Origin of the sequence: Methanobrevibacter sp. (assembly GCF_030539665.1) — an archaeon.
In the GTDB taxonomy this organism is placed as follows: Archaea; Methanobacteriota; Methanobacteria; order Methanobacteriales; family Methanobacteriaceae; genus Methanocatella.
On sequence record NZ_JAUNXR010000006.1, the window covers coordinates 1 to 51543 of the forward strand.

The 51543-nt window shown below is 35.4% G+C and carries 56 protein-coding genes and 1 pseudogene; 29 read left to right on the forward strand and 28 right to left on the reverse strand.

What is annotated here, in order from left to right:
- Window positions 1-138: 138 nt before the first annotated feature.
- The 12 genes from Q4P18_RS07700 to Q4P18_RS07755 all read left to right on the forward strand — a co-directional run bounded on the left by Q4P18_RS07700 (window position 139) and on the right by Q4P18_RS07755 (window position 12985).
- Window positions 139-1989, forward strand: coding sequence for a sensor histidine kinase (locus tag Q4P18_RS07700; protein WP_303337653.1), 1851 nt, complete (start codon window positions 139-141; stop codon window positions 1987-1989).
- 11 nt (window positions 1990-2000) lie between these two features.
- Complete coding sequence (locus Q4P18_RS07705) at window positions 2001-2342, forward strand: response regulator (protein WP_303337538.1); 342 nt, start codon at window positions 2001-2003, stop codon at window positions 2340-2342.
- A 10-nt stretch (window positions 2343-2352) separates the two neighbouring features.
- The gene (locus Q4P18_RS07710) at window positions 2353-4590 is read left to right on the forward strand and encodes a sensor histidine kinase (protein ID WP_303337540.1); all 2238 of its coding nucleotides are present in this window, start codon (window positions 2353-2355) and stop codon (window positions 4588-4590) included.
- Window positions 4591-5004, forward strand: a complete 414-nt coding sequence (locus tag Q4P18_RS07715) for a response regulator (RefSeq protein WP_303337542.1) — start codon at window positions 4591-4593, stop codon at window positions 5002-5004. It abuts the gene before it with no gap.
- 8 nt (window positions 5005-5012) lie between these two features.
- On the forward strand, window positions 5013-9197 hold the full coding sequence (locus Q4P18_RS07720; RefSeq protein ID WP_303337544.1) for a glycosyltransferase: 4185 nt from the start codon (window positions 5013-5015) through the stop codon (window positions 9195-9197).
- A gap of 35 nt (window positions 9198-9232) precedes the next feature.
- Window positions 9233-9823, forward strand: coding sequence for a hypothetical protein (locus tag Q4P18_RS07725; protein ID WP_303337546.1), 591 nt, complete (start codon window positions 9233-9235; stop codon window positions 9821-9823).
- A gap of 9 nt (window positions 9824-9832) precedes the next feature.
- Entirely contained in the window at window positions 9833-10414 is a 582-nt protein-coding gene (locus Q4P18_RS07730) for a sugar O-acetyltransferase (RefSeq protein WP_303337548.1), read from the forward strand.
- A gap of 29 nt (window positions 10415-10443) precedes the next feature.
- Window positions 10444-10719: a CRISPR-associated endonuclease Cas2 gene (gene cas2 / locus Q4P18_RS07735; protein WP_303337551.1), complete on the forward strand. Its 276-nt coding sequence runs from the start codon at window positions 10444-10446 to the stop codon at window positions 10717-10719.
- Window positions 10716-11705 (forward strand): CRISPR-associated endonuclease Cas1, encoded by a 990-nt coding sequence (gene cas1, locus Q4P18_RS07740; RefSeq protein ID WP_303337553.1) that lies wholly within the window; start codon window positions 10716-10718, stop codon window positions 11703-11705. Before cas2 ends, cas1 begins: the two co-directional genes overlap by 4 nt.
- Window positions 11706-11824: 119 nt before the next feature.
- Window positions 11825-12082 carry a hypothetical protein gene (locus Q4P18_RS07745; RefSeq protein WP_303337556.1) on the forward strand — a complete coding sequence of 86 codons (258 nt, stop codon included), beginning with the start codon at window positions 11825-11827 and terminating at the stop codon, window positions 12080-12082.
- Window positions 12079-12552, forward strand: coding sequence for a hypothetical protein (locus tag Q4P18_RS07750; RefSeq protein WP_303337558.1), 474 nt, complete (start codon window positions 12079-12081; stop codon window positions 12550-12552). The genes Q4P18_RS07745 and Q4P18_RS07750 overlap by 4 nt, the downstream gene beginning before the upstream one ends.
- Before the next feature lie 130 nt (window positions 12553-12682).
- Window positions 12683-12985 carry a transglutaminase domain-containing protein gene (locus tag Q4P18_RS07755; RefSeq protein ID WP_303337655.1) on the forward strand — a complete coding sequence of 101 codons (303 nt, stop codon included), beginning with the start codon at window positions 12683-12685 and terminating at the stop codon, window positions 12983-12985.
- Here the strand turns inward: Q4P18_RS07755 and Q4P18_RS07760 are convergent.
- Window positions 12982-13299 (reverse strand): hypothetical protein, encoded by a 318-nt coding sequence (locus Q4P18_RS07760; protein ID WP_303337560.1) that lies wholly within the window; start codon window positions 13297-13299, stop codon window positions 12982-12984. The genes Q4P18_RS07755 and Q4P18_RS07760 overlap by 4 nt on opposite strands.
- Before the next feature lie 193 nt (window positions 13300-13492).
- On the opposite strand from Q4P18_RS07760, the gene Q4P18_RS07765 reads away from it, so the two are divergent.
- Window positions 13493-14026: a hypothetical protein gene (locus Q4P18_RS07765; RefSeq protein ID WP_303337562.1), complete on the forward strand. Its 534-nt coding sequence runs from the start codon at window positions 13493-13495 to the stop codon at window positions 14024-14026.
- Between the two features lie 39 nt (window positions 14027-14065).
- On the opposite strand, the gene Q4P18_RS07770 is transcribed toward Q4P18_RS07765, so the two are convergent.
- Both Q4P18_RS07770 and Q4P18_RS07775 read right to left on the reverse strand, forming a co-directional pair.
- Window positions 14066-14359, reverse strand: coding sequence for a hypothetical protein (locus Q4P18_RS07770; protein ID WP_303337565.1), 294 nt, complete (start codon window positions 14357-14359; stop codon window positions 14066-14068).
- Entirely contained in the window at window positions 14356-14658 is a 303-nt protein-coding gene (locus Q4P18_RS07775) for a hypothetical protein (protein ID WP_303337567.1), read from the reverse strand. The genes Q4P18_RS07770 and Q4P18_RS07775 overlap by 4 nt, the downstream gene beginning before the upstream one ends.
- 120 nt (window positions 14659-14778) lie before the next feature.
- On the opposite strand from Q4P18_RS07775, the gene Q4P18_RS07780 reads away from it, so the two are divergent.
- Window positions 14779-15291 carry a SprT-like domain-containing protein gene (locus tag Q4P18_RS07780; protein ID WP_303337569.1) on the forward strand — a complete coding sequence of 171 codons (513 nt, stop codon included), beginning with the start codon at window positions 14779-14781 and terminating at the stop codon, window positions 15289-15291.
- A 13-nt stretch (window positions 15292-15304) separates the two neighbouring features.
- Here the strand turns inward: Q4P18_RS07780 and Q4P18_RS07785 are convergent, their stop codons facing one another.
- The 5 genes from Q4P18_RS07785 to Q4P18_RS07805 all read right to left on the reverse strand — a co-directional run bounded on the left by Q4P18_RS07785 (window position 15305) and on the right by Q4P18_RS07805 (window position 18388).
- Window positions 15305-15676 (reverse strand): hypothetical protein, encoded by a 372-nt coding sequence (locus tag Q4P18_RS07785; protein WP_303337571.1) that lies wholly within the window; start codon window positions 15674-15676, stop codon window positions 15305-15307.
- Between the two features lie 62 nt (window positions 15677-15738).
- On the reverse strand, window positions 15739-15969 hold the full coding sequence (locus Q4P18_RS07790; protein ID WP_303337573.1) for a hypothetical protein: 231 nt from the start codon (window positions 15967-15969) through the stop codon (window positions 15739-15741).
- Window positions 15970-16314: 345 nt separating this feature from the next.
- Window positions 16315-16530 (reverse strand): hypothetical protein, encoded by a 216-nt coding sequence (locus tag Q4P18_RS07795; RefSeq protein ID WP_303337575.1) that lies wholly within the window; start codon window positions 16528-16530, stop codon window positions 16315-16317.
- A 59-nt stretch (window positions 16531-16589) separates the two neighbouring features.
- On the reverse strand, window positions 16590-16832 hold the full coding sequence (locus Q4P18_RS07800) for a hypothetical protein (protein ID WP_303337577.1): 243 nt from the start codon (window positions 16830-16832) through the stop codon (window positions 16590-16592).
- Window positions 16833-16999: 167 nt separating this feature from the next.
- The gene (locus Q4P18_RS07805) at window positions 17000-18388 is read right to left on the reverse strand and encodes an MFS transporter (RefSeq protein ID WP_303337579.1); all 1389 of its coding nucleotides are present in this window, start codon (window positions 18386-18388) and stop codon (window positions 17000-17002) included.
- A 127-nt stretch (window positions 18389-18515) separates the two neighbouring features.
- Here Q4P18_RS07805 and Q4P18_RS07810 point away from each other — a divergent pair, with 127 nt between their 5' ends.
- Window positions 18516-19112, forward strand: coding sequence for an Ig-like domain-containing protein (locus Q4P18_RS07810; RefSeq protein ID WP_303337581.1), 597 nt, complete (start codon window positions 18516-18518; stop codon window positions 19110-19112).
- A gap of 82 nt (window positions 19113-19194) precedes the next feature.
- Window positions 19195-19551, forward strand: a complete 357-nt coding sequence (locus Q4P18_RS07815) for a hypothetical protein (RefSeq protein ID WP_303337583.1) — start codon at window positions 19195-19197, stop codon at window positions 19549-19551.
- A 411-nt stretch (window positions 19552-19962) separates the two neighbouring features.
- Here the strand turns inward: Q4P18_RS07815 and Q4P18_RS07820 are convergent, their stop codons facing one another.
- From Q4P18_RS07820 to Q4P18_RS08530, 4 genes and pseudogenes are all read right to left on the reverse strand, one after another.
- A complete protein-coding gene (locus tag Q4P18_RS07820; protein ID WP_303337585.1) occupies window positions 19963-20376 on the reverse strand; it encodes a hypothetical protein in 414 nt (137 codons plus the stop codon).
- Between the two features lie 80 nt (window positions 20377-20456).
- Window positions 20457-21062, reverse strand: coding sequence for a zinc ribbon domain-containing protein (locus tag Q4P18_RS07825; protein WP_303337587.1), 606 nt, complete (start codon window positions 21060-21062; stop codon window positions 20457-20459).
- 14 nt (window positions 21063-21076) lie between these two features.
- Complete coding sequence (locus tag Q4P18_RS07830; protein ID WP_303337589.1) at window positions 21077-21622, reverse strand: hypothetical protein; 546 nt, start codon at window positions 21620-21622, stop codon at window positions 21077-21079.
- 571 nt (window positions 21623-22193) lie between these two features.
- Window positions 22194-22951 (reverse strand): annotated as a pseudogene (locus Q4P18_RS08530) (AAA family ATPase).
- Window positions 22952-23018: 67 nt separating this feature from the next.
- Here Q4P18_RS08530 and Q4P18_RS07845 point away from each other — a divergent pair.
- Window positions 23019-24482: a hypothetical protein gene (locus Q4P18_RS07845; RefSeq protein WP_303337594.1), complete on the forward strand. Its 1464-nt coding sequence runs from the start codon at window positions 23019-23021 to the stop codon at window positions 24480-24482.
- 6 nt (window positions 24483-24488) lie between these two features.
- Here the strand turns inward: Q4P18_RS07845 and Q4P18_RS07850 are convergent, their stop codons facing one another.
- Both Q4P18_RS07850 and Q4P18_RS07855 read right to left on the reverse strand, forming a co-directional pair.
- Complete coding sequence (locus tag Q4P18_RS07850; protein WP_303337596.1) at window positions 24489-25322, reverse strand: TIGR02452 family protein; 834 nt, start codon at window positions 25320-25322, stop codon at window positions 24489-24491.
- Window positions 25323-25429: 107 nt separating this feature from the next.
- On the reverse strand, window positions 25430-26644 hold the full coding sequence (locus Q4P18_RS07855; protein ID WP_303337598.1) for a M20 family metallo-hydrolase: 1215 nt from the start codon (window positions 26642-26644) through the stop codon (window positions 25430-25432).
- Between the two features lie 103 nt (window positions 26645-26747).
- Here Q4P18_RS07855 and Q4P18_RS07860 point away from each other — a divergent pair, with 103 nt between their 5' ends.
- Entirely contained in the window at window positions 26748-27419 is a 672-nt protein-coding gene (locus tag Q4P18_RS07860) for a DedA family protein (protein ID WP_303337600.1), read from the forward strand.
- Here Q4P18_RS07860 and Q4P18_RS07865 read toward each other — a convergent pair.
- On the reverse strand, window positions 27378-27695 hold the full coding sequence (locus Q4P18_RS07865) for a multidrug efflux SMR transporter (RefSeq protein ID WP_303337602.1): 318 nt from the start codon (window positions 27693-27695) through the stop codon (window positions 27378-27380). The two genes, Q4P18_RS07860 and Q4P18_RS07865, sit on opposite strands and share 42 nt — an antisense overlap.
- 46 nt (window positions 27696-27741) lie before the next feature.
- Between Q4P18_RS07865 and Q4P18_RS07870 the strand changes: the two genes are divergently transcribed.
- From Q4P18_RS07870 to Q4P18_RS07885, 4 genes are all read left to right on the forward strand, one after another.
- Entirely contained in the window at window positions 27742-28035 is a 294-nt protein-coding gene (locus Q4P18_RS07870; RefSeq protein ID WP_303337604.1) for a hypothetical protein, read from the forward strand.
- Window positions 27998-28225, forward strand: a complete 228-nt coding sequence (locus tag Q4P18_RS07875) for a hypothetical protein (RefSeq protein ID WP_303337606.1) — start codon at window positions 27998-28000, stop codon at window positions 28223-28225. Before Q4P18_RS07870 ends, Q4P18_RS07875 begins: the two co-directional genes overlap by 38 nt.
- 103 nt (window positions 28226-28328) lie before the next feature.
- The gene (locus tag Q4P18_RS07880; protein WP_303337608.1) at window positions 28329-29852 is read left to right on the forward strand and encodes a SulP family inorganic anion transporter; all 1524 of its coding nucleotides are present in this window, start codon (window positions 28329-28331) and stop codon (window positions 29850-29852) included.
- 9 nt (window positions 29853-29861) lie between these two features.
- Window positions 29862-30383, forward strand: coding sequence for a nitroreductase family protein (locus Q4P18_RS07885; protein ID WP_303337610.1), 522 nt, complete (start codon window positions 29862-29864; stop codon window positions 30381-30383).
- On the opposite strand, the gene Q4P18_RS07890 is transcribed toward Q4P18_RS07885, so the two are convergent.
- The 4 genes from Q4P18_RS07890 to Q4P18_RS07905 are packed head-to-tail and all read right to left on the reverse strand — an operon-like array spanning window position 30373 to window position 34432.
- Window positions 30373-31422, reverse strand: coding sequence for a hypothetical protein (locus tag Q4P18_RS07890; protein ID WP_303337612.1), 1050 nt, complete (start codon window positions 31420-31422; stop codon window positions 30373-30375). The two genes, Q4P18_RS07885 and Q4P18_RS07890, sit on opposite strands and share 11 nt — an antisense overlap.
- Before the next feature lie 5 nt (window positions 31423-31427).
- Window positions 31428-33488: an AAA family ATPase gene (locus tag Q4P18_RS07895; RefSeq protein ID WP_303337614.1), complete on the reverse strand. Its 2061-nt coding sequence runs from the start codon at window positions 33486-33488 to the stop codon at window positions 31428-31430.
- Between the two features lie 9 nt (window positions 33489-33497).
- On the reverse strand, window positions 33498-34037 hold the full coding sequence (locus Q4P18_RS07900; RefSeq protein ID WP_303337616.1) for a glycosyl transferase: 540 nt from the start codon (window positions 34035-34037) through the stop codon (window positions 33498-33500).
- Window positions 34038-34042: 5 nt separating this feature from the next.
- Entirely contained in the window at window positions 34043-34432 is a 390-nt protein-coding gene (locus Q4P18_RS07905; protein WP_303337618.1) for a hypothetical protein, read from the reverse strand.
- Window positions 34433-34590: 158 nt separating this feature from the next.
- On the opposite strand from Q4P18_RS07905, the gene Q4P18_RS07910 reads away from it, so the two are divergent.
- From Q4P18_RS07910 to Q4P18_RS07930, 5 genes are all read left to right on the forward strand, one after another.
- Window positions 34591-34974: a hypothetical protein gene (locus Q4P18_RS07910; protein ID WP_303337620.1), complete on the forward strand. Its 384-nt coding sequence runs from the start codon at window positions 34591-34593 to the stop codon at window positions 34972-34974.
- A gap of 263 nt (window positions 34975-35237) precedes the next feature.
- Window positions 35238-36128 (forward strand): hypothetical protein, encoded by an 891-nt coding sequence (locus Q4P18_RS07915; RefSeq protein WP_303337622.1) that lies wholly within the window; start codon window positions 35238-35240, stop codon window positions 36126-36128.
- A 24-nt stretch (window positions 36129-36152) separates the two neighbouring features.
- The gene (locus Q4P18_RS07920; protein ID WP_303337624.1) at window positions 36153-36371 is read left to right on the forward strand and encodes a hypothetical protein; all 219 of its coding nucleotides are present in this window, start codon (window positions 36153-36155) and stop codon (window positions 36369-36371) included.
- Between the two features lie 63 nt (window positions 36372-36434).
- Window positions 36435-37175 carry a protein-ADP-ribose hydrolase gene (locus tag Q4P18_RS07925; RefSeq protein WP_303337626.1) on the forward strand — a complete coding sequence of 247 codons (741 nt, stop codon included), beginning with the start codon at window positions 36435-36437 and terminating at the stop codon, window positions 37173-37175.
- Complete coding sequence (locus Q4P18_RS07930; RefSeq protein WP_303337628.1) at window positions 37176-38000, forward strand: Sir2 family NAD-dependent protein deacetylase; 825 nt, start codon at window positions 37176-37178, stop codon at window positions 37998-38000.
- Between the two features lie 43 nt (window positions 38001-38043).
- On the opposite strand, the gene Q4P18_RS07935 is transcribed toward Q4P18_RS07930, so the two are convergent.
- Window positions 38044-38289 carry a DUF5654 family protein gene (locus Q4P18_RS07935; protein WP_303337630.1) on the reverse strand — a complete coding sequence of 82 codons (246 nt, stop codon included), beginning with the start codon at window positions 38287-38289 and terminating at the stop codon, window positions 38044-38046.
- A gap of 110 nt (window positions 38290-38399) precedes the next feature.
- Here Q4P18_RS07935 and Q4P18_RS07940 point away from each other — a divergent pair, with 110 nt between their 5' ends.
- Together Q4P18_RS07940 and Q4P18_RS07945 are read left to right on the forward strand one after the other, a co-directional pair.
- Entirely contained in the window at window positions 38400-38783 is a 384-nt protein-coding gene (locus tag Q4P18_RS07940) for a (deoxy)nucleoside triphosphate pyrophosphohydrolase (protein WP_303337632.1), read from the forward strand.
- Window positions 38784-38792: 9 nt separating this feature from the next.
- The gene (locus Q4P18_RS07945) at window positions 38793-41624 is read left to right on the forward strand and encodes a DUF3427 domain-containing protein (protein WP_303337634.1); all 2832 of its coding nucleotides are present in this window, start codon (window positions 38793-38795) and stop codon (window positions 41622-41624) included.
- 23 nt (window positions 41625-41647) lie between these two features.
- Here the strand turns inward: Q4P18_RS07945 and Q4P18_RS07950 are convergent, their stop codons facing one another.
- The 8 genes from Q4P18_RS07950 to pglZ form a co-directional block, all read right to left on the reverse strand.
- A complete protein-coding gene (locus Q4P18_RS07950; protein WP_303337636.1) occupies window positions 41648-43708 on the reverse strand; it encodes a hypothetical protein in 2061 nt (686 codons plus the stop codon).
- Window positions 43709-44080: 372 nt separating this feature from the next.
- Window positions 44081-44578: a hypothetical protein gene (locus tag Q4P18_RS07955; protein ID WP_303337638.1), complete on the reverse strand. Its 498-nt coding sequence runs from the start codon at window positions 44576-44578 to the stop codon at window positions 44081-44083.
- A gap of 112 nt (window positions 44579-44690) precedes the next feature.
- Entirely contained in the window at window positions 44691-44924 is a 234-nt protein-coding gene (locus tag Q4P18_RS07960) for a zinc-ribbon domain-containing protein (RefSeq protein ID WP_303337640.1), read from the reverse strand.
- 3 nt (window positions 44925-44927) lie between these two features.
- Window positions 44928-45254 carry a DUF2085 domain-containing protein gene (locus tag Q4P18_RS07965; protein ID WP_303337642.1) on the reverse strand — a complete coding sequence of 109 codons (327 nt, stop codon included), beginning with the start codon at window positions 45252-45254 and terminating at the stop codon, window positions 44928-44930.
- Window positions 45255-45371: 117 nt separating this feature from the next.
- Entirely contained in the window at window positions 45372-45569 is a 198-nt protein-coding gene (locus Q4P18_RS07970; RefSeq protein WP_303337644.1) for a hypothetical protein, read from the reverse strand.
- A 166-nt stretch (window positions 45570-45735) separates the two neighbouring features.
- Window positions 45736-46284 carry a hypothetical protein gene (locus Q4P18_RS07975; protein WP_303337646.1) on the reverse strand — a complete coding sequence of 183 codons (549 nt, stop codon included), beginning with the start codon at window positions 46282-46284 and terminating at the stop codon, window positions 45736-45738.
- Between the two features lie 605 nt (window positions 46285-46889).
- Entirely contained in the window at window positions 46890-48959 is a 2070-nt protein-coding gene (gene brxL / locus Q4P18_RS07980) for a protease Lon-related BREX system protein BrxL (protein WP_303337649.1), read from the reverse strand.
- A 16-nt stretch (window positions 48960-48975) separates the two neighbouring features.
- A complete protein-coding gene (gene pglZ / locus Q4P18_RS07985; protein WP_303337651.1) occupies window positions 48976-51471 on the reverse strand; it encodes a BREX-1 system phosphatase PglZ type A in 2496 nt (831 codons plus the stop codon).
- Between the last annotated feature and the right edge of the window lie 72 nt (window positions 51472-51543).

Consider the following 51543-nt stretch of genomic DNA (forward strand, 5'->3'; position numbering starts at 1 on the left):
ATAATCATATGCAAATAACAAAATTTACACATCGACAAAGGGTTTCAACAAAGCCTTAAAAAGGTTTATGAGACTCATGAAGACGTTAACCTTAATGTTTACCTATTTAAGAAGGGAAATTTCAGCGATTTGATTGAGGTGGATATAATCTATGAAAACGATGAATTGATGGTTATATCCAGAATAGGTGAATGTTCCAATATGGAAGAAATAAGGAATTATCAGTATCTGTATGATGAAACCAGTATTATTGAGGATTATATAGGTACCGATACAGACAACTATGTTGTTTCCTATAACGTTGAGGCTCAAAAGTACAGCTGGTCAAATAAGATTTTAGAGTTGCTGGATATTGATAACACTGAGGATTTTTCAAACAGAAATCTTATCAAAGAGTTTATTGTAAAAGAGGATTTGTTAAAAGTAAGGGAGCTCTATAAGGAGATAACTCCTGAAAATCCCGTTATCGATTATGATTTTAGAATTTTAACCCAAAAAAATAATTTGAAATATATTCATTGCAATCTTTTCGCTATTTACGACAACAATGATTATCTGAAGAAGGTATTTTATTTCTTTACTGATAAGACTGAAAATAAGATCATTAAAGACAATCTTAACATTTTAACTGAAAATTTGGAGATTTTGGAAAGGTCAAGCAGGTCAGCATTCTACTATAAGAATGCTAACGGCAAATATCAGTGGTCCTCCAATATATGCAATATCGTTGACTGTCCCAACAGGGAGGCAATTCACAACAAGGATATTATCAATGAGCTTGTACTTGAAGAGGACAGGGAAATTTTGGAGAAATTCATTGATTCATTGAGTATTGAATCTCCTACTGCAAACTTCAAAATCAGAATCATTTCTCGTTTGGGGATTTTAAAATACCTTAACATATTTATAAAGAACGTATATGATAGTGAAGGCAATTTTGAATATAGAAATATGCAGGTTTATGATGTTAGTGACATGGAGAATATCCAAACCGATTTAAGCAATCTAATCAACACTTTTAATTCCGTTGATTATAATCTTAAAACAGGATTGATCTATGAGAATTATGCAGGTAAGCTTAAAGTAAGTAAAATGTTTAACCACGTTATAGGGGTTTATAGAAACTGGAGTTCCGGTGGTAGGGAACAGTTTATCGAGAATTTAATCAATAAAAACACCTATTTAAGCTATTATGAAAAGTTCATGGATTATGAACTTGATCAGATTCATTTATTGTTGTACTATAAATTCGATGGCTATGACGACGATATTAGAATTTTTGAATATTTCCTGAAACGTAAGAACAATACTATTAGCGGTTATATCAGGGATATTTCAACTATTAAGGACACTGAAATGGAACTTAAGATTTTGAATAACCAGAAATCCATGCTTATTAAGGAGATTCACCATCGTGTTAAAAACAATCTCCAGGTTTTAAGCAGTCTATTGAATCTTGAAGAGAGGTTTTATGAGGATGCTCCAAACGAGATTATTGATGCAACTAAAAAGAGAATCAAATCAATGGCTTTAATCCATGAACTGACTTATAATTCTCATATTTTAGAAACTGTAAACATTAAAAAGTATTTTGATATTTATGATGAGGAGATGGGCTTTGTTTATGATGACAATCATATTAAGATGAAGAATGATATTTCTGAGGACATTAATTTCAGTACAGAAATTATGACTCCCTTGGTCCTTATTATTAATGAATTCATGTCTAACTCCATTAAATATGCATTCAACGATGAAAATGACAATGATGAGAACATCATATCCAAATCCATTAGAATAGAGGATGGCAATTGTATTGTCGAATATAAGGATAATGGTGTTGGTCTTCCTGAGGATTATGATATTTACCATTCCAATGGTCTTGGTTGGACCATTATCATTTCATTGATTAGTCAGTTGGACGGTACTTTGGAGGAAATTGAAAGTGATGGAATTGGATTTAGATTTACATTTCCAATTAACAGGTAAGGTGTGTTTAAATGAATATATTAGTTGTGGAAGATGAATTGATAATTCAATTGGATATTAAGATAGAACTTGAAGACAACGGTTTTGTAGTATTTACTGCAGATAGGGGTGACGATGCTATTGACATTGTCGAAAATAATGATATCGATTGTGTTTTAATGGACATTAACATAAAAGGAAACAAGAATGGTATTGAAACAGCCAACATAATAAGGGATAACTATGACATTCCAATCATATTCAGTACTGCAAACAATGACTTACTGAATCGTGAGGAATTCCCTTATGTTATTACCAAGCCATTCAATATAAACGAAATCAAAAACATCATTGAGGAAGTTAAAAACTTATAAGTGACTTAATATGCAAGTAAAAGAATTAGAAAAAGGAAAAATTGTCGTAGAAGATTACGATTCATTAAATTTTTACAGAAATTCTGATAAGGTTAAGGAATCCAAACCTCTTAACAACCCGTTACTTATTAGTGCAATGAATGTTGATGTTGATGTTATAGAACCGGTTAACAATGGAAAAGAGTTTTTAGTTAAACATATCAGTGAAATAAACAAAAATCTGACCTATAAGTACACCAATCTGAACTTTAAGGATAGGTATTATGGAGATATTTTTCCCGATTTTAAGGATGTCGTTTATCCTTACATGAGAGAGGCCTATGAGACTGGAAAAAAGGTTAATTTAAAGTTTTATTTTTATAAAAACAACATGTTGAAATTCATTATCGATTCCGTTTTATTATATGAAAACGGAGAGATCCTATTTTTACATTCCAACATAACACCTACTGAAGATACTTTAGATTTTGATTTTGATTACTTTGATGAGGATCATATTATTGACTATTACATTAAAAGCATTAATAATAAAGAATCTTTGGTGATTATTGAAAATAAGAAAAATAACACATTCAATGTTCCTGATGAAGTATACTCCTTGTTTGAATTAAAAAAAGACGATTATTCTGATTTTAAAAGTTTAGTAAAAGATTTGCTGTTTGAAAACGACATTTCATATTTGATCGATAAAACAAAAAGCATAACTGTTAACAATTCGCAGGCCACATTGAACTTCAAAGTATTGACACCAAAACATGAGGTGAAAACCTTTAGATGCTTCATTTTCGGTCTTTTTGATAAAAATGAGGAACTGGAAAACATATTCTATTTTGTAAAGGACATCACAGATTATGATTTGACTGCCGCAAGTCTGAAGGAACTGAACAACAACCTTCATGCAATTCAAACCCTGAGCAGGGGAGCTATCTATTACTTCAACATTCATGGGGAATATATGTGGACATCCAACATTAGAAACATCGTTGAATCATCCACATTTAACTATAAGTCAGATTACAACATCATTGAAGACCTTGTTCTTGAAGAGGATCGTGAAATATATGAGGAGGCTTTCAATTCCCTGAACAAGCTAAACCCTCTCCAAAACTTCAAAGTTAGAATCAAGACCATGAAAGGCAATATTAAGGACATCAATATCATTCTTAAAAATATCTACGACGGCAACAATGAAATTATTAGCAGTTCCATGCAAGTATATGACATTACAAAGGGAACTGTCGAAAGCAATTACATAAGGCTCATAAATGCGTTCAATGCAGTTTCATCCCATTTGAAAACCGCAGTCATCTATGGAAACGGAAAAGGAAAGTTCAAGCCAAGCAATGTGATTGAAGACATTTTAGGAATTCCTGCCGCCGAATGGTCTGAAAGCGGAAGAAAGATATTTATTGAAAACCTTGTTGACAGCTCAAAGCTTGAAAGGGAAATTGAAAGATTGACCAATCATGAAACAGACGAGGTTAATTTACTTTTGAAATATAAGTTTAATGGAGACCCCAACAATATTAAGATAATCAGATATTATCTTTTCAGAGACGACAACAACGATATATCAGGATATGTTGAGGACATTACCGAAGTTAAGGAATATGAAAAGCATCTTAAAAGATTAAATCAGGAAAAGTCCATTCTATTAAAAGAAGTTCATCACAGGGTTAAAAACAATCTTCAGGTTTTAAGCAGCCTATTGAATCTTGAAGAGAGGTTTTACAAAAATGAGCCTGAAGAGATCTTAAAATCCACCAAAAAGAGATTGAAGTCAATTGCTCTGGTTCATGAGATGACATATGGAAATATGGATATGGAATCGGTCAATCTTAAGGATTATTTTGAGATTTTTGATAAGGATGTATATGGAATATACTCTGATGAGCATTTCATAATCAAAAATGAGATAGATGACATTGACATTTCATCAAATAAGGTTACACCGCTGATTTTGATAATTAACGAATTCGTTTCAAATTCAATTAAATATGCATTTGATTATGAAAACAATGGAAAAGCCAACATAATTAGAAAAACAATAAAATGTGATGGGGACACCTGTATTGTTGAGTATGGGGATAATGGTAAAGGTCTTCCAGAAGGATTTGACATTAACAGATCAGGAGGACTGGGATGGACAATTATCAATTCATTCGTAAAACAATTGGATGGTGAAATTGAACAGCTCCCTGGTGAAGGAACTAATTTCAGAATTAAATTCCCGATAAATGGTGATTAGATGGCAAATAAAGTTCTTATTGTAGAAGATGAAGCAATTACTGCATTAGATTTAAAATTAAGTTTAGAAGAATTGGGTTATGAGGTTGTGGACACTGTTGACAATGGTCATGATGCTGTTACAGTAGCCGTTGAGGAAAGGCCTGATGTGGTTCTTATGGATATCAACCTTAAGGGGGACATGACAGGTATCGAAGCTGCAGCACAGATAATCAAGTTTTCCATTCCAATTATCTATTTGACTGCAAACACAGATGATGAAACTTTCTTTGAAGCAAATGAGGAAGGGACATATGGTTATCTTACAAAACCTTATAATATAATAAAGCTCAAAAATATAATTAAGTTAACCATACACCGTTCTAAAATTGATGCGCAGAAAGTTAATCTAGCACATGGATTCATTAAAAAGTAAGATTGAAAATGAGTAATGAGGATATCTACAGTAAATTAGATTCAATTATCAACAAATCTAAAAAAGAATCAAAATCAGATTCATACAAGGGCAAGGATTTAAATTCAAAGCTAGATTACATAATCGAAAAATCCAGGACAAGGGATGAAGCAAAAGAGCAAGAAAGTCCTGAATACGCAAGGGTTGAATTAAAAACAGACAACGTTGTCTCAGATTACAGTTCGGATTTCAGTAACCTGAATTCCAGGCTGGACGATGTCCTGTTGAAGATAGAGGATTCCGCACCAAGCTATGACGGGGAAATAGGTGCGATTCATTCAAAGATTGATAGCATTGCATCATTGTTGAATGACGAATCAAAGCTAAATGAAATTTCAGACAAGCTTGATGACAGAAATGATTTGCATGCTCTTGAATCAAAGTTAAATGATATTATCGTTAAGCTTAACAGACCTGAAAACAACTTCAAGCAGGAAAGGATTGACGATACGAACATTGAGGAGTTCCACTCAAAGCTTGACAAGATTAACACTATTGTTAAGAAGAACCATAACAGGGCTGCAATTTCAGACATCAATTCAAAACTTGACAGCATTATCAAGACACTGGAGGACGATTCTAAAATCGATGACATTTCAGACAAGATCGACAGCTTCCAGCATGAATCCAAGATTGACATCATCAATGATAAGCTGGATTATCTTTTTACAGCATTTAAGGAATTTTCCAACATTGACAATATTCATGAGTTCAATTCAATAAAAAAGCAATTCAACGACATACTGGCTGATTTTGATAACTTGAAGTTGGATGAAATCAATTCCAACCTCAATTCCATAATTTCCAGCCTTGACGATATACCTAAAACCACTTCCAAGCTGGAAACAATAAATGATACGTTGGTTCATAAAAAGGATTTGAATAAGATTCATACCAAACTGGACAACATAAAATCCAAAGAGACAGAAACCAAGGTCAATGACATCCTTGACATATTGAACAAGAGCAATTCAGACATTGATTCCAAGCTGGATGAAATTATCCTCTCAGTCAAAAATGATGACTATCTAAAGGAAATCAATTCAAAGCTAGATGAGATTAAGGCAGATTCAGGCATTGAAAAAATAGATTCCAAGCTTGACGATGCGATGGATTTAATAGGCAATAATCGTAGACTCAACAATCTTGACGTTAAAGTCGATAAGGTATTGGCTGAGATAAGCGAAAAACCTAAGGAAATAGATTTCGACAAGATAGATGAGATATTGGCCAAAATGGAAAACAATGCACAGATTGAAGACGTTGATTCCAAGGTTGATGATGTTCTAACAATCTTGAATGACGACTCCAAGCTAAGCGAAATCTCATCCAAGCTTGACAATTCATTTGACTTTGACAATATCAACAGCAAATTGGAAGAGATATTGAAGGAGACCTTGAACCATCAGGATTTCGAAACAATAATTTCCAAACTAAATTCAGTGATGGAGGCTGTGGATGAGGCCAATTCCATAAATCACGATTCAAGGATAGATGGGGATAAGCTAAAGCACTTCAATTCAAAACTGGACAACATCCTTTTGGCAGTCAAGAAGGAATCAAGAGAAATCGATTTGGACGAATTGGAAAAAATAGAATCCAGATTGGATGATTTGGTTTTAAAATTAGGTGAAATTGCCAAGAATCAGGTTTCCAATGAGAGATTTGATGTTCTTGAGAACAAGCTTGACAATGTTGTTTCAAACGAAAGGATTGATGTTCTTGAGAACAAGCTTGACAATGTTGTTTCAAACGAAAGGATTGATGTTCTAGAAACCAAACTTGATGAGATAGCCTCTAATCTAGCAAATGTCGGAAAGGAGCCTGTTAGCGATACACTTACAATTAACAGACTCAATGAATTGGAGTCCAAGATTGACATGGTCATCAGCATAGTCGGTGATGACGTCGACCTTGTAAGTGCCAGTGAAGTTGAAACCAAGTTTACAGACATAGAATCCAAAATAGACGACATTATACTTAACCTGACCGACAATACCACTGATCTTGATATTGATGGAAAACTGAGAATAATCTCCCACAAGCTAAGCGAATCAATCAAGGAAGAGGAAAGTGAAGAGGATTCTGAAGGTGAGATTGAAGAGAAATCCCTTAATGATGACAAGGAAAAGATAGATGACGATTTCGGATTTGATCCCGAGTCATTTGAATCTGAAATCATTTCCGCAATGGAAAAGAACAGGCCAGACATTGTAAAGGATGAAGGGGGAGAAACCGAAAAGGCCGAAGAGTCTAAGGAAGTCACCAAGGTCGAAGCCGAGATAGTGGAAGAGCCTTTGAAGGATGAAGAGGAAGAACCTGCAGAGGACGATACAGCCCTAATCGAAGACATTGCAAGGTCAGAATATACAGTTAAGGAGAAAAGATACAATTTTGATGTAAGTTCCCTTAAGGGAAAGGAAATATCTCCTTTGATTTTGCTTTTAACAAATAATGATGAAGATGAGGAAAGGCTGAACAGGATAATGGATGAGATGGGTGCCGATGTGGTCAATTTCAGCGAAGAAAGCAAGGCATCCGACTATATCAAGAACAATGACGTTGATTTGATATTGCTTGACATAGATTCCGACGTTGACGTAACCACTTTCTTGGATGAGATTGTTCTCTTTAACATTCCGACACTTCTTATCGTTGATCTCAATAAGGACATTCCTGATGAGCTGTTTAACTATTCATACAACTTCATCTTCAAGCCTTTCACCAATATGGAAGTGGAACAGACAATCTATGTTGTTTTGATTGAACATACGAAGAATCACCAGCTTATTCTGGATGCCAAAAGCAATATTGACGAGAAGAACCAGGAACTGATTATCGAGAAGGTTGAATCATTCCTCCTTCTGTTCCTTTCAGTTACCTTGATTGTTACAGGAATAGTCACATTCAACATAACATTCCTGCAGTGGATCATATTCATCCCATCCGTTCTTATGCTAATCATTGCATTTGTAAGTCTCAAGAAGATTAAGGAGCCTGAACCGTTTGAAGAGCCTCCATTCGTAAGCATCATCATTCCTGCACACAATGAAGAGTATTCAATCGAAGGAACCGTTCGCTGCATCGGAGACATCGACTATACACACAACGGCAAAAAGAACTTCGAGCTTATTGTGTGCAACGACGGTTCAACCGACAGGACAGGTGAGATTCTTAAAGGATTGAAGGATGAAATTGACGTTTTAAGAATCGTTACAAGAAAGCCACCTCAATCCGGTAAGGGTAAGGGTTTTGTACTGAACGACGCTTTCAATCTCTCCAAAGGAGAAATCATCGGTGTATTTGATGCGGATACAAGGGTTCATCCAGATTTCCTGGACAAGATCGTCCCTTACTTGAACGACCCTACAGTGGAAGGTGTTCAGTCAAGGGTAAAAATGTTCAACAAGGACGAGAACTTCGTTACCAGAATGCAGCATGTTGAATTCAGCTGCTTTGCAAATACATTGAGGGCTCGTGACATTATGGGCTTCAACGGTTTCCTTGGAGGTAACGGACAGTTCGTTAAAAGGCAGACCATTGAGGATGTAGGAAAATGGGACGGTTTTGCAGTTACTGAGGATTTGAACCTAAGTATCAAGATGCTGATTGAAGGAAAGAGAATCAGGTTCTGTGGTGAGGCTGCAATCTATCAGGAAGCTGTAAATACCTGGAAGGCCCTTTTCAAGCAGAGGACCAGATGGGCATCCGGTAACTTTGAAGCTCTCTTCATTTACACTCCTGTGATTTTAAGGTCAAAGATATCTCCGCTGAAAAAACTGGGAATCATCGACCACATTTCATTTTATGCATTTAACCTGTTCATTTTCACAGGATTCGTCATATTCATAGTTAACATAATAGCATGGTTCGTATTACATCAGCCAACATTCATAAGAATGGATGCGCCGTTAATAATCGGTTTGATTTCTGCATTTGCATTCTTCCCGCCGCTTATCATTTCATTGACAAGGGACAAGACAAATGTGATTTCATTCATAAAGGATCTTATAGGCTATTGGATGTACTGCTATCACTTGATTCCGCTGTTCTTCAAGACAATGTACAGCATGTTTACAAGAAAGGAAAGAACCTGGGACAAGACCGAGCACAAGATAAGCGAATGCGATCCTGACATTCTATTGGAGGAATAGGAGGTTGTACTATAAAGAATAAGGATAAGTTAATCATGGTGGTTGTTGTCATTGGAGTAATATATGTTGCAGCCAATATGGGAGCAATCAACAGCTTTTTATCATTGCACTTTGACAAGACAAAGGAAGATGGCCATACGAGGATTATAGTTCCTGAGGCCTGGAATCTGACTGAGGAGTTCAACATGTCAAATTCAAGGTCTAACCTGTCTTTCACAAACAATTACGTTATTGTGGACGTTTGGGAGGATTGGCCCGAAAACAAGATAACTTCAATTTCTGAAAATCGTTTCAGGACCATGGAATCGGGCAATTACAAGATATTGAACAAGTCTCTTGTTGACTATGGGGGAAACAACATCTCCAAGGAGATATACAGCAACCCTACATTGGATACAGATACCCATTGGCAGCATATTGGAGTAAACTACGTATTTGAAAGGGAAGACACAAACTATGCAATGCAGATACATCACTTCTCCACAATAGACTATCACAACGAGTCATATATGAGGGAAGTTGAGGACAGGTCCCTTGACCTTATTACAAACATTCACAACAAGGACTACAACGGCTTCTTCTCAATGATAAACCATGGTTTGGAAGCCTTTGGAATTAAGCTGTAAGGTGATAACATGAAATATGATGATGAAGAACTGATATTAGGGCCGCTGAGCGATTTGGGCCTTCCATCTGATGATGACTGGCAAAGGACCAGCGAACTTGTTTACGAACTGAACCACACGCCGCCGTCACAAAAGGAAAGGATTGCAGCGATAATCGATGAGCTTTTCGGAGAGTTCGGAGAGGACTCCCAAATACTTCTCCCGGTTTCATGCAATCTCGGATATAACATAAAAATAGGAAAAGGCGTTTTTATCAATGTTGATGCGGTATTTCTGGACCCTGACGTGATTGAAATAGGTGACTATACCATGTTCGGTCCGGGAGTCCATGTATATACAGCTAATCATCCGGTAAGGACAGATGACAGGATAGTGATGGGGGAAGACGGCAAATATACCTTTACCAATTTTACACGTCCAGTAAAGATAGGCCGCAAATGCTGGATTGGTGGACGTTCCACAATTCTACCTGGAGTTACCATAGGGAACAATGTGGTTATTGGAACAGGAAGCCTGGTGAACAAGGACATTCCGGACAATTCAATTGCTGTGGGATCACCTGCAAGAATCATTGGAAGAACTGACGAGTAGTTTTTCCATTTTTACTTTTTTGAGATATTATGAAAGTGCTGATAATTTTCAATGTCAAGTTCAAGAAAGATATTTCCAAACTCAAAAAACTATTGGATTATAATGCTTTCAGGCAAATTAATTCAACTACTTACATTGGTGAACTATCAAATAATGAGTTGGAAATATTAAGAAATGAAATCAAACAAAATTTCAATGAAAACGATACCATTATAGTAACACCAATTTGTAAAAATTGCATTGATAAGGTTGAAATCATTGGCCAAAACATAGAATTTGATGAGGAGCAATATAAAATACTATGAAATTAATAATTGACGGATATGGAAAAACAATCCATAAAAAAGACAATCAGATATTGATTAAACAAAAAGGCGAAGAAATATATAGGATAAGTGCAAGGAAAGTCACAGACATTACAATATCTGGAAAGGGAAAAATATCATTCGACGCAATATCCCTTATATCAAAAAAAGACATTCCAGTAATCGGAATCAACTACTTCGGTCAAATCGAATATATAATAACATCTCCAAATGGAGACATCACATTAAAGAAAGAACAGTACAAATGTAGCGATAATCAGAAGGGAGCCATATTGGCTAAAAAGTTTATTCTGTCAAAACTCAAAAATCAAAAAGCCACATTAAGGACCCTAAACAAAAATAAAAAAATTCCAAAAGTTAAAGAAAAGGAGTATGCAATCAACAGATCAATTAAGGACTTGGAGAAACTAAAGTTGGAAGATTCAAACATAAAAAATAAGATAATGGGAATTGAAGGAAAATCCTCAGCCGAATATTGGAATGCAATATCATTAATCCTTCCAGAAAAAATCAATTTCAAAAACAGAAATCAAAAACCGATAAATGATGTAGTGAATTCCGCTCTAAATTATGGATATGCAATATTGGCCTCACAGATAACTCAAAGCATTATTAGAAAAAGACTGGATCCCTATTGTGGATTTTTACATGCCGATAGAAATAGAAGAGCAAGCCTAACTTTTGATATAATAGAAGAATTTAGACAACAAATAGTCGACAAAACCGTTTTAAAACTTGTCAATAAAGGTAAATTAACTGAAAACCAAATTGATAAAAGAAACAATGCATTAAATTTAGAAACTAGGAAATTACTGGCCGGCAATATATTAGATAAATTATATTCAAATATCCATTATGACAATAGAAAATTGAATTATTTGGAAATAATAGATATTCAAGTAGAAAACATTGTAAAATTTTTATTATATGGAATTGAATTTGACGCTTTTTATTTGGGATGGTGAATTTAGGAAAACACCCCCATTTTAGTAATAAAAATCGTGTTCCTAATAATACTTTTTAGAGGGGGATGGAAAAGCCTTTAAAGAGTATTTTTAAGGAAAAATAAGAAGGGTTTTTTTAGATGTCTTGGGAGAAACATAATTTAAGTTTCCTCGATTTTGAGATTAAACAGAAGTTCCATGAATTTTATGATTTAAAGTATGAAATTAAAGAATTGATACGGATAAATAAAATTACCAAAGAAAAAGGGGATTTGATGTTAATTAAGAAACAATACGAATTATTTGACAAATTTGATACTGGTGAACTTATTAACATTTTTAATCATTATTTATCAGATTGGAATATTGAATTAATTAATTTGGGGAGGGCATTATGATATTATTCGATTCTATTATGACTAGGGGCTATGGAGACGCTACTTTTGCTGTTTCAAAAATTTTAAATGAGTTAAATTTAGAAGAAAGAAAAGAAGTTGAAGAATTTTTGAAAAGAGTAAATGAATATGCATACATAGAATATAAAGAAAAGCTTAAAAAGGATGAGGAATTTTATCTAAATCCTAATTTTGAGGAGGATTTGGAGAAAAAAATTAAAACAGATTTGGCTAGTTTTTTAGAAAAGGGCGATTTCGAGCATTACGAAAAAATGAAAAGAATATTTGGAAGATGCAAGCCTTCCATGATAGAAACTTCTAAAGAATTCAAAAAACAACATGAGTTAGATCAAAAAAATACAAAAAAGCATTCTGCTGATGAAATCTACAATTATAAAAAAGAATTATTTATAGAATTGTCCTTATCTGGAATTCATAGATATGATTATAATGATTTTGAGGATTTCCTATAAATTTTTTAAAGTATTACATTGTTTTTTTAGATGTCTTGGGAGAAACATAATTTAAGTAACTTATACGAAAAAGGAAGTTGATGAAATCATAAGAAAACTTAAAGAAGATAATGGTTTGGAGTAAAAAAATATACCATATCCCTCACCAGTTTATTCTAATTATACATATTCACCAGAACAAGTGATAAAACAAAAATGGAGTAACTGTGCAGACCGTTCAAGACCAGCATATCAAATGTCCAAGGTTGCAAAGATTACATGCAGAATAGTTCATAATTCTAGTTGTGGTGGAAGTGGTCATCTATGGGTTCAATACAAAATAAGTGGAGAATGGGTAGATTCCGACCCTGCTCCAAGCCGACCTAATCTTAGAGCAGTGTGGAATAATTGTAAATGGTCAGTTAGTGCTTATGCCCAACAAGGTCAAAGTTAAAGTTCTGGATGGTAATTATCAACTTCTTCTTGACTACATCCTTGAAACTGACCTGGTTTTGTTGTATCAATTTTTTCCCCATTATAATAGACATATTTACTATCTGAGCCACTTGCACTACTTTTTGAGTTTGTAGTTTGCTGTGGTTCTTCTACCACATCCTCAGTTACATTTTCTGTTATATTTGTAGTATTATTGACAACAGTTGTATTTGCAGGTTCAACATTATTATTTGAGAAGATTATTGCTCCTGCTATTATGCAACAACCTGCAATAATAGCTATCATTATTAACGCTAATTGTTTATTGTTCATGATTATTACTTTGTTATTAACTTATTTTAAAATTTACTGATTATCTATGATTTACAAAATTAAAGGAGAATCACCACCATTTGAGGTATGGGGTGATGAATTATTTTTTGGATATTTTAAATCACGAGAAAAAGCAGAAGACTTAATAGCTAGTCTTAATCGAGTTAAAGATGAAAAATAGAAAAGTGATAGTATGGGTAAAAATATAATCTTAGGTTGTGATAGGAACAATCCATCAGAAGATAAGAAAACTCAAGAATATATTGGTAAGAAACTTGAAGAAGTAGGATTCACAGTAGAGATAATACCAGTAGGCCCTAATTATTGTCAGCAATGGGGTAGAAAATCTTCAAGTAACGGCACTACATGTGTTATGTTAATCAATGGTGTAGGGCAGGTTACTGCAGGAGATTTCTCCGAGTCCATTGCAAGTGGGTTTTACAAGTTCGATAGAATTATTTTTGCAGGACAAGGATGGTTATGGCACACTCAAACATACGACGTATTTAAAAAGGTAACTAATGAGCATGATTGGAATGGTTCGGGCAGTTTTAAGTCCAAATATTCAAGTAAGACTTTTGACCAAATATGTAAAGAATCCAATGGTAGATGTGATTGGTGCTGTGATAAAACCAAAGAGGGATTAGCTAAAAAGATAATCGCTAAATTAAATGGTAAGTCTACTGATGATGGTGATGGAGGAGGTTCGGCTTCTACGTTTTTTTAGATGTCTTTGGGAGAAACATAATTTAAGCCCATTATGTTATCAGCTTTCAGCTTCTCCCATTTTACTTTTTACTTTTATGGGATCTATTAGAAATCCATTTATTTCCTTAAAGTATTCGCATGGAACAAATGATTTAATTACTCCTACGTCAACTAGTGTCAAATCCTTGTTTATTCCAAATAAAATCTGTCCATTATCCATTATGACATCTACAATGTATGATTTGTCAAATAGGTATTGTATTTCATTGGTCAGGTCTTCAATTATCCTGTGTCCGTTGTAGGAATAGTTTCTAAAGTATCTGTTACATTCATCTATAAACTCTTTTTTCATTTAATTGCACCCCATATTTCGGGAATCATTGAGATTCCATGTTTAAATCTTAATAGTCTTTTGCATAGGCTCCAATCATTGGTATATGCTCTTATATGTTGGATTGAATCAATATCCACATTATGATAAACTTTTGTTTTTTCATCTTTTATTGGGAATCTTATCCGTTCATCTTTTATGATGCAGTTTCCTGCATATGTCTCGTACTGGGTTCCTGATTTTAATTTTATGGCTATCTTGCAGGATTGCTGTTCCCTGAAACATTTCGAAAAAACGTTTTTGACTTCTTCCAGATTCAAAAAAATCACCTATCTGGTTTATATTTTATATATCAATATAAATCTAATAATTCCAAGAGCATTTGTAAAGTAATAATAGCTATGACAGACATATCTAGAAACAGATCAGGGAGTCAACTTATGAGAGATTTGAAAAAGTACACTATCGATTGCATTGATGAATTGAACGGCATTGGCATTTTTCCAGGAAGAATTACATCATTGGAAGTCAATTCAAGAGCTAAAAAGAGATGGGGGTCTTGTGCTCCTCAACTGGATGGAAATGGAAACATTGCAGGGTATAGGATTTCAATCAATAAGATTTTGCTGGATGAGGGAACTCCTGAAAAGGCCCTTAAAAATACCATAATCCATGAGCTTCTCCATAGCTGCAGGGATTGCATGACCCACAAGGGAAGATGGAAGGAGCTGGCATTGAAAGTAAACAGTGAGCTTGGATATGACATAAAAAGGGTAAAAAGCAGGGACCATCAGAGGATTGAAATCGATATTGACCTGATAAGGCCGAAATACGTCATCAGATGCGAAAGCTGTGGCTGCACATATGCTAGAAAAAGGTGCAGCAAGCTCGTGAAGAACCCTGATCATTACAGGTGCGGCAAATGCGGCGGGAAATTGATTCTGCTCAAATAGATTAATCATTGAATTATCTTTTAACCCAAAACAGCATATAACTTGAAATAAGACATATGGTACCATAGATGGCTTTAATAAGATAGCTGATCTGCAGTTCAAAAACCATTTCGTTGTAGAAATTATTAGCCCCGTAATCGTTTACTATTATCATCTGGTCGGCTGATATGATGCCGTATATGTTCATAATGACATAAATGGAGGATAATATGATGAATATTATTCCTAATGCCTTATTTTCCTTTAGAACGCATAATAGGATTGGCGCAATAATCAAAATCAGATCATAGCTGTTTAAATGATTTGATAAAAATAGAATGATATCAATAAAAATGAAAAAAATTCCCAAACAACGCTTGTTTTTATAAATAAAATCCCATGCCATAATATTTATTATATCTGAAAAGTTATTTAAATTGTTGTTAGGTTTTCAAATATTGTTTTTGTTTAGCCTGCTTCAAAACCAAATATTTTTTTGGCAAGTTTTAGGCTTGCTGGTCTTGCAAATATTGTAACAATCATATATGCTACTAGCCAGCGCAAAGGCCAGTATAAAAGACATATTTCAATTGGCATTCCCATAGAGGTTGCAAATATTAGGGGCATTAACAAGCTCATAATCAAGCTGATGAAAAATGCCACAGGGTTCCATAGTTTCATACCTATATGGTTTGTCATTTGAACTTATATATGTGGACATTTTGAATCAAATAGAAAAGGTACAGTATTAAAATCCTTTTTTCAGAATATGGGATATTTTGGGAGGATTTTAGATTTCTGCAGCATTTCCTTGAAAAATCAAGGCTTTAATTTTTGATTATGCGTTTTTATAAACATGTCAATTATGAATGATGATGTCAATTGATTCCGCCGTTGGGATATATGGATTTGCCTGATAAAGAAGATGTGATAGCTGCTGATTTCGATGTTCTTTTCCATAGATTCCATTAAAACTAGCTGATTTTAAAAAAAAGAGTCATGATTTTTCTAAAAAAAATAAAAATAAGAATGTTTTTTTTATATTTAAAGTTGGATTTTATCTGCGTATGCATCGTATGCAAGAACTATGTTGAATATGATTCCAAGCCATGAAATGTTTCCACATTGCAACAAATAGTCTACAATGATTATAATAATGAAGATACCAATCCATTTCCATGTTGGTCTGCCAGTGGTTATTGCCTGACCTAATCCCGGGAAGAAGAATGAGATAATAGCTGGTATAATTCCTGGTTGCATTATGAACCTCCTTTAAATTCAATTAATCTTTATTTTTATTATTATAGTATTTAAATTGTTTACAATTTAATTTTACCGTAATATGCATCATATGCAAATATAATACTGATTATGACTGACAGTATTACTGCTCCATGGATTGATTTTGTGTAGAAGAACTCAAAGTTTCCAACTATATTTCTTACTATTATGAAAATAATAAAAATCAAAACCCATTTCCATGTGGATCTTCCTTCTGTTATTGCCTGTCCCATTCCTGGAAAGAAGAATGATACTACGGCAGGTAGTAATCCTTTTTTCATTTTTTTCACCTCTACTTCTATAACAAGTCTTATTACATCTTCTTAGTATATAAAGTTATTTTCCTGTTGTCTTTTTTATAAAACAGCTTGATGATTTGATCATTTGAAATTATATGGGAATGTTGCCAGATACAACAATCAACAATTTAAAAAAAATAATGGAGAGCTTACTCTCCAACACCATCCTCTTTTGATTTGATATAAAGGATAACGATGGCCAATGAGATCAAGGTCAATATTGCCATTATCAATGAGGTTGATGAAAATGCAGAGACTGAAATCATGTTGTGTGCAACGTTTCCTCCTGCAAGGATTGCCATGAATACAACAGCCATCGCAGCCCCAATGGAACCGATAATCTGTCTGATTGTGTTGTTGATGGCAGTAGCGTCCTCAACATCGTTGGAAACCACACTGATTGTCCAGGTTACACAAGGCATCAATCCTAAACCTGCACCGATACATCTGATGACCTGTGTGACAATCATATATGTGATGTCTGTCTGGATGTTATAGGTCATCATTGATATGAACCCTACAAATGTGAATATACATGAAAGGATCAATACTTTCCTTACTCCTATTCTGGTAGCCAATACAGGACCTACAAAGTTAAATATGATCATAATGATTGTTCCAGGAAGCAAGACAATACCTGCCTCAGTAGCTGTATGGTATGCAACGCTTTGAACAAATAAAGGAATCATAACATTAATTCCGCACATTGTAAAGTACAAGATAGCTGAAAACAAGGTCCCGAATACGAAATACTTGTTTTTAAGTGGTTTTAAGTTAAGCAATGGTTTCTTAATCTTCAATTGTCTTTTTACAAAGAAGAACAATGCAACTACACCTACGATTATTGGCAATATCACATATAAGAAGTCAGAACCGAACTGTGCGATGTTGGTAAATCCGAGCATGATTCCGACACATGCAACAACACAAAGGAAAAGTGAGAAACCGTCAAGAGGATATTCCTCGGTTTCGAAGTTGATGTTTGCAACGATTATTCCTGCAGCAAGGATTACTATGGTGATTATTGCAAATACGATGAAAATGGCCCTCCAGCTTAATGAATCGATGATTATTCCACCAAGGGTAGGTGCCAATGCAGGTGCGATTCCAATGATCAAACCGAAAAGACCCATGAATATCTGCCATTTTTCCTTTGGAATTACCTTAAAGAGAACAATCTGAGTTACAGGAAGCAGAATACCACATCCGATAGCCTGGATTACACGTGCAATTACCAATACAAATATGTTAGGTGCAAAATAAGCTACAAAACATCCTATGATGAATAAAAGCAGAGATGATGATAGGATTGTTTTTACGGTAAAACGCTTGGTAATGTAAGCGGATGTTGGAATCATCACTCCTAAAACCAATAAAAATGCTGAATAAACCCATTGGGCAGTTGTTGAGTTTATTGCAAAATCTTTCATAATGTCAGTTAAACCTGTTGTAACTACACTTTGAGAAGCGCTCATCAGTGCAGCTGCCAAGATAAAAATTATAAGGGTTGAAAACCCTTCGCTTTTTGATAAATTCATTATATTAATTTCCTACAGTTTTTATAACAGTTATATCTTTTATTTTCATCATATAAAAAACTTGCTTAGGCAACTAATTTAATTATTTTAAATAAAAAATACATATATTGTTAACAAGTGATAAACAATGAATTCAAAAAAACTAATTATAATATGTGCTGCCATAATCATCTCCATAGCAGGAGTCTCAAGCGTTCTTATTTTAACACACAACAGTCAGGAAGAAACAGAACTAAGCATTACATCCCCTTCAACAATAGTTATTGGAGATAATGTATCAGTTAAGCTAGCCGCCGAAAACGGAACATCAATAGCAAACCAAACAATAAACATCAGCCTCATATCTCCCGACGGCAAGAAAATAACTGTAAATGCAGTTACAGATGATGAAGGAATCGCCAGCTATGGAATTTCAGACATTTCAGCGGGAAACTACACTCTGGAATGCCTGTTTGAGGGAAATGACGAATACAAGGAATCAAATGCAACCTCTCCATTGGAAGTGAAGGAAATGGTGGTTGAAAAACATGTGACAAAATCATCAGACTCAGAAGATTCAAATTCCTGCCATCATGGATATCCAAGCATATATGAATGCCCTACATGTTACAATAAAAAGGTAGCTAGCGAATGGGCCTATTTTGATCCTTCCACTGCTGAAACTCCAGAACAGGCACAATTCATTAAAGACCACAATGCAATAATAGATGCTGCCAGGAAATGATGGCAGTTTAGGGAGCATTGATTCCTGTTCCTTCTTTTTTTAATCAATAATTTTAAAATAAGATAATAACAAAATTATAATCATGAACAATAAACAATTGATTGTAATAGTAATTGCAATAATCGCTGCAGGCTGCATTGTTGCAGGAGCAATTTATTTTTCAAATTCCAATAGCGAGCCTACAAATATGACTATTGCAAATAATACCACCAATATTACTGAAAATGAATCTGGAGAAATTGATAAAACAGTTGAATCCACTTCAAATAAACAAAATAGCCAAGATGATGCTGTGGAGTGGGCGCATAAGAACCAAATTGATGGAAAAAGTCGTTATCAATCAGACAGGGCTGACGAATCCATTAGGCAAACACAAAATGACCCATCACACGGAGGGCCGGGATCAGGCCATTGTCCCGCATGTGACCCTTATGCATAGCCAATTAATTTTAGTGGTTCTTTGATTATGAAATTTCTACTAAAATTTATCTTTTTTTGATTAAGCAAAATTTCCAATTATTTAATAATATAAGTTTATTTATGTTTACACTAAAGACATCTAAAAAAACAAATAAATAAAATTTGAGTGAGGAAGTATTTTTACTTCCTCAGATATTTCACTATTTTTATGATGAGTTCAGTAACAATTATGGTTGCTGAGACATCATTTAAGTTTTTCATGTTTATTTATGTTTACATGAAAGGCACTGAAAAATGCCTAACACTTCTGTCTTCCTTATAATAGTTTGTTTGCTCAATTCTCCTTTTACAAATTAGTTTAATTCTTTAAATGATATATTCTAAAAATCTAAAGACATCCAAAACTATTTTATTTCCTGTAAACCATTTTTCAATTGAAAATCAATCTCCCATTTACCCATTCTGTGTCAAAATAGCTGTCGTCACTGGATTGGGTGACTATGAGGGAGTAGTATTCTCCACTGTAGTTTCCTATCCACATTCCCCATGGCCTATAGAATTCAGCATGCATGTATTCCACTTCCTTAGAATGAGGATTGTTCATTGAAGAGTTATGGATTGTTATTTCAGCCCATCTTCCTTGGCTGTCAGTTATTTCAAAGGATGTGGTGTTGTCTTCAGTTTCCTGATTTTCACATTGAAATCCTGTTATATTGAATTGGATGTGTCCGTCATCAGTTATGTTGATTGTGGAAACATCTTCAAATGCCATGCTTTGGCTTATGGACAATGCAAATGTCATCATGAGAATGCACAGCGCCAAATGATTTCTGTCAAACTTCATATTGTCACCATATTAAGTTAAAGATATTTATCATTATATTTAATTTATTTGATTATATCATGAAAAGGTAAAGTTAACCCTCAAATAAGACCTTTCATGATTCCTTCATCGCTGGCTGAAAGGTCAACAAGCTTTCCACTCCTCATGAATACGAAATGGTACCATACCGGAGGCTCTAGATCATCGACAAAGTAATATCCCGGCCTGCTATTTATTGTCCTGTTTTCTATTTCAAATCCTGAATCTTCAAGATAGATGTCAAGATAGCCGGAACTCATTGATGCTCCGCTTTCAAGCTTGCCTACAAGGATTCTCAAAGTATCGTTGCCTTTTCTGAAGTATTTGATGTATACGTCAACAGTATTGTCTTCCTCTCCCAATACCTTGGTCCTGTTTGACGAATATTCCTCATATCCCTTAGGAACATTGAATATCAGCCCTCCAAGAGAGGTTGTGTTTTGTGTTTCAGGAACTGTAGTGTTGTTTGCAGGTGCAGTGACGTTTGCAGGAGCTTCCGTATCTTCAGAACCCATTGCAATTGCCAGAATGATGATAATGCCTGCAATGACTGCTGCCGCTGCAACATATTTTCTTTTGGGTAATTGCCTTTTGAATCTGTGGCCGCATTTTCTGCAGTATCTAGCCCCATCCACATTTTCCTTTCCGCATTTTGGACAGTATACCATATTTACCCTCTTTTTTACCAGTCACCGTATGCCTCGTATTCTTCCCAGTCCTCAATGTCGTCATATGGATCCATATCATAGTAGACATTTCTTTGACTTTCCCTGTAGCCTTCAAGTGCCTTTGTCAACTTTCCATAAAATGCATCGATTGATATGGATGGCATTGCTGAAGTAGCTATGATTTCTTCAATTTCGGGAGTCATGCTTGTTCCCTTCCACATTATGCAATATATTGAATCTCCTGTTGGGAAGTATGCCCTTGACCATTGGCCGTTGTACTTGATGTATTTGACCGGATGGCCAGCAATTGTCAGATTGTCTTCAATTACAGTAGGGTTTTCAGCTATGAATCCATAGTTGGCTTCTAGTATCTCGTCTACTGCCGCCAGAGTGAAGCTTCCTGATTCATATGAATATGTCATGAATTTTCCGTTCTCATATTCTAGAGGAATTTTAAAGTCATGACCCTTCAGGGATATTTCCTTCCAGTGGGAACTGTCTGTTGCAGCCACTGTAGAAATCATCAGAAATGCAACAAGTATTATCAGTATTCTTTTCATGATATCATTTCTAGTTTTTTGGATTTTTTCTTGAAGTAAAATGCATTACACATTTTAACCACAATATTATATTACAATTGAAACATTATAAAATTTTTGGTGAAGAAATCCCATGAGTTTTTGGAAAAATCATTAAAAATTTAGTTCGTTAAACTGTACTATTACGAAGTAGAAAACAATCATCAAAATATGGCCGAAATAACTATGGCAAAACATAGTTATTTCTATCACTACATATATATCGTACTAACTCATTTTTATATTTTTTCCAAGTTTTGAATTTCGACTGAAAAATCATTAAATTTACACTTGAAATGATACTATAATACTTTTTGCAATAAAAAGTAATAAAAAGTAATATTGTAGACATTATACTACAAATCTATTTCATGTAAATAATGGTTAGGTATTTATTATGTAAAGTATATTAATAGAAAATATTAATTAATAGAATTATTACAATATATTGAAAGTATATTGATACAATAAACATAAGACTTATATTTGTTATGCTAGTGGTAATATTTAATAAGTTATAATATAATCTATACTTCTAATATACCTATCATACTTATTTAAGAACTCCTATTGGTAATACTTTTATGCCATCTTTACGAGTATATGCAACTGGACCCCCATTTACAATAGCTAAAAAACTTGGTTCCCTCATACCTTTTTCTTTAATAGCTTCTTTTAATTTAATAAGATTTTTTGCACCCTTTTCTTCTTCAGATGAACCTAGCTTAAAATCAATTAAAGCATAACTTCCATCCCTTAAATGAATAACACAATCAACTTCTAGATTATTCCTATCTCCATAATATGAAATTTTACCATCATATAATGAAGTATAAACACTTAAATCACGAATACATATGTTTTCAAAAATAAAGCCAAAAGTATTTAAATTTGATACTTTGCCATTTGATTCATTACTTTCATATAAACTCATAGGTCTCATCATTGAACGAATTATTCTACCTGTTCCACTATGCATTATCTTGTTTTCATCAACAGAAGTGGAACTGTTAATATGTATAATCCATCTCCTTCTGATTTATCAACACTAATTCGAACAGCATCCCATATGACTGGAGCAATCTGCCATTCATCAATCAATCTTGGTTTTTCTCCATTTAAAAGAGCAGATGGTTTAACCTCAGCTAATCTAAGATAAGCATTCCTCTCATCAGGATTATGTAATTCTAAAATACTATTGGCATGTCTTGAAGCAGTTGTGGTTTTTCCGCACCATTTTGGTCCAACTATTAAAACAGCACCTTCAGTTTGCAACCAACCAATAAAAAATCCATGATTAAATACAATCACTTTTTAATAATAAATTTATACTTTAAACATAATAATATTAATAAGGAGTATTGTTTGAGGGAGAATAATGAAAATTATCTTTAAGGATTTTAAAATAAAGGAAGGGAGAATTGATTTTAAAATTGAAGGCGATGATTTAGACGGATCAGAGATATATTTTGACCTGTCTGAGGATATAATCCCTTCCAACGATTCCATTGCATATTCCATAGCTACTCTTGCAGGAGAGAAGTATGATAAGATGATTATTGAAGATTTGACTGTTTCACCAAGCGTCAAAAAGAATATTGAGGAATATGCATCAGCTACAGTTACTGTTGAAATAGGTGAAGAGGCCCCTAAAAAGGAGAAGGAGAATTTTACTCTTAATTTCAGCGGAGGCTTTGACAGTCTGGCCACCTATACTCTAATGCCTGAGAATACGGAACTTGTATATCTGGAATTTGGCGGTGATTTTGAACGTGAAGTAAAATTCTTTAAAAGATTCAATCCTTACAGGGTTAAAACCAATCTTGTTACAGAGGGATTCAATAGAAACACTGAGGAATTTATGGGAATTGGAACACTGTTGTACTCAGACTATTTGAATACAGGATATACTGTCTTTGGAACCATTATGAAACCTAACTATATGTTTTATGTCAAAAATCCCAATTCAGATGAAAACCTGTATGAGGCTCCATTTAATTACCATGGTATTAAAACTGTCAAATATGCTCAGGCCTTGACAGAAATTGGAACTGCAATGGTCGTTTCCCACCATTTTCCCGAACTTGTGGAGGATTCATTCGAATCCCTTGCTCCGGTAGGAAGCGAAAAATACTTCAGAAAGGGTTTGATTTTAGATACTGTCAATAAAAAATTCAACAGAAATCTCAATATCTCTCCGGATTTCTCCCATGTCAAATATAAGATGAAATGGGGCCGTTCATTGAATGCTGATTTCATAAGTTTATATTTAATAAAAAATGGATGTTTGGATTATCTTAATAAACTTTATTTGCATATTCCTAAGGAAGCTATTGAATTTGTAGATGATCTGGATTTGAATTTGTATGAAAGGGTCAATACTACTTTTATGGAAAAGACATTTCCTTCAAAGGATGCATTGTCCAAATATCTAACCAAACTGAACGAAGCCGGCGTCATCCCGTTTACTGAAAAGGACTATGATGAATTTCGTAAGGTTGCTGACTTTTTAGACAAGTATCATTACATCTATGCACATCCAAAGAATGAAGTAACTACTGATAATCCTTACCTTGAAGGGTACATTAACCTTAATAAGAGCTATCTGGACCTCAACAACAGTTATTCGGAACTTAATAACAAGAATATGGCTCTAAAAAAAGAACATAATGCCTTGAGGAAAAACTATTCAGATCTCCATAAGGAGTTTATTGAATTCAAGAAGGATCATTATCAGGGCATAAAGAACTATGAAAATGAAATTGAAAACCTGAACAACATTATTGACTCCTATCGTTCCAGGAGGGTTGTCAAGTTTGCAAATTCGTTTAAAAGAAGTTGAATATTTTTAATTAAATACTCTTCTAAATGTGTCCAGATTTCTAGTGTCCCTGGTTCCAGCTATTGCTATTTCTATTACTTCGAAATCGTTTTTGAATTCTTCAATGACTTCCTTAAATGCGTTTGCAACAACTTTTGGAGGATTTTTAAAGGCTCCGCAGCCGAAGGCACCTACAATCAACACTTCTATTCCTGTTTCCTTGGCTATTGAGAATATTTGTCTGATTCTTGACTTTTGAATGTTGAACAATCCATAATCGGATATTTCTATTTGATGATTGCCGCTGTCTGGATTGTACTTGTTGCTTGGGTCTTTTCTAAGGTTTGGTGCCGCCGCGCTGATTACATCCACCTTATACCATTCATTTTCATCCAGCATCTGTGGATTTGAGGTGTCTGACTTGAATACGACAACGTCTGGAGTGTAAATGCAGTCGTCACCATACAATACGTCTATTTCACCGTCTTTTATTTGCTGTCTGTGTTTTTCATGATATTCCTTTTCCGTGTTTTTTAGTGGGATGTATAGTGTGCTGCATCTGCAAAGTGCTTCTTCCTGAGCTCTTGAACCTCCAAACACCCCACCTCCAGGATTTGTGTATGATGCAAAGTTCAGAACACCTACATGTTTGTTCTTGTATTTTGAAGCTGCCTCGAATGTTCTTTTTCTGGAGATTATTGTTTTGGCTGGCCTGCCATATCTTGCTGGTGTATCGTTAAATGTGTAGTCTATCACTTTCTGTTTTTCTATTGAATTGTCGATTGCCTCTCTGAGTTTTCTGTTTATGAAACATTGGTTAATTGTATCTTCAAATATTTTAACGTTATCGTGTCTTGACATGAAATTCACTCCTTATGCATAAAATATATACAACGACATTAATAAGCTTTTCTGGTGTTTTTGGAAGTTGATGATATATATGGAGCAATTGAAAAACATTGTTTTTATTAATTTTCAAAAATTGCAGCCAATGTGATCGCATCCCTTATCATGTTTTCAATTACGCAGTACTCATTTGGCTGATGGGCCAGGCTGTCCAATGTACTCCATACAGCACAGTCAATCCCATGCCTTCTCAAATCCCCCGCCACAGTTCCACCGCCGATTCCTATAAGCTCAGTTTCCTGACCATGCGACTTCATGATTGCATCTGACAACATTTGAACTATAGGGGAATCCTCAGGTGTCTGCGGACTTTCTGATTGCTGTGGAATGGAATAGTCTATTGAAACATCATACTCATCTTCAATATCCTCAACAATTCCATCAACCTCCCTTAAAACCTCCTTATTTGTGTAGACGGGGATTATTCTGCAGTCCATGCAGATTGTATCCTCCCCTGGAATTATGTTAATGCTATCAACATTTGAATCATGTTTTGTTGGCTGTAAGGTGCTGTAGTCGGGCTTGAACAATGGATCTGTCCTATTGAACCTGTTTTCCAGTTGATGAATTCTCAAAACAAGGTCGCTTGCTGCAAGACAGGCGTTGCTTCCAGTATCAGGCCTTGATCCATGTGCCTGTTTTCCATGAACATCAAACTTAAGCCACAATATGTTCTTTTCAGCTATTTCAATTGTTTCTCCCCTGCTGTCACCACCATCAGGAATTATCACCAAATCATCACTTTTAAAAAGATCTGTATTTTCAGCAAGCCAGATGCAGCCGTATTGACTTCCATTTTCCTCATCAGCAACAAACAGTAGCTTAATGTTATATTCTGGAACTATCTCATTTTCAACAAAATACAGTGCTGCAAATGCTGCAGATATCAGGCCCTGCTGGTTGTCCTCACATCCCCTTCCGTAGAGCTTTCCATCCTTTCTAGTACATTTCCAAGGATTGGTATCCCATAATGACAAATCGCCAACTGGAACAACATCCATATGGGCCATTATCCATATGTTCTGCTGACTTTTTCCAGGAACGGTTACTGCAATGCTTGGCCTTACCCCAGAACTCACCCTCTTGTCCGGTGCCCCATACAGTTCAATGTCTTCAAAACCTGCATTTTCAAGCCATTCTAGAAGAGCTTTTGCCTTTTCGGACTCACCGTCACCTCCACTTTCAGGAGCGATAGCCGGAATTGATGTCAAAAGTTCCTGGAGCTCAACCATTCTATCCTCATTGTTTACCATGAATTCCCTAATGTCCGCTAACATGAAATAATTTATAGTTATCCGAATACTTATATTTTCTATTTCGTGTGTAAAATGTACTTAACTATTATAAATAAAATGACTAATAAAGATTAGGGAGATTAATATGCTTGAATACTTAATAGAACTTGTCAATATGTTTTTCCTACATTACGGCGCCATAGGAGTGTTTGTAGCCACACTGATAGGATCAATAATTGCACCGGTTCCATCAACATTGATTGTAGTTACTGGGGGATTTTTCATGCTAAAGGCAGATCCAATAAACCTACACTCATTAGGAAAGCTATTATTCAACATTTCAATACCTGTAGGCCTTGGAATAACAATAGGGTCCACAATAATATATTCATTATGCTATTATATTGGAAAACCCTTCGTTGACAGATACGGAAGGTATATTGGCCTAAACTGGGATGAAATAGAAAAATTCGAAAGTGGAGTTTCCAATTTGAAAAGAGATTATCTATATATCTATCTCACTCGAGTAATCCCCGTAATTCCGAATATGGTAATAAGCGTATTTTGCGGAATAATGAGATACAATCCAAGAAAATTCCTGATTACCACATTTCTTGGAGGAGTTACAAGAGCATTGATACTTGGATTTATCGGATGGGAATTTGGAACCCTTTCCAAAGACATTTCAGGACATATGACCACAGTAGAACATCTTCTGATTGTCCTTATAATCATGGCCATTGCAGGATATCTCGTTTATAGAAGAAGAAACGAATCAGCTAACGAGCTTAAGGCCAACAATACCAATAACAATTAAGCTTATGAACAGGATTCTTAAAAAAGAAGTGGATTCCCCCAGAAACAACATGCCCACTACAATAACTCCAACAGCCCCAATTGCAGTCCAGCATGCATATGCGGTTCCTGTAGGAATGGATTTGAAAGAGAATGACAGAAAAAGCAAGCTTAAAATCATTGCAACAATTGTCAAAACAACATACTCGATCTTTTTAAAGTTGTCGGAGAATTTAAGGGCCAATACCCAAACCATCTCAAAAAATCCTGCAATAACAAGACAAATCCATGAATTCATAGTAAATATTATATGCAAAATCATATTTATTAATTAAGGTGACAATATGAGTTTAGAAATTAAGGAGCTTGAAAAAGAGGATATTGAACAGTTTAAAAATGACATTCAGCATGCCTTTCAAAAGGGAGCAACCGACTTCTATGGGAAAATCGACGTTGAAATTCTCCCAGAATCACATATAGACCAATCATTAAATGATGAAAGAAGCCATGCCTACAAGGCTGTTTTAGATGGTGAACTTGTAGGTGGAGCCATTGTACTGATAGATGAGAATACTCAGCACAACCACCTTGATTTCCTTTATGTCAACAGCAACGCATCTGGAAAAACCCGTTTCTGATGTAAAAGATAATAGCACAACCAATACTACAAACGCAATCAACAATACTGATGTTCCTGCAGCTGGTGAACCACCAATGAAATCACCTGCAAAACCGGCGGTTGAGACCCATTTGGAAAAAACTGGTCTTCCTATTGTTGCATTAGTATTAGTAGTTTTGGCAGCTGTTGGTTTATATAGAAGAGACTAATCTTCTATAAAATTTCCTTTTTTGGCAAATTCCTAATAGAGGATTTCATGATTTTTTCAAAGCAATAAAATTTAATATGAATCGTCAATAAATAATATAAACAATGTCTTATTTTGATCAATTTAAAAATGCCAACATCAAATTGGAGATCCTTTCAGGTCTTACAGTGGCATTGGCTTTGATGCCTGAGTGCATAGCATTTGCAATTGTAGCTCATGTAAATCCATTAACTGGAATATACACTGCAGCCATCATCTGCTTTATCACTGCATTGATTGGCGGTAGGCCAGGACTTATTTCAGGAGCCGCTGGGAGTGTAGCTGTCGTCAGCGTTGCTCTGGTTGTTCAGTACGGTATAGAATATCTGTTTTTGGCTGCAATTTTAATGGGAATAATAGAGATTCTCATCGGCGTTTTTAAGTTGGCCAAATTCATTCGTCTGGTTCCAAGACCTGTTGTCTACGGTTTTCTGAACGGTCTTGCAATTCTTATTTTCATATCCCAGTTCGAACAGCTTAAAACACCTTCAGGAGCATGGATCAGTGGAATGCCATTGGCCATAATGATCGTCTTTATAGTCTTAAGCATGCTGATTGTTTACCTGTTTCCCAAGATTTCAAAAAAGGTTCCATCTGCATTGATGGCCATTTTGGGAGTTTCAATCATCAGCTCTGTTTTCGGCATCTCAACAAAAACCCTTGGAGACATTGCATCAATTTCAGGTGGACTTCCTGTTTTCCATATACCTCAAGTTCCATTGACTTTTGAAGCGTTTATGATAGTTTTACCATATGCAATACTCATGGCAGCAGTAGGACTCATCGAGACATTGCTTACAGTAAACGTAGTGGATGAAATGACAAACAGCAGAGGTAAGGCAAACCGTGAAAGTGTAGCTCAGGGAATTGCAAACTTCGTATGCGGATTCTTCCAGGGAATGGGAGGCTGTGCAATGGTAGGTCAGACAATGATAAACCTGAACTCCGGTGCAAGAACAAGAATAAGCGGAATAACTGGAGGAATAGTAATATTTCTAATCATACTCTTTGCAGCACCTCTGGTTGAAAAGATACCTATAGCCGCTCTCGTGGGAGTAATGTTTATGGTGGCAATAACAACATTCGAATGGGCCAGCCTCCATCTGCTTAAAAACGTTCCAAGAGTGGATCAGGCAGTAATGATAATAGTGACAATAATTACGGTAGTGATGAATAATCTGGCTATTGCAGTAATAATAGGAGTCTGCATAAGCGCCCTTGCGTTTGCATGGGAAGCTGCAAAAAGAGTCCAGATAATATACTCCTTTGACGAGAAAAACAATACGGAATACTATGAAATAAGAGGACCCCTATTCTTTGCAGGAACAACAGAATTCAAGGATGCCTTCAACTATGATACAAAGGCAGAAACTGTCGTGATTAACTTTCTGGCATCAAGACTCGTGGATCAGTCTGCATTGGCAGCAGTAAATGATGTTACAAAAAGATTTGACCAGAATGGAGTGAAAGTCCTGTTGAGTCATTTAAGTCCAGACTGCATTGAACTGCTTAAAGACGTAAGTGAATTTGTGGAAGTTGATATTCTAAAAGACCCATATTACAAAATACCATCAGATGAACTTGATTAAGGTGAAAAAATGAATACTCTAGAAACAATGTACAAAAGAAGAAGCATAAGAGAATATGAAGATGAAGATATAAGTGAAGAAAAGCTGGATAAAATCATACAGGCAGCACTCCTCGCACCTACAAGCAGAAACAGGAACCCATGTGAATTCTACGTAGTTAAAAACAGGGAAATCTTAAATGAATTGAGTGAAAGCAAGGCTGCAGGATCACAGTTTCTGAAAAATGCAAATGTAGGAATAGTTGTTCTTGGAGATACCGAAAAAGCAGACACATGGATTGAGGACTCATCAATCGCATTGACCTACATGCACCTCATGGCGGCTGGCGAAGACATTGGAAGCTGCTGGATACAGATACACATGAGAAAGGATGTTGAAGGCAGAGATGCGGAGGAAAACGTTCGTGAAATACTTGATGTTGGAGAAAACTACCGCATCGTAGGAATAATGGCTTTGGGCGTGCCAGCTATTCAAAGAGAAGGTAAAACAAAAGAAGATTTGGATTACAGCAAAGTAAAGGTTATTGATTAAGTAATCCAGCTATTTCCTTTAACCTTTTTTCTATTTCTTCCCAATTTTGATTTAAATCGAGAGTTTTGATATATATGTTATGATTGTTTATTCTATATTGATAATCAATATCTTTCCCCAGTGAAGCATATAACAACATTCCTTGAATTTCACCTTCAAAATCACTATTTGATATATAATTGGTGATTTGATAAAGGTTTGACGAGTTTATTTTCTCGATTTCATGAAAATTACTAAAAATGGACTTGTAGAACTTTGTATCTATTATTAATTGGCTATCATTCGTTTCCAGCACAATATCTGTTCTCATGTTGGGCAAATACTCCAAACCAACATTATTGAATTCATCATCAATATTCCACTTAATATGAGGTTTATGAACCCTAATATCGTTTAGCTCCCTTTTATAAAAATTATATACAAACTCTTCGAACAGATTAGCCAATTCCTTTTCAAAGCTCTGAATAAAATCTTTAAAAGCAATCTTTCCATCTATATTGTCGTTAGGGAGTTTGTAAAGAAAAATAAGCTCACATATTGTTATTGCAACATTATAATATTTATTATTCCTATTCCAGTTTAATGACTTGAAAATTTGTTTGTTTAATTCAATATTGGATACATTAATGAAAAAAGGTCTGAATTTCTTTAATTGCTTTTTATATTTTTTATTTAAGTCCCTTATTCTTAAAAGGGAATCAATAGTAGCTTTAATGATCTGATTAAATGGCACATCCTCAGCAAATTCATCAAATTCACAATTGAGAGAGTGGTTTAGTAATGTTTGACGTTTAATTGAATCTGAAAGATTTATCTTTCCCTTTACGCCTTTAATGTCATCATTCACTTGAATATAATCCTTATAAAATCCCCTTTTTATTAAAGTATTCACTATATTTATCAGAATGCGTGATAATAAGTCATAAATGTTATTAAAGTCAACTGATTCTTTGAAGATAGTTTCGTTTATCTTTAATCTTTTATATGCATAGCTTAACATATAATAGATGTTTTGAATAGGGATTTCAGATTCAATCATTGTTCTCAAATGTCATTTAGGAATTCAATTTCTTTTTCTGCCTTTTCCAAGTCATCAAACCAATATTCCTTTATGATTGGAGCTATTTCAAAGTTAATAATTGATTTATACCATTCTTCATCAAAATTGCCATGTCCTAAAAAGAAACTATGGCCAATTTTAAACCCTGAACCCAAATCTTCATCATCAGCTATTTTTTCGTTCAGAAGACTGAATTTTTCAATAATCTTTGATGCTAGAACATTGGACAATCCCCTATGAAGCAATTCGTTTTTTAAGATATCTCCATTTTCACTGTCGTTTTCAAATAACGGGCTGATTGTATAGAAGACAAATCTTCTTCTCAATGCATAATCTATCATTGCAAGGCTTCTGTCAGCAGTATTCATCATTCCAATTATATAAACGTTTTCAGGAACATAGAATTTCTCTTTTCCATAGGTTAAATTAATGGCAAAGTCCTCTCCTCTCTTATCCTCTTCAATTAGCATCATTAGTTCACCGAAGATTTTGCTGATATTTCCCCTGTTTATTTCATCGATGATAAAATAATAATCGTTGTCTGGATCTTTGGATGCCTTTTTACAGAACTTATAAAACACTCCGTTTTCCAGTTTAAATCCATCTTTAGTTGGCTTGAATCCCTGAATGAAGTCTTCATAGGAATAGCTCTGGTGGAATTGGACAAATTCAACCCTTTCCTCATTTTTATCCCCTATCAGAGAATATGCCAATCTTTTAGCAATGAATGTTTTTCCAACACCTGGAGCTCCTTGAAGTATTAGATTTTTCTTGCGCTGAAGCAAACCAACCAGTTCATCATAAGAATCCTCTAGAAATATTGCCTCATCTAAAAACTGTTCCTTTGTATAGATATCGGAAACTTTAGGAAGATCTATTTTTTCAAGAAGCTTATGTCCATATGTGTTTGTAATGTTGGTTAATGTCTTAATGGGAAGAGTTATTTCAGAGTCCCATTCTCCGACCTTTAACCATTTTACATTTCTTAAATTAGCATAATTGTCATAGTCTTCGAAAATTTCGGAGTATCTGTAATTGGATGTAATCTTTCCGACTCCCAAAATTTTACTGTTTCCCTTCTTTATGATAACGATGTCTCCTATTTTCATTTCTTTTGAAAATTCATAAATTGCATTTTTATCTGAATGGGAAGCCTTTCCAAAGACTTTCTTTAATTCCTTATGTATCTCGTCTTTTGATGAAAATGCATTTAGGTTTCCTAATGCTCCCCAACCTACTGCAATTACATTATTTTCTAAAAATTCTTCCCATAGTTTTGCCTGTTCGCCGGGAGATAGGATCCAAATTTGATTCTTATTGGTAGGATTTTCCTTTGGAAGCTTGCCGAATTGTTTTTCAAAGGCTATATAGAACTCATAGGATGTCAAATATGTGTTCCTGATAATTGAAATCAATTGACCTTCATTATAATAATAGGAATGTGTTGAGCTTATATCAAATTGATTCAAGACGTAATTTTTCCATTCCTCAGAATGAATTGTGGTGAACTTATCGGGAAATATCATGTGGAAATATTTATGAATCCACACATATGTTGATTTCAAATCAACATTCTTTAAAATATTGTTCAATTTATTTTCAAGAATATCATAATCCTTTATTGAATTCAAGGAAGATTTTTCAATTGTATCACAACAATCAACCAATGCATCAACAATCTTTCTTCCATATTCTATTGCTTCATTTTCCAATAATTCTCTTTTGTTTTTTGGAGATTTTCCGGAAGTCCATTTATTGTATTTGCTTTTGAATAAACAGTATTTAAAAGAACTTCCTCCAGAAACACTTCCAAATCTCGAATATTCCTTATCAAATTCCAATGCATAGCAAAGATTGTCTGAATCGTTATCATGTAAAAAAACATATTCCAATAATTCTCCATCATCTAAATTTCTTAAAATATCAGGAGAATATTTTTTCTGAAATTTATAGTACTTATCATCAATTGTTTCCCTATTAACAAAATGAATATTGTTTTCTTCAATATTTTTGGAAATTTTTTCGGCAGCCTTTGAATATTGCATTTAAACCACCTATTTGTTTTGCAAATCATCAACCATCTTTTGATATTTTTTATTTTGAAGGTCCAGATTTATCATGCTGGTTTTATTTGTTTTTCTTATTTCTTCTATTGTTTTGTTCAGTTCTTCAATTGACTTATCCTGCTTTTCGATGATTCTGTCCTTCTGTTCAATCAGGCCGTCATATGTTTTTGCTATTTTTCTCAACTGAAGTTCCAGGTTTTCTGTTGTTTCCTTTATCTGTTCCCTATAGTCGTTTATAAGTTCTCTTAAGTATTTTACCTGTTCCTGTTTGTCGTCAATTATTGCTTCCTTTTCTTTGATTTTCTCTGCCAAATCATCCAGTTCCTTGATTTTTGCCTTTTCGTTGCTGACTTCATTGTTTAGCTTGATTTCCATCAGTTCGTTTTCATGCTTTAGCTTTGTTATGTATCTTGAGTATTTGGCTATCTTCTCTTCCTTTTCAGCCAGTTCCATGTTCAGTTCGTCTATTTCCCCTTCCCTTAAGTCAAGCAGGTCCTTTAAGTCACGAAAGCTTGTTTTCTTTCCCATGATATTCACTTTTTAACTTTGTTTACGAATCTGTGTGATGATTTTTTCATCTGTTTGACTTCTTCCTTTTTAGGGCATTTGTACTCTTCCAGATACAATATGAGGTGGTTTAAATTTTGGGAGTAGTTTTTCTGTTTTCCTTCAACGAGGCCTCTGAAATGTGCTCCAAATCCTCCAGTTCCACCTATATTTACGATTATTTTCTCTGAGGATGGCATTTTATCGAAGAAACGTTCGAACTCTATTGTTTCGAATATTGGAGCTCTGTAATGAAAGGCCATTACCTTGTTTGTTCCTTCCCTTAATGTTACGTATTTCTGGTCTATTTCTACAGATTGACTTTTGTCAGAGACTTTTGTAAACTTGATTTTTGAACCTATATCTGAACTTACCATTGTTATCACTTTATCTATATTTGTAACTTTTGTATAATAAATTTTTAATATATAATTTAATCTCCTTTTTTATACAACAATACTATCAATTTATATACTTAAACCACCATATTATTTATTATAGTTTTAAAACTATAATTAAAAAAAGGAGATAGATCATGAAAAAAAGTTACATTTTAATTGCATTACTTGTAGCTATCGTATCTCTTGGTGCAGTTTGTGCAGACGATCCTGCTGAAGGAACCGATGCACCTGAAGCTGGCGACGATGTTGCTGTAGATGGCGGCGACGTTGCAGGCGACAATGCAGATGATGATTCTGAAGCTGCTGACGATACCAATGACACTGCAGATGACAAAAACACTACAGATGTTCCGTCTGCCGGTGAAAACGCTACTGGCAATGAAACCAATTCAACCAACATTACAGCTAATGTAACCGGTACCAATGCAACTGCAAACAGCATGCTTGAAACTGGTCTTCCAGTTGTTGCTTTAGTATTAGTTGTTCTCGCTGCTGTAGGATTATACAGAAGAGACTAATTATAGAAGATGACTAATCTTTTATAATTCCTTTTCTTTTTTTTCTTATTTTTTAAATTGCACTCACTCTGAAATATTTACTTCATTCTTAAAAATTTACTTGAATTAAACTTATTTATATGGCTTTAAACTTTTATTAAGCCAGGTAAATTTCTTATTTTTACTTAAACAAAGTTTATATATTCTTTTCTATAAAATATGAATATAAAAATGAGGAATTCCTTTTTTTCTTTAAATAAAATAAACTAATGATGGAGAAAAAAATGAATGCACAATATGAAATCAAATCACGTATAGACAAAGATATAGATAAACGATTTAAATATCAATGTTTAGAGGATTTTAACTGTTTGTTTGAAATAATGAAAAAGAATGACAGAATTAAAGAATTCATACGAACAGAATACCACTCCGGAGGAGAACTTAGAAGGGGTGATGTGGCAGCATTATCAATAAACGATGAAACATTAAGCATGGAATGCGAATCAAGCAAACCAAACAAAAGATCGGTGAATAAACAGGCAAGATATTGCATGAACATATATGAAGATAGGGAAATGCCTGTAAAACCCATAATGTTTGTAACAAAATCCTATGAGGAAGAAGCCTATAGGGTAGACTGGTCAACAAACGGACCTTACTCAGAATCCCTAATATACTCGTTTAAGGATATCGATGGAGACAAACAGCTGAAAATAGTGAAAGAAAAACTGGACAAAGGCAAAAGATTTAACAGATATGATATTGTTTTTCTAATTTGGGCACCATATACCAGATACAGCATATCTAAAAAGAAAATGTTATTGGAAATAAGCAATATCTTGAATAATGCGAATTTAAATCAAGAGACAAGAATGCAATTAAAGGCATTTCACAAGGAAGATTGCATAAGACTTCTAAAAAAAGAAGATCAAGAGGAAGTTTGGAAAGTGATAGAAATGATAACTCCCGAAGGAACAAAAATAGTAGAAGAAATAATAAACGAAGGAAAAATAAAAGGAATTAAAGAAGGAATGAAAAAAGGAATAAAAGAAGGGAAAAGAGAAGGAAAAATAGAAACAATCAAACATTTATTAAAAATAAACGAAAAAACAGTAGCAAAAAAACTAATGAAAGAAATGAACATAACAGAAGAAGAAATAAACAAAACATAAACTCCCCATAAAAAAGTGATAGAAATGATAACTCCCGAAGGAACAAAAATAGTAGAAGAAATAATAAACGAAGGAAAAATAAAAGGAATTAAAGAAGGAATGAAAAAAGGAATAAAAGAAGGGAAAAGAGAAGGAAAAATAGAAACAATCAAACATTTATTAAAAATAAACGAAAAAACAGTAGCAAAAAAACTAATGAAAGAAATGAACATAGAATTGGAGGAATTAGGACCTATTGATTAATATAATTTCCAGTTACCGTTTGGATACAAAAATTATTTAAAAATTGATTCACAATTATTTTTTATGGAAAAACAACTTGATTATCTTTTAAAAGTTCTTATTGATGAGAAAGATGAAATCATTTACATACCTAATGATTTTAATTCTAAAAAGAGATTGTTAAGGGCTCTTATGAACATCAGGCCTCCAAAACCTATTGATGATGATTATCTTAAAATCCAGGATCTATTTTTACAATCCCAAAATCAGGTTGCAGATACTGATTTTAAAAGTGGGCTTAACGTGTGGCAGGGAGACATCACTACTTTAAATGTTGATGCAATTGTTAATGCTGCCAATTCCAAGCTTTTGGGATGTTTTCATCCGTTGCACAACTGCATCGACAACATCATCCATTCAAAGGCCGGAGTTCAGCTTAGAGAAGAGTGCAATGAGATAATGATCAGACAAGGCTTTGATGAGCATGTGGGTGATGCCAAGATTACCAAAGCATACAATCTCCCTTCAAAATATGTCATTCATACCGTAGGTCCTGCTATCAGCCCAAACAGACTGCCTACACAAGAGGAATGTAAACAATTGGCCAGCTGTTATAGGAGTTGTCTTAATCTGGCTGATGAGCACAATCTTGATTCAATTGCTTTTTGCTGTATTTCCACTGGTGTTTTTAACTTTCCCCAAAAAAAGGCAGCTGAAATCGCTGTTGAAACAGTCAAAAACACCCCTCATAATGTTGACAAGGTTATTTTTGACACATTTCTCGATTCTGATTTTTTGATTTACAACAATCTTCTAGGTGATTAGATGGATAGGATTGAAAAGGCAAGGGATGCAATTGAAAACGCCGACTATGTTCTAATCGGAGGGGGTGCCGGTCTTTCTGCTGCTGCAGGCATTGATTATGGCGGGGACAGGTTCAGAAAACTTTTCAGTGACTATATAGAGAAATATGATATTAAAGACATGTATTCTGCCACATTCTATCCCTTTAAAACTCCAGAGGAGAAATGGGGCTATCTTTCCCGCCATGTATATGAAAACAGATACAATGTTGGAAAAACCGAAGTTTATCAGGAACTATTTGATCTTGTTAGGGACAAGGACTACTTCGTCATTACAACAAACGTCGACAAGCAGTTCCATTATGGTGGATTTGACAGTAAAAGAATCTTTGAAGTTCAGGGTGACTATGGTAAGTTCCAGTGCAGTGTTGGATGCCATGACAGGCTGTATGACAATGAAGCCCAGATTATTGAAATGGTTGAAAGCTGCAGGGAATGCCGGATTCCCTCATCAATGGTTCCCAAATGTCTTATCTGTGGCGAGGAAATGGATCTTAACATTAGAAAGAACAGCTATTTTGTTGAGGATGAAAGCTGGAAGATTCAGAGCAATAACTATAGGGATTTCCTGAATAAGATCAATAATGAAAAAACAGCCCTTCTTGAACTTGGAGTGGGATACAACACCCCAACAATAATAAGATTTCCCTTTGAGCAGATTACATACGGCAATGAAAATGCTACACTTATAAGGTTCAACAGGGACTATCCTGAAGCCATTGAAGAAAATAAGAACAAGACAATAAGTTTCAGCGAAGATATAAAAAAATTAATTTGTAAAATATAAAAAAATAGATAAGGTGTTTGAAATTAATATCTATTTTCCACACCTATTCATCTATTTCAATTCCAGCTTTTGCAATGAGTCTTCCAATGATTAAGGTTGCAATTACTGCGATTATAGTTACTATGATTGCGTATATTAATAAACTCCATACAGCGTCTCCAGCTGGAAGGAATTGTTCAATAATAGCTTGTATAGCTCCATTCCATGCAGCACCTGCTACAAATGCAAAAGCAGTGGTCATTAAAACAGACATTGTTTTCAACATCTCTTTATGGACTGATTCTGCCATTTTTCTACCTCCTACTATATCGATAACAATAATATAAACTGTTATCCCTTATAAATGTATCTATTTTTGTTTAGAAAATTTTAAAAGATCGAACAAATATATAAAATTTTATGAAAACTGTAAATGTTGTTGCAGCAATCATCAGAAAAGGTGAAAAGATTTTAGCTACCAAGAGAGGTTATGGTGAGTTTGAGAATTTATGGGAGTTTCCGGGAGGCAAAATAGAGGAAAACGAAACACCTGAAGAAGCTCTTAAAAGGGAAATAATGGAAGAGCTGAACGCCTCCATTGAAATTGAAAAGTTTCTCATAAACATCAGTTATGACTATCCTGATTTTCATCTGAACATGGACTGCTATCTCTGTGAGCTTAAAGGTCCCATATCACTTCTTGAACATAAGGACGCATGCTGGATTGGAAAGGATGAGTTTGAGACTCTTGACTGGATTCCTGCAGACATTGAAATTCTAGAAGTCCTTGAAAATGAACTGTAGGTGTTTTCCATGAGCATTGAATATAATTCAAACAAGAACAGAATCAGAAGATATGTTGAGGGGGATTATGATTATGACTCCTTTCGCCCATCCTTTCTTTTCAATGATTCCGAGAAGGGATCAAAGGTTCTCTCACCGATAAAGGAGAATCTGAGCAGGTGCGATGAGTTCTGCATTTCCGTTGCATTCATCACTGAAAGCGGAATCACCCCTTTGCTTCAGGTGCTGAAGGAGCTGGAGGCAAGAGAAGTTCCCGGAAAGATTTTAACAACTGACTATCTGGCCTTTTCACAGCCAAAGGCACTTGAGAAGCTGGACGGCCTTTCAAACATTGAGGTCAGAATGTTTACCGTAGGAAAGGACAATCCTGGACTTCACACCAAAGGGTATCTTTTCAGGGAGGACGGAGATTATAGGATAATTATCGGAAGCTCAAACCTTACCCAGAACGCACTTACAGTAAACAAGGAGTGGAATCTTGGATTTACCACCTTTGAGGATGATGATTTGAGCCAGGAGATAGTTGAGGAGTTCAACAATCTTTGGAGCAGGTCTGTGCCTCTTGAGGATTGCATTGCAGATTACAGTGACCTTTATCAGAAAAGAAGAATCATCCTAAATGAAACATCACGGCCAAGCTACAGAAGAGAAACACTTGAACCCAATTCCATGCAGAAGGCATTTATCGGAAACCTGGAAGACATCTATGCTCGCGGTGGCAGAAGGGCATTGCTCATTTCTGCTACCGGTACCGGTAAGACCTATGCTGCTGCATTTGCCCTTCGTGAGAAATATCCAAAGCGTGCACTGTTTCTGGTTCACAGGGAGCAGATTGCAATACAGGCACTTAATACCTTCAGGAACGTTTTTGGAAATGAAAGAACCATGTGCCTCCTTTCCGGGAACTCAAAGGACTGTGACGGCGACTTCATCTTTGCAACCATCCAGACAATGTCTAAGGAATACGTATACAGGGAATTCGACCCTGAGGAGTTCGACTACATCGTCATTGACGAGGTCCACAGGGCAGGTGCCAGAAGCTATCAGAAGATAATGGACTACTTCAAGCCGAAGTTTTATCTTGGTATGAGCGCTTCCCCCGACCGTATGGATGGCTTTGACATTTATGAGCTATTCGACCACAACATTGCCTATGAGATAAGGCTCAAGCAGGCCCTTGAAGAGAATCTCTTATGCCCATTCCATTATTTCGGAGTAACAGACATTTATGTTGATGATGTAGAGGTCAAGTTTCAAAATCTGATAAGCTCCAAGAGAGTAAATTACATTATGGAGAAGTGCAGATATTTCGGATACTCGGGAAGCCGGGTCAAGGGACTGATGTTCTGCTCAAACAAGAAAGAGGCCTGCCAGCTCTCCGCAATGCTGAACGAACATGGCCTGAAGACCATCTGTCTCACCGGCGAGAACACCCAGAAAGAAAGGGAAGATGCGATTGAACGCCTGGTCAGCGACGAAAGGCTGGACTACCTTGACTACATCCTAACCATAGACATATTCAACGAGGGAGTGGACATTCCCGAAATCAACCAGATAGTTCTTTTAAGGGAAACCCAGTCCCCGATAATCTTCATACAGCAGCTGGGAAGAGGACTGAGGAAAATGGACAGCAAGGAATACCTTGTTGTAGTGGACTTCATCGGCAACTACAAAAACAACTTCATGATACCGATAGCCCTTTCCGGAGACAGGACCCACAACAAGGACAACCTGAGAAAATACGTAATGGAAGGAACCAACGTGATTCCAGGAAACTCAACGATAAGCTTTGACAGGATTGCAAAGGAAAAAATCTTCAAGTCAATAGACGACACCAACCTCTCCACAATAGCAATCATCAGGGAGAAGTACGGAAACCTGAAATACAAACTGGGAAGGATTCCCTCCCTGGTTGAGTTCTACCATCTTGGAGACATAGACCCGATCCTAATAATCGAAAACAAGAGCCTTGGAAGCTACTGCAGGTTCCTGGAAAAGTATGAGAAGGACCTTAAAGTGAATTTCAGCAAAAGGAAAATGAATACTCTGGAATTCGTATCAAGAAACCTGGCAAACGGGAAAAGACCCCATGAACTGCTGATATTGAAGGAGATTATGGACATGGGAGAAATCGATGTTGAAATTCTTGAAAGAGTCCTGGAAGAGGATTACCACATAATAAATGATCTGGACTCCATAAGAAGTGCAATCAATGTCCTGAAACTGGAATTCAATCCAAAAGATAAAAACAAATATGACATTGAACTTTTAGATGGAATGGGAATCTCCGAAAGCTTTAGGGAAGACCTTGAAGATGAAGACTTCAGAATGTTTATGGATGACCTGATTGAATATTCCCTACTGAAATACCTGGACAAGTACATCAACAGATACCATGACACCAACCTTGTGCTCTATGAGAAATACTCACGTTCCGACGTCTGCAGACTCCTGAACTGGGACAGGGACGAGTCAAGCACAATGTACGGATACAAAATCAAGCACGGAACCTGTCCGATTTTCGTCACCTACGAGAAAGGCAAAGACAACATCGACTACAATGACCACTTCATAAGCCAGGAAATGTTCAACTGGATGACCAGAAGCCCACGTACACTGGAAAGTCCAGAGCTGCAGCCCATTGTCAATTATGACGAGAATGATTTGAGCATTCACCTCTTCGTCAAAAAGTCAGACGGCGAAGGCTTTGACTTCTACTACCTTGGAGAGGCAGTTCCCGTTGAAGGAACAGACACTGAGATGAATGGAAAGCCAATCGTGAACTTCAAGCTAAAATTGGATAATCTGGTAAGGTATGACATCTATTCCTATTTCGAATAAGAAGGGAAAGTTTGTATTTCCCCTTAGCATGCCATTGCGTCAGGTGCATCGCATAATGCAATGTCGATTGCAGGGAACTTGTTGGTGATGTGGAGCCTGTTCCAGTATGGAATGTCATCGTTGTGCCTTTTGAGGAAGGCCATCAATTCCCTGTCGCTTCTTTTCTCACTTTTCATGAACTCTGCTGCAGGCCCTATGTATACTAGATCCAATTGATCTGCAAAATCCCTTGCTTCGCCAACACTGTACTGTCCTTTGCTGTATTCCCCATATACATCATCCAATGTCAATTTTACCATTTTTGCAGCTTGCTTCAGGCTCTTGTTGTTGTACTTTACTTCATTCAGTATTTTTCTTCTCTTATATCTTCTTCTTTCCGCATTTATGAATTCCTTGTTTGCCTCATATTCTGTTTTTGAAAGCTCTGCCATTTTCAATGCCTTGCTTGTTCTTGATTTGGTCGAATATTCTATGAACTTGAATATCTTGACGTCAATGTATCTTGCACGGTATTCTTCGTTACGGGAAAGTGCATGTTTCAGGAGCTTCTGGTTAAGAAGTGTGTTTTTGAGTGCCTTTTTCTCATTGTTTTTGGAAAGTGACTTTAGGAATCTGTTGAACTGATCCGGAAGGATGTTTTGGGTGTAGAATTCAAGGATTTGGCTTTCCTCTTCCTGGCGATAGGCTTCTATCAGTGTGTTTGTGAATTCCTTTTCCTTGATGTTTGATATTTTCAATGCTGATTCCAGGCTGCCGTTTTTCTTAAGCTCCTTCAGGAGTATTTCGTATCTTATCATGTTTATTGAATCGGCGAATTCCCTGTTGTTTTTCCAGTTTTCCACAAGCTCCAAAGGTATATGAGATTCCTCGGCAGCTTCCTGTGCTGACATTCCCTTTCTTCTGCAGTGAAGGTACTTTTTCCTCAATATCTGGTTGAGCCTTAGGTAGAAGTCGTCATATGCCTTTTTGACAAATGCTTCCCTTAGCTGCTCTTCGGTCAGCCTTGATTCCTTGAATGCCTTTTTAACATTGTATTTTTCTGTGAGCACGAGGAATTTCTCCTTTCTCTTTTCCACAACTGCATTGTATTTTCTTCTGAAGTCGGGGTCTTTATCCAAGTAGCCATTTACATCCTCCCAGGTTAGATGGTTGACTTTCATCGCATGGTCATATGACCTTCCGCTGTTGATGTTGTTCAGGTATTGCTGTTTCCTGTTTTCCTCAACGGAATTTTGAATTTTCTTGTCATTGTCAAGCTCATCATACATACAATCATCAATGAAGAGTTGGCTTTTGATTGTATCCCTTGATTTCCTGAGTTTCTTGAGCTTTAGAAATTCGGTTTTGATGTCTTCCCTTACATCTGAGAAGGCCTCGGTGTTATTTAAATGGTGCTGGAACTCCTCCGGCGTAAGAATTCCAGAATCGATTATGGTTTTGATGTCCCTGTGGCCGTATTGCTCAAGGAACTGTGAGGCGGAATCGTTGGAAATTATGCCGTAGAACTCAACGAAAGGCTCCTCCCCATTTTTACCCATGGTGTATTCCTCACTCTCCCTGATTTCTGCCAATGAGATCCTGCCGTTGGAATAGGCATAGACCATCTCCTCGATTCTGAAGTAGGAGTTCATCTTTTCATGATATTCTGTAATATTGTCCTTGTTGAACCTGTAAATCCTGCTGATTGCCCGGATCAGGTTCTGGTCCTGAAGCTCCCTTAGAAGCTGGTTTGCTGTTCCCTTGTCAAAGCCCAGCCTGATTAGGTCGTCCCTTTTGAAGGACCCTTCATAGCCCCTGTCGTTGATGAGTGTCTTTAGGTTGTGGTACTGCTCCATCTCCCAGTTGCATTGGCTGCAGAATATTGAGTCCTTGCTTGTCTTCCTTCCGCAGATTGCGCATGTCTCTATTGACAGCTCCTTTTTTGCCATGTCTTTCGGATGGATGTATGTAGGTCTTGTTGCCTTTTCATTGTAGAAGAGCTGATAATATCTGAATGAAGCGTTGAAAAGATACTTGTGCATCTGAATTGCCCTAAGCTTGTTGCCGTTAAGGTAGTTTTCTGCATCGGGAATCCTTCCGTGCATTGAGTTTCTTCTCTTGGCGGCATTGAGAAGGTCTGATTTAAGCCCATCGTCGATTGTCCCCGTAACTGAGAGGAATCTTATTTTTTCCGATACCTTCTCGTGATCGTCATAGTCAAAATCCATCCTGTCGTAGATATCTATTAGGAGATTGTCCAGAAAGGCAGTCCCTTCACAGAGAACCGCTGAAGGGGCTGTAAATACCTGATTTTCTATGCTTTTTCCCAGCTTGTATAGAACCTCGTTGACATTTTTTAAAAAACCGAAATTAGTACACATTTTATACACCATTAATATATATTTTATTTTTTGAAGTATATAAATATTATTGTTATATTGTGTCTAAATTATTTTTAAAAAAAATAATGGGAAAACCTATAATCTCCCCATACCAAATTTCTGAAGCTCTTCCCTGCCTATCCTTCCGGAAAACGCATCCCCTATGAAGTCCTTGAAGATGCCACTTTCCCTATTTGGAGTGCATTGGTACTTGATGGAATATTGCTCCCATTTTTCCGCAATGCCCAAAAGATATAGCAATAAAGGCCGGTAATCCTTTTGGTTTCCTTTGTCTTCAGTATAATAATATGTAGCCATTCCAATAACCCTGTAGAAGTAAGGGCCAATCCTTGACATGATTGTGTTTAGCTGTTCAATCAGCCATTGGATCTCCTCTGCATGAGGTGTTACAATGATATAGTCTGTAGGGTGGCTTGATTTTCTGTTCTTATCAGCAGTTATTATTACATTTGCCCCTCCCCATTCATGGAATGTAGGATTTACGTTGTTGCTTTCAATCTGTTCCTTGAGGAATCTAACCTTTTCCTCAAATAATATGCTGTTGAGTTTCAATCTTTTCAGTTTCTGGTCCACGTGTTTCAATTCCGTTTTGATTTCGGTAATTTATAGGAACACATAATTTCTTTAAAAATAGTTTGTCAGGTATTATAAAATGAAAAAAGTTAGAATAAAAAAAGGATTGAATCTAAACGCCTAATGTTCCAACAATCCAAAGAATAATTAAGGACAGGCAGCAGCACCCAATATAGATCCACTTCTTGCTACCGTCATTGGAATTCTGACTGGTCTGCTGTGTGTTTACGGTTTCATCCACTGTTGTCTTGTAGGTTGTTTTTCTCTCGATTTTAAGCTTGGATCCGCATTTTCTGCAAAACCTTGCATCGTCTAGATTTTCAGCTCCGCAATTAGGACAATACATTTTCTATAAGACTCCCATGATTATTGTTTTGGTTAAGGCGGAAAAACAAAGAACACCAATTCCACCAATGAACCCTGTAAAAAGCCTAAGGTAGTTGTTGCTTTCTCTCAATCGGAAAAGCTGTGTTGTTCCGTCAACGGCCATGGGAGCTATTAAGATAATTCCCAAAATCAGCAATGCCTGGAAATCCAGTCTCAGCATCCTCAATAGCGGTACTGTTACAATGCTTAAGTATACTCCAGTGCATCGGGCGCAGACAGGAAACTGATGTCCCCTCCAGAAGAAGCTCCTTTCAGGCAGCCTATGGCATATGAAATATTTGGTGTCCATGATAATTCCAACTATTTACACATAGTATGTACAATGTTGTTTATATATTTAACTAAAAATTGGTTTACGGGAAATTCCTTTCTAAAAATAGTGATTTTGATTGTGTGAAAGGTAATTTTAGGAAAATAATGAATTAATGAATTCAGAATTTATAAAAAAAGAATCATTAGGAGTATCAATGCCTTCACCCACAAATGGGTAAAATGCCTTATCGTAATCATATGACCCTACCCCAACATTGAAGCCATCCTTACACTGACTAGCAAAGAATCTGCCGCCAACATCAAAATAAAAATCATACAACTTATAGTTCATAATTTCATTTTTCCTAATATATGTTTGTCTAGCCAAAACATGAAAAGTTGCCTAGACAAATAATACATTATATATTACTTATTAATGAAGTTTATGCATTGTTTCCCAATTCCAAAAAGACATTGATCCTTTTCATATGGGTCAAAAATTAAAAAATAAAAGGAAGTCATTTGATTTCCTTGACAAAGAAATATTCACCTTCCTTCTCCTTTTCCCTAATCACATCCAACACCTCCCTTTCCAGCACCTCCATGTCTATGGAGTCGTCTATGGGAAAAAGGCAGTCGTCACCTATGGTGATTGAAACTCCCCTGAAGCTTGTCTGGGTCTTGAAGATGTTCTTGAGGTTGTATATGATGTTGTCGAAGATTGCCGCCGCCAGCTCCGGAGACTCATACTTCCTGTCAATGGCGAAGTGGCTGATTTCAGCCAGAGGGATTTCATTGGCCTCGGGAATGTCCGGAAGTGTCTTCCTTATTTCCTCATAGTCCTCTTCAGGAATGCCCTCAAAATAGACCCTGATTGAGAAATAGGCAATGAGCTCGGCGTTGCAGATGACGAGATGTGTGACCCTGTCGGTCAGCTTCTGATCCTCAAGAGCCTGCCTCCTTAGGTATCTGTTAAGCTTTCTGCTGCCACACTTGAAGTCTGAAAGATTGTGGTAAGGTCGCAAGATTTCAAATCTTAAATTTTCAATAATGTAATCTGTGTTCATAATGATTAGTTATAGCTTAAAGCTTATTAAACTTGTTATTTTAAGCTATAACAATTTTTTAGAGTGAATTTAATATTATTGAGTTAGGACACTAGTTTAAAGTGAGAGCAATTTTGTTAAACCTCAATAGGTGGTCTGATAGATCCTGATGCCGTCGGGCCTTACGGTATAGGGAACTCCAGTCTCCTCATCAACACCTTTGCCGACAACCTCCTCATAGCGCTGTGACTGCTCACACCAGACATAATGACTGGAGGTCTTCTGGGCAGGGTGCTCTGATACCACTTCTTCGGTAACATTCCTGATTTCAGATATGTTTTCGACTGTAACGTTTTGGACAGGTTCATGACTGTTGCTGTTGATTGCAATGATTTAGGCCGCAACGGCACATGCAACAACAACAATTTCCACCGCAATTAGAATAAGCTTTCTGTTGTTCATGACAATATGTTGGTTTTTGTTTGTTTTTAGATGTAGCTTACTTAATCTTTTGAAAATGAATTCGGTTAAAAGATTGATTAGATTAAAATAATCTTTGATAATTTTAATGGTTAAAGATAGAAATAGTTGTTTAATGGATTGGAAAATAAAATAAAATTAAGGGATCAAGCCAATCCCAAAGCCTTCATAACCGCCTTTTCAGGAGTCTCATAAAATATGATATCCAGCTTGCTTAGAACCTCAGGAGGAACAGTTGACAAGTCAACACTAGATGACATCGGAATCAGAACCTTTGTAGCCCCACTATCAACACTTATCTGCATCAGGTCAGAAAGATTTTCAATCCTATTAATAACTCCCCCTAAACTCATATCTCCCAATATGACAGTACTTGGTGTAATAGGCTTATTTAATGCAACAGAGCACAATGCAATAAATGTAGCTAAAGACAAATGATTAGTCATTCCAATTCCGTTTAAATCATGAACCTGCATCAGATAATCATGGAATTTTGTGTTAATACTGCCACTTATTCCTTGAGCGTTAGCCTTAAGATAATTGAATGCATTGTTAACAGATTCCTTTGGATCCTTTTTAGTTCCCAAACCAGTTGCAGTAAACTTACCACTTCCATTCATCATCTTGGCTTCCAATTTATAAACACCAATATTTCCAGAAGGAGACCTATTAATTGTATAAACATATCCAGGATTTATTAAACCCTCAGGGATTAATTTGCCCCCACCTTGCTCTGGAACTGTTACAAATTCCTCCATTGAAGTATCCTTATCAATATATGAAAGATTTACATCATGGAATTCCATGCCCCCAATTTTTTTAAGTTGTTCCTTAACCCTTCTTCTTAATTCAATAGCAAATCTGAGAATTTCCTCAACATCCCCCTTGCTGTATTCCCCATGAGGATAAAGAATCTTAATCAAACCAGAAACAGTTTTACGAACAGCAATTGTATCCCTTTGATTGAAATTATTTCCTAAAGTAAAATATTCATCAAAAGCATTGGAATAATTCCTTTTTCGCATTTCCCTGAAGAATTCTGCAAGATAGTCAGTAATCAATCCGAAGTTTTTTGTGAAGAATTCTGGTCTATACTTTGGTATTTCCCATCCTGGAATATATGAATGCATCCTATCGAAAAATGCTGAGTCATTACCCATTTCTGGAGGGAATGGTGCAAATAGATTAGATGTCTTAAGCAGAAAATCAACACTTTGGTTGATATTTCCTACAAAAACCATAGAGGCCTGTGCGTGCTTTTCATCCCTTCCTCTTGAAAATGAACCTGAAGCCATATAATCCTTCATGATTGCGATTCCATCGTTATCCTTGAATTTTATTCCAGCTACCTCATCAAAAGCAACACAATCCCACATTCCAACCAAACCTATCTCCTTGGTTCTCATGTTGTAGAACAGATTGGCCACAGTAGTTTGACCACCTGAAACCAAAAGACTGTTTGGTGAAATTTCCTTATAGATATGAGATTTACCAGTCCCACGAGGTCCCAATTCACATAAATTATAGTTATTTTCAACCAATGGAATCAGACGAGCAAGCATCAGCCACTTAACACGTTCATCCAACATGTCAGGCTCCATACCAGTACTTCTTAAAATAACATCAATCCATTCGTTTTTGGTAAAGTTGCGTCTGGCAGTAAGGATTTCATCCAAATCCAAATAAGGCATTTGAATAGGAGTCAATCGAAGAATTTTAAGAGGAAGTGAACTTTTATTAGCATCATCATGCTCATATTCAAATTCAATCATACACCAAATATTCCCACCCAATAGCCTTTCGTATTTTTCAGCATATTCATCAGCTATTGGAATTTTATCAACTCCTAAATTAGAGAATGATGCGTAAAACTGGTCAAAGCGTATATCCAAATGTACCTGAACCTTGTCAATGATTGAATAAGAACCCCTATCCCTCAATTTGGAAAGAATTAATTGTGATTCATCAGGCCTTACAAAATTATTGGCCAAAATGTTTTTAACGTTATTAACGCCCTCTTCAATCAATTCATCATCTGAGGAACAATACTGACCCAATAAATACTCCAAAACATAGACCGGAACGTTAGCTCCTTCCTTAATCTGCTGTGTCAAATCCTTTCTAACGATTCTTCCATCAAAATAATGTTTAAGTTTTTCATCTAAATTTACATTATCTTCATTTTCTTCTAAAACCTGCATTTCTTGATTTTCCATTATTTACACCCTCTTTTTAGAAAAATGAATCAACCTGGAAAGCAATGTCAATTTCAAATTCAATCCTATCAAGAATAACTCCATCCTTCGCATCTTTTATTACCAGATAATATTTATTATCCTTTGAATATTTAGTTTTCTGCAATCTGAATCTTTCTTTAAATTCTCTATCCTCTGCATATTCACTGTTAACATCAGCCACAATAGGAACTATATTTGATATTACATTATTGTCCTCATCTACAAAGTAAATATCTGCATCTAACGGTAAAACCTTATTGGAAACGTTTTCATCCTGATAGAATGTCAGCATCGTATCATAGTTTGTTATTTTATTTCTGTTGGAAATAAGTTTCAGATTAACTGTATTTTGATGTTTTGCACCTTTTTTAGCTTTTACTTCAACTAGGGGAATTATGCATTCCTCAAGACTGGCACCACCATGAACATAATTAAGTCCTGAACCTGGTGCCTTAAATAGATCAACACCCTTAGGAGTTGTTACATATAAATTGGGATTGTTGATGTAATCCAAACTTAAACAGATTGTTCCATCAATATCCGTTGGTTCATCGGTTAAAATAAACCTTCTATTTTTAATGATGGTTGGAATGTTGTCCAAATTAACCTTATCATACTCTTCCAATTTATTCTTTTTGTAAATAAATCCATGGTCGGCAGTAATATAAAATTTTGAAATGTTTATGCTGTTTCTTAGTTTTTTAATCATATTAATGATTTCATCGATTGCTTCCTGAGCAGCATTGAAAACCTCGTTTTCAGTTGCGGAGTGATCGCCGCGAGCATCAATTTGGTCATGATAAAGATAAATAAGTTCATACCCATTCAATATTTCCTTCATTTCCTTTGAAGTCAAAGATTTAATATCATCGTATTTGCAAGCTATTGCGTTTTTGTAATAGGATTTCAGTTGTCTGTTTCTCTGCTCCAGACTTCTAGCCTCGTTCCCATCAACCAGTATTTTAGAACCCTCATACTTCAATTCCCTGTGAGGAAGCAATGCTGACATCCCCAATGATGTGTATGATGGAATTGTTGAAATCATCGGCTGTATAGATGTTGTTCTTGTTGGATCCTTGTTTAATTCATCAACAAGTTCTACTGCACACCCATACCTGAATGCATCGGAAATAATTACTGCTGTCTTTTGATTGATGTTATGAAGAATATTGCTGAATTTCCATTGCTTCTTGATTTTTAAATCAGACAAGGAATCTAGTTTAGCCAATTCACTTGTAAATGCAGGATTGATTTTATCTAAAAATTCAATATAGATATTTTCAATCAATTGAGTTAAATTGTTTAAATTCTCGAAATCATCAATATTGGTTATTTTATCATAGAAATAATAGAATTTACGATAGGATTTATCAATGAAGGCCCATTTATCAGTAAAGCCCTTTATGATATCATCTATATTGTCATAAATGAAATCTTTCTTAAACTCATTGATAAGGCCTAAAAATGAATTAGCCCAATAAATAATAGAATAATGATTTTTAAATTCATTATAGAAATGTTTTCTTGCCCTTTCTTCTAAAATGGAATAGTCAAATGAATCATGAGTGTCATACAATAGATTAATATAATAATTGATTATTTTCTCATCAAATAAGCGGAAAGTGTCACATTCTACATATGAGTCAACCAAATGATTTTTTATTGAATTTTTTAAGTTGATCTTATTTGCAACACCTTCTGAAATCTCAGAATACCTATCATAATAATTGCTGTTTGAAATGAATTTCTCGACAAATACGGAAGCATTATTATTGTTTTCAATCACATATTCATTCCATAATTTAGGGATTTTGCCGTTAAATGAATCTTCAGTATAATTTAAAAGTAAAAATATTGATAAATTAATCAAACTAGGATTGTCCATCTTAAATCCATAATTTATAGCCATCAAATTCCAGAATTCATCTAAAATTTCATATTTATTAAACTCGTTGATATACTCCTTAATGTTTTCATTGATTAAAATTTCAAGAAGGATATTATCCAATTCTAATGTTTTTTGTGAAGTTAAACTTGCTAAAATTCCTTTAATAATATTATTTTCGGTGAAGTTTTCAATGTTTAGATTATTGAACTTTTCTCTTCTGGATTTAGCGTTGAAGAATTTCTTAAATTTTGAAACAACAGGCTTCAAATCAAATGGGATGCCTAATTCCTTGCATATCTCTTCGATAGGGTCAGCTGAAAAGCTACTTGCATAATGAACCATGTCCGCAATATAGTTATTCTCATCAGAAGGCCTTGGAAAAGGAGCGTAAACTAAAAAATTCCGATTAGGATTTTCATGTTCAATGAAAAATTTGGTAAAAATTGAGTTGTCATTAGTAAGTAAATGCAATTCGGCATTTTCAAGATTAATACTGGTTATATCATCCTCAAAATCACCGTCATCATCATACCACACAACAATTTTTCTATCCTCTCCACTGTTATTAAAAATTTTATTAATGTTGTTTTCAACTTCACTCAAATTCATAACAAAATATATATTTTTTATTATCTTTATAATTTTGTTTTGAGCATTGAAATCAAGGTTTATTTC

Coding starts and splice junctions, on each gene's coding strand:
- Q4P18_RS07705 (WP_303337538.1), top strand. CDS start 2,001: ATGAATATATTAGTTGTGGAAGATGAATTGATAATTCAATTGGATATT.
- Q4P18_RS07710 (WP_303337540.1), top strand. CDS start 2,353: ATGCAAGTAAAAGAATTAGAAAAAGGAAAAATTGTCGTAGAAGATTAC.
- Q4P18_RS07715 (WP_303337542.1), top strand. CDS start 4,591: ATGGCAAATAAAGTTCTTATTGTAGAAGATGAAGCAATTACTGCATTA.
- Q4P18_RS07720 (WP_303337544.1), top strand. CDS start 5,013: ATGAGTAATGAGGATATCTACAGTAAATTAGATTCAATTATCAACAAA.
- Q4P18_RS07725 (WP_303337546.1), top strand. CDS start 9,233: ATGGTGGTTGTTGTCATTGGAGTAATATATGTTGCAGCCAATATGGGA.
- Q4P18_RS07730 (WP_303337548.1), top strand. CDS start 9,833: ATGAAATATGATGATGAAGAACTGATATTAGGGCCGCTGAGCGATTTG.
- cas2 (WP_303337551.1), top strand. CDS start 10,444: ATGAAAGTGCTGATAATTTTCAATGTCAAGTTCAAGAAAGATATTTCC.
- cas1 (WP_303337553.1), top strand. CDS start 10,716: ATGAAATTAATAATTGACGGATATGGAAAAACAATCCATAAAAAAGAC.
- Q4P18_RS07745 (WP_303337556.1), top strand. CDS start 11,825: ATGTCTTGGGAGAAACATAATTTAAGTTTCCTCGATTTTGAGATTAAA.
- Q4P18_RS07750 (WP_303337558.1), top strand. CDS start 12,079: ATGATATTATTCGATTCTATTATGACTAGGGGCTATGGAGACGCTACT.
- Q4P18_RS07760 (WP_303337560.1), bottom strand. CDS start 13,299: ATGAACAATAAACAATTAGCGTTAATAATGATAGCTATTATTGCAGGT.
- Q4P18_RS07765 (WP_303337562.1), top strand. CDS start 13,493: ATGGGTAAAAATATAATCTTAGGTTGTGATAGGAACAATCCATCAGAA.
- Q4P18_RS07770 (WP_303337565.1), bottom strand. CDS start 14,359: ATGAAAAAAGAGTTTATAGATGAATGTAACAGATACTTTAGAAACTAT.
- Q4P18_RS07780 (WP_303337569.1), top strand. CDS start 14,779: ATGAGAGATTTGAAAAAGTACACTATCGATTGCATTGATGAATTGAAC.
- Q4P18_RS07785 (WP_303337571.1), bottom strand. CDS start 15,676: ATGGCATGGGATTTTATTTATAAAAACAAGCGTTGTTTGGGAATTTTT.
- Q4P18_RS07790 (WP_303337573.1), bottom strand. CDS start 15,969: ATGACAAACCATATAGGTATGAAACTATGGAACCCTGTGGCATTTTTC.
- Q4P18_RS07795 (WP_303337575.1), bottom strand. CDS start 16,530: ATGCAACCAGGAATTATACCAGCTATTATCTCATTCTTCTTCCCGGGA.
- Q4P18_RS07800 (WP_303337577.1), bottom strand. CDS start 16,832: ATGAAAAAAGGATTACTACCTGCCGTAGTATCATTCTTCTTTCCAGGA.
- Q4P18_RS07805 (WP_303337579.1), bottom strand. CDS start 18,388: ATGAATTTATCAAAAAGCGAAGGGTTTTCAACCCTTATAATTTTTATC.
- Q4P18_RS07810 (WP_303337581.1), top strand. CDS start 18,516: ATGAATTCAAAAAAACTAATTATAATATGTGCTGCCATAATCATCTCC.
- Q4P18_RS07815 (WP_303337583.1), top strand. CDS start 19,195: ATGAACAATAAACAATTGATTGTAATAGTAATTGCAATAATCGCTGCA.
- Q4P18_RS07820 (WP_303337585.1), bottom strand. CDS start 20,376: ATGAAGTTTGACAGAAATCATTTGGCGCTGTGCATTCTCATGATGACA.
- Q4P18_RS07825 (WP_303337587.1), bottom strand. CDS start 21,062: ATGGTATACTGTCCAAAATGCGGAAAGGAAAATGTGGATGGGGCTAGA.
- Q4P18_RS07830 (WP_303337589.1), bottom strand. CDS start 21,622: ATGAAAAGAATACTGATAATACTTGTTGCATTTCTGATGATTTCTACA.
- Q4P18_RS07845 (WP_303337594.1), top strand. CDS start 23,019: ATGAAAATTATCTTTAAGGATTTTAAAATAAAGGAAGGGAGAATTGAT.
- Q4P18_RS07850 (WP_303337596.1), bottom strand. CDS start 25,322: ATGTCAAGACACGATAACGTTAAAATATTTGAAGATACAATTAACCAA.
- Q4P18_RS07855 (WP_303337598.1), bottom strand. CDS start 26,644: ATGTTAGCGGACATTAGGGAATTCATGGTAAACAATGAGGATAGAATG.
- Q4P18_RS07860 (WP_303337600.1), top strand. CDS start 26,748: ATGCTTGAATACTTAATAGAACTTGTCAATATGTTTTTCCTACATTAC.
- Q4P18_RS07865 (WP_303337602.1), bottom strand. CDS start 27,695: ATGAATTCATGGATTTGTCTTGTTATTGCAGGATTTTTTGAGATGGTT.
- Q4P18_RS07870 (WP_303337604.1), top strand. CDS start 27,742: ATGAGTTTAGAAATTAAGGAGCTTGAAAAAGAGGATATTGAACAGTTT.
- Q4P18_RS07875 (WP_303337606.1), top strand. CDS start 27,998: ATGTCAACAGCAACGCATCTGGAAAAACCCGTTTCTGATGTAAAAGAT.
- Q4P18_RS07880 (WP_303337608.1), top strand. CDS start 28,329: ATGTCTTATTTTGATCAATTTAAAAATGCCAACATCAAATTGGAGATC.
- Q4P18_RS07885 (WP_303337610.1), top strand. CDS start 29,862: ATGAATACTCTAGAAACAATGTACAAAAGAAGAAGCATAAGAGAATAT.
- Q4P18_RS07890 (WP_303337612.1), bottom strand. CDS start 31,422: ATGATTGAATCTGAAATCCCTATTCAAAACATCTATTATATGTTAAGC.
- Q4P18_RS07895 (WP_303337614.1), bottom strand. CDS start 33,488: ATGCAATATTCAAAGGCTGCCGAAAAAATTTCCAAAAATATTGAAGAA.
- Q4P18_RS07900 (WP_303337616.1), bottom strand. CDS start 34,037: ATGGGAAAGAAAACAAGCTTTCGTGACTTAAAGGACCTGCTTGACTTA.
- Q4P18_RS07905 (WP_303337618.1), bottom strand. CDS start 34,432: ATGGTAAGTTCAGATATAGGTTCAAAAATCAAGTTTACAAAAGTCTCT.
- Q4P18_RS07910 (WP_303337620.1), top strand. CDS start 34,591: ATGAAAAAAAGTTACATTTTAATTGCATTACTTGTAGCTATCGTATCT.
- Q4P18_RS07915 (WP_303337622.1), top strand. CDS start 35,238: ATGAATGCACAATATGAAATCAAATCACGTATAGACAAAGATATAGAT.
- Q4P18_RS07920 (WP_303337624.1), top strand. CDS start 36,153: ATGATAACTCCCGAAGGAACAAAAATAGTAGAAGAAATAATAAACGAA.
- Q4P18_RS07925 (WP_303337626.1), top strand. CDS start 36,435: ATGGAAAAACAACTTGATTATCTTTTAAAAGTTCTTATTGATGAGAAA.
- Q4P18_RS07930 (WP_303337628.1), top strand. CDS start 37,176: ATGGATAGGATTGAAAAGGCAAGGGATGCAATTGAAAACGCCGACTAT.
- Q4P18_RS07935 (WP_303337630.1), bottom strand. CDS start 38,289: ATGGCAGAATCAGTCCATAAAGAGATGTTGAAAACAATGTCTGTTTTA.
- Q4P18_RS07940 (WP_303337632.1), top strand. CDS start 38,400: ATGAAAACTGTAAATGTTGTTGCAGCAATCATCAGAAAAGGTGAAAAG.
- Q4P18_RS07945 (WP_303337634.1), top strand. CDS start 38,793: ATGAGCATTGAATATAATTCAAACAAGAACAGAATCAGAAGATATGTT.
- Q4P18_RS07950 (WP_303337636.1), bottom strand. CDS start 43,708: ATGCACGGAAGGATTCCCGATGCAGAAAACTACCTTAACGGCAACAAG.
- Q4P18_RS07960 (WP_303337640.1), bottom strand. CDS start 44,924: ATGTATTGTCCTAATTGCGGAGCTGAAAATCTAGACGATGCAAGGTTT.
- Q4P18_RS07965 (WP_303337642.1), bottom strand. CDS start 45,254: ATGGACACCAAATATTTCATATGCCATAGGCTGCCTGAAAGGAGCTTC.
- Q4P18_RS07970 (WP_303337644.1), bottom strand. CDS start 45,569: ATGAACTATAAGTTGTATGATTTTTATTTTGATGTTGGCGGCAGATTC.
- Q4P18_RS07975 (WP_303337646.1), bottom strand. CDS start 46,284: ATGAACACAGATTACATTATTGAAAATTTAAGATTTGAAATCTTGCGA.
- brxL (WP_303337649.1), bottom strand. CDS start 48,959: ATGGAAAATCAAGAAATGCAGGTTTTAGAAGAAAATGAAGATAATGTA.